The following is a 55,011-nucleotide window of genomic DNA, read 5'->3' as shown; positions in this document are numbered from 1 at the left end:
GGCGGCCGTTGGCCTCGGTGATCAGGCGCTCCAGGAGCGGGCTGAGCTGCTTGCACGGCTGGCACCACTCGGCCCAGAAGTCCAGGACGACCGGGACCTCGGCGGAGAGCTGGAGCACATCGCGTTCAAAGCCGGCCTCGTCGACGTCGATGACGAGCGCGGAGGGCGGCACGGCGCCGGCGGCCGGACCGGCCCCGCCGCCCTGGGCCGCCTGCCGTGCCGCTTCGGCGCGGGCCTGCTCGGCCTTGGCCTTGGCCTCGCCGGCCGCCTTCACCGCGGCGAGGTCGACGACGCCGCTCATGGACATGTTTCTGGGCTGCATGCGTACATCCTCCCCCGTGTGCGCGCGCCGATGAAAAAGATCGCGTGAATTGCCGTGGTCCCGCGGCCGTTCCGCGTTGCGGCGCCGGGTCCCCACCTGGCGCCTGTAGCCCTTCGCGTGGTTGTCGCTCTTACGCTACGAGCCGTAGCGTAACTCCTCGCGGGCCTCCTGCGCCCCGTGATCTGAACCACAGCGGTTCGGGACCCGGCCGGATGGCTACCGACGGGTATGGTCTCGGCCATGCGCAACCCCAGTCCCGGATCCAGCCCCGCCCGCACCGGCCGCCCCCGCAGTGCCGCCGCGGACGCCGCCATCCTCGCTGCTACGCGGGACGCGCTGGTGGAACTGGGCTGGTCGAAGCTGACGATGGGCGACGTGTCGGCCCGGGCGGGCGTGGCCAAAACCACCCTCTACCGCCGGTGGGCGGGCAAGAACGAGCTGGTCGTCGACGCGGTCGCGGAGCTCTTCGACTCTCTCGAACTCCCGGACCGGGGCTCCCTCGAAGCCGACATCGAGTACGTGGTCCTGCAGTTCGCGGCGCTGCTGCGGCGCCCGGAGGCCCGTACGGCCCTGATGGCGGTCGTCGCCGAGTCCACCCGGGACGAGGCCCTGCGCGACCGGATCCGGTCGGCCATCGTGGACCGGCAGAAACGTCTCGTCGTACTGGGCCGCGAGCGGGCGCAGGCCCGCGGGGAACTTCCGTACGAGGATGACGAGTCCCTCGCCGGCCACACGACGGACCTGATCTTCGACGTGATCGCGGGCACGGTGGTGCACCGCGCCCTGGTCAGCTCGGAACCGGTGGACGAGCTGTGGGTCGCCACCTTCACGGCCCTGCTGATGCACGGCCTCCAGGGGCCGGCGACCTCCTGACCGGCCCTGCGGGAACCGGTCCGGGCGCGGGGGCAGCGCCGCCGCAACGGCGCCGCACCCGCCCCTCGACCGGCGGCTAGAAGCCCGGGGGCTCCGTGTAGACGCCCCACTCCTCGCGCAGGACGTTGCAGATCTCGCCCAGCGTGGCCTCGGCCCGCACGGCGTCGAGCATGGCCGGAATCATGTTCGACCCGTCCCGGGCGGCGTCGATCATCGCGGCCAGCGACTCCGACACCTTCGCGTCGTCGCGCAGGCCCTTGCGGTCGGCGAGGACCCGCACCTGCTCGCGCTCCACCTCGTGGCTGACCCGCAGGATCTCCAGGTCCCCGGTGACCGAGCCGTGGTGGACGTTGACGCCGACGACCCGCTTGTCGCCCTTCTCCAGGGCGCGCTGGTACTGGAAGGCCGACTCGGCGATCTCCCCGGTGAACCAGCCGTCCTCGATGCCGCGCAGGATGCCCGAGGTGATCGGCCCGATGGGGTGCTGCCCGTTCGGGTGGGCGCGCAGGCCGCGCTCCTTGATCTGCTCGAAGATCTTCTCGGCGTCCGCCTCGATGCGGTCGGTGAGCTGCTCGACGTACCAGGAACCGCCCAGCGGGTCGGCCACGTTGGCGACGCCGGTCTCCTCCATCAGCACCTGCTGGGTGCGCAGGGCGATCTCGGCCGCCTGCTCGCTCGGCAGCGCGAGGGTCTCGTCGAGGGCGTTGGTGTGCAGGGAGTTCGTGCCGCCGAGGACGGCGGCGAGGGCCTCGACGGCGGTGCGCACGACGTTGTTGTACGGCTGCTGGGCGGTGAGGGAGACCCCGGCGGTCTGCGTGTGGAAGCGCAGCCACATGGACTTCTCGCTCTTCGCCCCGTAGACCTCCTTCATCCAGCGGGCCCAGATGCGGCGGGCGGCGCGGAACTTGGCGATCTCCTCGAAGAAGTCGAGGTGCGCGTCGAAGAAGAAGGAGAGCCCGGGCGCGAAGTGGTCCACGTCCATCCCGCGCGAGAGGCCGAGCTCCACGTAGCCGAATCCGTCGGCGAGGGTGTAGGCGAGCTCCTGCGCGGCCGTGGCCCCCGCCTCGCGGATGTGGTAGCCGGAGACGGAGAGCGGCTTGTAGGCGGGGATGCCCTTGGCGCAGTACTCCATGAGGTCGCCGATGAGGCGCAGGTGCGGCTCGGGCTCGAAGAGCCACTCCTTCTGGGCGATGTACTCCTTGAAGATGTCGGTCTGGAGCGTGCCGTTGAGGACGGCGGGGTCCACGCCCTGCCGCTCGGCGGCGACCAGGTACATGCAGAAGGCGGGCACGGCGGGGCCCGAGATGGTCATCGAGGTGGTCACGTCGCCGAGCGGGATGTCCTTGAACAGGACCTCCATGTCGGCGGCGGAGTCTATGGCGACCCCGCAGTGGCCGACCTCGCCGAGGGAGCGGGGGTCGTCGGAGTCGCGCCCCATGAGGGTCGGCATGTCGAAGGCCACGGAGAGCCCGCCGCCGCCGGCGGCCAGGATCATCTTGTAGCGCTCGTTGGTCTGCTCGGCGTTCCCGAACCCGGCGAACTGCCGGATGGTCCAGGTCCGCCCGCGGTAGCCGGTGGCGTGCAGGCCCCGGGTGTAGGGGTACTCCCCCGGCCACCCGATGCGCTCGAACCCCTCGTACGCGTCGCCGGGCCGGGGCCCGTAGACCGGATCGACGGCATCGCCGGAGAGCGTGGTGAAGTCTGCCTCGCGCTTGCGGGCCTTGTCATAACGGGCCTGCCAGCGGCGGCGGCCCTCCTCGATGGCGTCTGCGTCCATACCCACGAATTTACTAGGACGTCCTAGTAAATGTCGATGGGCAACCCCCGGGGAGATGTCCCCGGGGGAGATTCGCCCTGGTGGCGCAGTGCCGGCGGCTAGGCCTTCGCGGTCGCGAGACCGTCCGCGACCAGCGGTTCGACCTCGGCGCGGACCTTGCGCTCGACGAAGAAGGCGGCCAGCGGAATGGTGCCGCTGATCATGACCCACAGCATCTTGCCGAAGGACCACTTCGCCTTGGAGCTCAGGTCGAAGGCGAAGACCAGGTAGATCATGAAGAGCACACCGTGGGCCTGGGACACCACGAAGGTCAGATCGGCGCCCTTGTCGAAGCCGTACTTGAAGACCATGCAGGTGCAGAGCACCAGCAGCATCACGGCGGTCGCGAAAGCCATCACCCGGTAGCGGGTCAGCACACTGCGTTTCATGGCGTCGAGCCTAACCGTCCGCTTTGCGCGATCTTGACCGGGGCCGGTCCGTAGCGGACACCCCTAGCTCTCCTCGAAGTCGGCGGCGGCGACGCGCAGGGGGCGCAGCAGCGCGAAGATCTCCGCGCACTCCTCGGCGTCGTACGCACTCAGGCCGAAGTCGATCTCCATCAGGTCCCTGGTGGCGGCCTCGACGACCTCGCGCCCCTTGTCCGTGATGGAGGCGAGCGTGCCGCGGCCGTCGTTCGGGTTGGGCCGCTTGTCGACGAGCCCGGACAGCACCAGCCGGTCGACGGTGTTGGTCACCGAGGTCGGGTGGACCATGAGGCGCTCGCCGATCTTCGACATCGGCAGCTCGCCGGCCTTGGAGAAGGTGAGCAGCACCAGCGCCTCGTACCGCGCGAAGGTCAGCCCGTACGGCTTGACCACCGCGTCGACCTCGCCGAGCAGGATCTGGTGCGCCCGCATGATCGAGGTGATGGCGGCCATCGAGGGCACCGGCCCCCACCGCTGCCGCCAGAGCTCGTCGGCGCGGGCGATGGGGTCGAAGGGAAGGCTGAGCGGCTTGGGCACGCCCCAGACCCTACCGGGCGGTCATATGACCGGGAGCCCCGTCTCACTCCTCGGCCCGCCCCGTCTCCGTCCTGCCGCCCGGAGTTCGGCGAGGAGCAGCAGGACGACGTCGGCCGGCGGCCCCGCGATCCGGGAACGCGTTCGGGCGGTGAGTAAGGACCCCGGCGCGTCAGCCCTCGGCCAGGTGCCGTTCCACCGTCTCGACCTTCGAGGTGATCCCGTCGGAGACGCCCGGGCGGATGTCGGCCTTGAGGATGAAGGAGACCCGGGGCGCACGCTCCTCCACCGCGGCCACCGCGCGCCGGACCACGTCCATGACCTGGTCCCACTCGCCCTCGACCGTGGTGAACATCGCATCCGTGCGGTTCGGCAGCCCGGACTCGCGGACCACGCGGACCGCGTCGGCCACGTACTCGCCGACCTCTTCACCGACCCCCAGCGGGGTCACCGAGAACGCGACGATCATGCCTCGGCCGCCTCGCGCGCGCGGGCCGCGATGATGCTGTCGGCCTCGTCCCGCTTGAGCAGCTTGTCGCCGTAGAGGCCGCCGAAGGGCACCAGCGCCAGGACGAAGAACAGGGCGACCTTCTTGGCCGGCCACTTGGCCTTGTTCCAGACGTCCAGCAGGAAGACCAGGTAGATGAGGAACAGGATCCCGTGCAGGAGGCCGAGCGGCATCTTCAGCGCGTCGAAACCCGTCAGCCAGGTCAGCAACGTGCCGAAGATCAGCAGGGCCGGGAACGACAGCGCCTCCGGAACGGAGATGAGGCGCAGCCGGTGCAGGGCGGAGGCGGTCTTGATGTCCACGTCGGAACCTTCGGGGTGGAGGCCAGGGCCTCCCAGTGTCTCAGCCGCTTTGCGGGATCTTGACCCGGGCCCCCGCGCGGTCGCCGCACGCCCGGCTGTGGCGTATATCGGCCACGCGACTCTGTTCGGGTCCGCCCGGTGCCGATAACGTCATCCCGTGGCTCAGTTCCGACTCCAAGGCAGCAAGGTGCTGGCCGTCGACCTGACCGGGGACGCCGTGAAAGCGAAGAACGGCTCCATGGTCGCGTACGACGGTCAGATGGCCTTCAAGAAGATGACAGGCGGCGGCGAAGGCCTCCGCGGCATGGTGACCCGCCGGCTGACCGGCGAGCAGATGACCGTGATGGAAGTGCAGGGACACGGCACCTGCTTCTTCGCCGACCGCGCGAGTGAGATCAATCTGGTCAACCTGCGCGGCGAGAAGCTCTACGTCGAGTCCAGCAACCTGCTGTGCACCGACGCCGGTCTGCGCACCGGCACCACCTTCACCGGCCTGCGCGGCGCGACGACGGGCAACGGCCTGTTCACGACGACCGTCGAGGGCACCGGCCAGGCGGCGATCATGTCCGACGGCCCGGCGGTGGTGCTGCGCGTCAGCGCCCAGTACCCCCTCTCCGTCGACCCGGGCGCGTACATCGCCCACACCGGCAACCTCCAGCAGTCCTTCCAGTCCGGCGTCAACTTCCGCACGCTGATCGGCGAGGGCTCCGGCGAGTCCTTCCAGATCCGCTTCGAGGGCGAGGGCCTGGTGTACGTGCAGCCCAGCGAGCGCAACACCATCGGGGGCGACATCTGATGCCGTTCCGCGAGATCAACTCGAAGATGGTCGAGGCCCAGGTCGTCCCCGGGCAGAAGATGTACAGCCAGCGCGGCGCGATGCTCGCCTACCGCGGCGACGTCTCCTTCACCCCCAGCATCACCGGCGGTCAGGGCGGCGTGATGGGGATGATCGGGCGCCGCGTGGCGAACGAGCAGACCCCGCTGATGTCGGTCGAGGGCAACGGCACCGTGATGTTCGGCCACGGCGGCCACCACATCCAGGTGATCAACCTGACCGGCGAGACCCTCTACGTGGAGGCCGACCGGCTGCTCGCCTTCGACGGCACCCTCCAGCAGGGCACGATGTTCATGGGCTCGCAGGGCGGGGTCATGGGCATGGTCCGCGGCCAGGTGACCGGCCAGGGCCTGTTCACCACCACCCTCAAGGGCCACGGCTCGGTCGCCGTGATGGCCCACGGCGGGGTCATCGAGCTGCCCATCACCCCGCAGCGCCCGGTCCACGTGGACCCGCAGGCGTACGTCGCCCATCACGGGGACGTGCGCAACAAGCTCTCCACCGCGCTGGGCTGGCGCGACATGGTGGGGCGCGGCTCGGGCGAGGCGTTCCAGCTGGAGCTGTCCGGCCAGGGCGCGGTGTACGTACAGGCCTCGGAGGAGAAGCTGTGAACTTTGGTCCCGTGACGGGCGGACCCGGCGGCCCGACCGTCTTCGACCCGTACACCCTGCCCTCCGACGACAACGTGAACGCGTACACCTTCTGCGTGGAGCTCAAGGGGAGCCAGTGGTTCCTGCAGAAGGGCAAGATGATCTCGTACTACGGGCGCATCGAGTTCAACGGCATCGGGAACGGCCGCTTCGACCGGCTGCTGCGCACCAGCTTCCACTCGCCGCTCCACGCGAGCGACTGGGTGGTGGCCGAGGGGCAGGGCAAGATGCTGCTGGCCGACCGGGCCTTCGACGTGAACTCGTACGACCTGGACAACGGGAACCTGACGATCCGCTCGGGCAACCTGCTCGCCTACCAGCCCTCCCTCGCCCTGAAGCAGTCGATCGTGCCGGGTTTCCTGACGCTGATCGGAACCGGGAAGTTCGTCGCGGCGTCCAACGGGCCGGTGGTGTTCATGGAGCCGCCGCTGCGCGTGGACCCGCAGGCGCTGGTGGGCTGGGCGGACTGCCCGTCCCCGTGCCACCACTACGACCACGGCTACATGTCGGGCGTGATCGGCGGGCTGCGCTCGCTGACCGGGCTCGGCGGCACCTCGGGCGAGGAGCACCAGTTCGAGTTCGTCGGAGCCGGTACGGTGCTGCTCCAGTCGTCGGAGATGCTGATGGCGGAGCAGGCGGTCGGCGCGGTCGGCGCCGGTGCGGCCGCGGGGCAGGCGCAGGGCGTCCCGGGGGCGGGCCAGGGTCCGCTCGGGCAGCTGGGCGTACCGCGGATGCCGGGGCAGCTGGGTGACCTCCAGCGCCGCTTCGGACTGTGACCCCGGGGCGGCCCGCAGACTGGCCCCTCGGGCCGCCCCCGGCCACCCATCTTTGTACGTAATTCAACTTCTTAGGTAGAGTTCATTCATGGAGACCATGGAGACCGAGACGGCCACCCGCTGGCTGACCGATTCCGAGCAGTGTGCGTGGCGCACCCACCTGGACGTCAGCAGACTGCTGATGCACCAGCTGGAAAAGGATCTCCAGCCCTTCGGACTCACCAACAACGACTACGAGATCCTCGTGAACCTCTCGGAGTCGGAGGCCCACCGGATGCGGATGAGCGATCTCGCGACCGCCACCCTGCAGTCCAAGAGCCGGCTGTCCCACCAGATCACGCGCATGGAGGCGGCGGGCCTGGTCCGCCGCGTGAACTGCGAGTCCGACCGCCGCGGCCTCTTCGCGGTGCTCACGGACGAGGGCATGGAGACCATGCGCAAGGTCGCCCCGCACCACGTGGCGTCCGTCCGCAGGCACTTCATCGACCTGCTGCCGCCGGAGGCCCTGGCGGCGCTGCGCTCCTCCCTGACCCCGGTGGCGGAGCACCTGCGCGGCACCCGCGGCAAGGTCTGACCAGGGGCGTCGCGCTCCCGGCGGCGGTATGCGGCGACCGGCCGGACAATGGGCGGGAACGCTCGCTGCCGGCCGCCCGCCCCCGGGCAACCGCGGGTACGCGGTCATGGCCGGCCTGAGGAGGTCCAGCCCATGAAGCGCAACGTGTACGTCTCCGCGGCCGCGTCCGTGGTCCTGCTCGTGGGAGGCCCGGCGGCCGCTGCCGCCGCGGCGCCCGCCGACTCGGCACGAACGGCTCCCGCGGCGGCCGCCGCCCGGGCCGACGTCTCGGCAGAGGGGGCCGCCGCCGCGGCCCTGAAGGACTATCCCGGGGTCGTCGAGTCCCTCGACCGGGACGCCAACGTCTGGCACGTGGACGTGATCACCAAGGACGGCAAGGGCCACGCCGAGCTCGAGGTCGACGCCGCGACCGGAAAGGTGACCCGCAAGCACGTCGACACCGACGAGAACGGCGACAAGCACAAGGACCTGCTGGCCGCCAAGGTCACCGCCGAGCAGGCGATCAAGGCCGCGGTCGCCGCCCACCCGGGCACGGCGTGGACCGTCGAGTGGGACTCCGGCGACGAGGGCAAGGCGGCGTACTGGCACGTCGAGGTGCGGGGCTCCGACGGCAAGACGTGGGACGGCTCCGTGGACGCCACCACCGGCAAGGCGACCGCCCAGTACGACTCGGACAACCACTCCGACAACGACGGCGACGACGACAGCGACAACGGCTGACCCCGTACGCACCGGGAGCCGCGCCCCGGGTGGGGCGCGGCTCCCGTCACGTGCGTCAGGCGTTGGGACGCTTGCCGTGGTTCGCCTTCTTCTTCTTGCGTGCTCGCTTCTTGTTGCCGCGCTTGGCCATGAGCCATCACTCCCTGGATCGGGGTATTCCGGGCGTTCGCCAGTCTAGGGTCGCCCGGCCCCGCCCGCATCAGGCTTCGGCCAGGCTGCCCAACAGCGTGTCGGCGGCCGCGTACGGATCCAGCTCCCCGGCCGCGACCCGGGCCGCCAGCGCGTCGAGCCGGGCGTCCCCGTGCAGATCCGCCATTCGGGCCCGCAGGGCCGTCACCGCGATCGTCTCCACCTCGCGCGCCGCCCGCGCCGTGCGCCGCTCGGCCAGCACGCCCCGCTCGTCCATCCACGCCCGGTGCTTCTCCAGCGCCTCGACCAGCTCGTCGATTCCCTGCGCCCGCGCGGCGACCGTCTTGACGATCGGCGGACGCCAGTCCCCCGGGCCCCGGGTCTCCCCCAGGCCCAGCATGTGGTTCAGCTCCCGCGCGGTGGCGTCGGCGCCGTCCCGGTCGGCCTTGTTGACCACGTACACGTCGCCGATCTCCAGGATCCCCGCCTTCGCGGCCTGGATCCCGTCGCCCATCCCGGGGGCCAGCAGCACCACCGAGGTGTCGGCCTGCGCGGCGATCTCCACCTCCGACTGCCCGACCCCGACCGTCTCGACGAGGATCACCTCGCAGCCGGCCGCGTCCAGCACCCGGATCGCCTGCGGGGCGGCCCAGGCCAGGCCGCCCAGGTGCCCGCGGGTGGCCATCGAGCGGATGTAGACCCCGGGGTCGGAGGCGTGGTCCGACATCCGCACCCGGTCGCCGAGCAGCGCCCCGCCGGAGAACGGCGAGGACGGGTCGACGGCGAGCACGCCGACCCGCTTCCCGGCCTTGCGGTACGCGGACACCAGCGCCGAGGTCGAGGTCGACTTGCCGACGCCCGGCGACCCCGTCAGCCCCACCACGTACGCGTTGCCGGTGAGCGGCGCCAGCGCCGCCATCACCTCGCGCAGCTGCGGGGACGCCCCCTCGACCAGCGAGATCAGCCGGGCCACCGCTCTCGGCCGACCCTCGCGTGCCTGGGCCACCAGCTGGGGGACGTCCACCGCCGTCATGTGTGCTGCGCTCCTCGGTTCTCGTACGGGGTACGGGTGCTGCTGCTACGGCCGCGGGTGCGGCCGGGTGCTCACGCCCCGGGGACGCGGACGATCAGGGCGTCGCCCTGGCCGCCGCCACCGCACAGGGCGGCCGCGCCGACCCCGCCGCCGCGGCGCTTGAGCTCCAGCGCCAGGTGCAGCACCACGCGGGCGCCGGACATGCCGATCGGGTGCCCCAGGGCAATGGCGCCACCGTTGACGTTCACCCTTTCCGGGGTCACCCCGAGGTCCTTCATTGACTGCACGGCGACGGCGGCGAAGGCCTCGTTGATCTCGATCAGATCCAGGTCGGAGACCTCCAGGCCCTCCTTCTTCAGGGCGTGCAGGATCGCGTTCGACGGCTGCGACTGGAGGGAGTTGTCCGGGCCGGCCACGTTGCCGTGCGCGCCGATCTCGGCGAGCCACTCCAGGCCCAGCTCCTCGGCCTTGGCCTTGCTCATCACGACCACGGCGGCGGCGCCGTCGCTGATCTGCGAGGAGGTGCCGGCGGTGATGGTGCCGTCCTTGGCGAAGGCGGGGCGGAGCTTGCCGAGCGACTCCGCGGTGGTCTCCGGACGGATGCCTTCGTCCTTGGAGAAGACGACCGGCTCGCCCTTGCGCTGCGGGATCTCGACCGGAGTGATCTCCGCGTCGAAGACGCCGTTCTTCTGCGCGGCGGCGGCCCGCTGGTGCGAGGCGGCGGCGAACTCGTCCTGCGGGGCGCGCTCGATGCCCAGGCGGGTGTTGTGCTTCTCGGTGGACTCGCCCATCGCGATGTTCTCGAAGGCGTCGGTGAGGCCGTCGTAGGCCATCGCGTCGAGCATCTCGATGGCGCCGTACTTGTAGCCCTCGCGCGACTTGGGCAGCAGGTGCGGCGCGTTCGTCATGGACTCCTGGCCGCCCGCGACCACGATGTCGAACTCACCGGCGCGGATCAGCTGGTCGGCGAGGGCGATCGCGTCCAGACCGGACAGACACACCTTGTTGATGGTCAGGGCGGGCACGTTCATCGGAATGCCGGCCTTGACCGCGGCCTGGCGGGCCGGGATCTGGCCCGCGCCGGCCTGGAGCACCTGGCCCATGATCACGTACTGCACCTGGTCGCCGGAGATCCCGGCCCGGTCCAGCGCGGACTTGATGGCGAAACCGCCGAGGTCGGCACCCGAGAAGGACTTGAGCGAACCGAGCAGCCGCCCCATGGGCGTGCGGGCCCCTGCGACGATCACTGAAGTGGTGTTGTTCGTTCCGGACATGAGGCACAGCCCCTTGGATGAGAGGAGTGAACGAGGGTTTACGTCAATGTACTGAGCGGTACGGCAACGGTCACCGGGCTGTCGGTGTGATCGCGCGCACGTTGCGTGACCGGCCTCCAGGGCGGTGCACTGGTCCCATGCTGACAAGAATCGACCACATCGGGATCGCCTGCTTCGACCTGGACAAGACCGTCGAGTTCTACCGTGCCACCTACGGCTTCGAGGTGTTCCACTCCGAGGTCAACGAGGAGCAGGGCGTACGCGAGGCCATGCTCAAGATCAACGGGACGTCGGACGGCGGCGCCTCCTACCTCCAGCTCCTCGAGCCCACCCGCGAGGACTCCGCGGTCGGCAAGTGGCTGGCCAAGAACGGCGAGGGCGTCCACCACATCGCCTTCGGCACCGAGGACGTCCAGGGCGACTCGGAGGCCATCCGCGGCAAGGGCGTCCGCGTCCTCTACGACCAGCCCCGCACGGGCTCCATGGGCTCCTCCATCACCTTCCTCCACCCCAAGGACTGCCACGGAGTCCTCACCGAACTGGTCACCTCCAACCCCGCCCACTGACGGACCACTGATGGCCCGTTTCCCCGGCCGGTAGAGTGGCCATGGCTCGGCCGGGGTTCGGTGCGGAGACGGGGTCGGGGCCTGTGACCCCTGCCCCGGTATCTGACACCATTCCCCGGGGGCGCCGTTCAGCGGGCGGACGGTGCTCATTTGGGAGTGAGCTTGCGACCAGGGGACGGATGGGACCGCGCTGTGCGGGGCTACGAAAGCCAGGAGAGCCATCAGGCCGAGGCCGACCATCTCTCGCGCTTCGAGGCCGAGATGGAGCGGCTGAAGAAGGAGCGCGGGAAGGCCGTCCAGCACGCTGAGGACCTGGGATACCAGGTCGAGGTGCTGCGCGCCAAGCTCCACGAGGTACGGCGCGCTCTGGCGTCCCGCCCCGCCTACGACGGCGCGGACATGGGCTACCAGGCGGAGCAGCTGCTCCGCAACGCCCAGATCCAGGCCGACCAGATGCGCTCCGACGCCGAGCGCGAGCTGCGCGACGCCCGGGCCCAGACCCAGCGCATCCTCCAGGAGCACGCCGAGCACCAGGCGCGCCTCCAGGCCGAGCTCCACACCGAGGCCGTCAACCGGCGCCAGCGCCTGGACCAGGAGCTCAACGAGCGCCGCCAGACCGTCGAGGCCCACGTCAACGAGAACGTGGCCTGGGCCGAGCAGCTGCGCGCCCGTACGGAGTCCCAGGCGCGCCGGCTCATGGAGGAGTCCCGCGCCGAGGCCGAGCAGTCCCTGAACGCGGCCCGCGCCGAGGCCGCCCGGGTCGCCGAGGAGACCCGGCGCCGGATGGCCGCCGACGCGGAGGCCGCCCGTACCGAGGCCGAGGCCACCCTGCTGCGCGCCCGCAAGGAGGCCGAGCGGCTGCTGACCGCCGCGTCCACGCAGGCCCAGGAGGCCAGCGAGCACGCGGAGCGGCTGCGTTCGACCACCTCCGCCGAGGCGGAGCAGACCCGCCAGCAGACCCTCGACCTTGGCCGGGTGGCCGAGTCCCGCGTGCAGGAGGCCGACGCCGCCCTGCGCGAGGCCCGGGCCGCGGCCGAGAAGGTGCTCGCGGAGGCCAAGGAGAGCGCCGCCCGCCAGCTCGCGTCGGCGGAGTCCGTCAACGAGCAGCGCACCCGTACCGCCAAGGAGCAGGTCGCCCGGCTGGTCGGCGAGGCCACCAAGGAGGCCGACGCCCTCAAGGCGGAGGCCGAGCAGGCCGTGGCCGACGCCCGCGCGGAGGCCGAGCGGCTGCGCACCGAGGCCGGCGAGCAGGCCCGTACGGCGGCGGCCGAGGACACCGCGGCGCAGCTGGCGAAGGCCGCCCGCACCGCCGAGGACGTACTGAACAAGGCCTCGGAGGACGCCCGGGCCACCACCCGCGCCGCCTCCGAGGAGGCCGAGCGGATCCGCCGCGAGGCGGAGGCCGAGGCCGACCGGCTGCGCCTGCAGGCGGCGGCCACGGCCGATGAGCTCAAGGGCGCCGCGAAGGACGACACCGAGGAGTACCGGGCCCGTACGGTCGAGCTCCAGGAGGAGGCCCGCAGACTGCGCGGCGAGGCCGAGCAGTTGCGCGCGGAGGCCGTCGCCGAGGGCGAGCGGATCCGCGGCGAGGCCCGCCGCGAGGCGGTCCAGCAGATCGAGGAGGCGGCCAAGACCGCCGAGGAGCTGCTCGGCAAGGCCAAGGCGGACGCGGACGAGCTGCGCGGCGGGGCGACCGCCGAGAGCGAGCGGGTCCGCGCCGAGGCCGTCGAGCGGGCCGGCACGCTGCGCCGGCAGGCCGAGGAGACCCTGGAGCGCACCCGCGCCGAGGCGGAGCGGCTGCGCGCCGAGGCCGAGGAGCAGGCCGAGGCCGTCCGGGCCGAGGCGGACGCGGCGGCCCTCGCCCGGCGCGAGGAGACCGAGCAGGCCCTGGCCGCGAAGCGTGCGGAGGCCGACGAGGAACTCGTACGGCTGCACACGGACGCCGAGAACCGGCTGGGCACGGCCGAGCAGACGCTGCGCGACGCCCGCGCGGCCGCGGAGAACATCCGCAGGGAGACCACCGAGGAGACCGACCGGCTGCGCGCCGAGTCGGCGGAGCGGATCCGCACCCTCCAGACGCAGTCGGAGGCGGAGGCCGACCAGCTGCGCACCGACGCGGCGCAGGACGCCGGCCGGGTCCGCGCGGAGGCCGAGCAGGTAGCCGTACGGCTGCGCGGCGAGGCCGAGGCCGAGGCGGAGCGGGTGCGTTCCGAGGCCCAGGAGACCGCGGACCGGCTGCGCGCCGAGGCGAAGGCGGCGGCCGAGCGGGTCGCCGCGGAGGCCGCGGAGGCCCTGGCCGCCGCGCAGGAGGAGGCCGCCCGGCGGCGCCGGGAGTCCGAGGAGACCCTCGCGTCGGCCCGGACGGACGCGGAGAGCGAGCGCGCCCAGGCCCGCGAGCAGAGCGAGGAACTGCTGGCGCAGGCCCGCAAGCGCTCCGAGGAGGCGCAGGCCGAGGCGATCTGGCTGACGGAGGAGGCCGAGCGCCGCGCGTCGGAGCTGGTGTCGGCGGCGGAGGCCACCGCGCAGCAGGTGCGGGACTCCGTGGCCGGGCTGCACGAGCAGGCCGAGGAGGAGGTCGCCGGACTGCGCAGTGCGGCGGAGCACGCGGCGCAGCGTACGAAGACGGAGGCCGAGGAAGAGGCCGAGCGGGTCCGCGGCGACGCGTACGCGGAGCGGGAGCGGGCCACCGAGGACGCCAACCGGATCCGCAGCGAGGCCCGTACGGAGACGGACGCGGCGAAGGCCCTTGCCGAGCGGACGGTCGGCGACGCGATCGCCGAGGCGGAGCAGCTGCGCAGCGACACGGCGGAGTACGCGCAGCGGGTGCGTACGGAGGCAACGGACGCGCTGGCGGCGGCCGAGCGGGACGCGGCCCGTACCCGGGCGGACGCCCGTGACGACGCGAACCGGATCCGCGGCGAGGCGGCGGAGTCCCTGGAGGCGGCCCGCGCCGAGGGGGCCCGGATCACGGCCGAGGCCACCGCGGAGGCGGAGCGGCACACCGAGGAGACGCGCGCCGCGAACGCGGCCACCGTCGGCGAGGCCACGGCCGAGGCGGAGCGGATCACCGCGGAGGCGGCGCAGGCGGCGGAGGCGACCCGCGCCGAGGCCGCGAGCACCCTGGACGAGGCCCGGGCCGAGGGCAACCGGCTGCGTACCGAGGCCGCGGAACAGGCGGACCGGCTCATCACGGAGGCCACGGCCGAGGCCGAGCGCCTCACCGCGGAGACCGCGGCCGCGAACGCCGCCACCGTCGGCGAGGCCGAGGCAGCCGCGCAGGCGCTGCGCGTGAAGGCGGAGCGGCTCGCCGCCCAGGCGGCCGAGACGCTGGTCGCGGCCGAGCGGGACGCGGCGCGCGTGCTGGTCGACGCCCGCACCGAGGGCGACCGGCTCGTCGACGAGACGCGCGCGGCCAACGAAGCCACGGTCGGCGAGGCCGCGGCGGAGGCCGAGCGGCTGCGCACGGAGGCCGCACGGGTACTGGACGACGCCCGCGCGGAGGGCGGCCGGATCATCGGCGAGGCCACCGCGGAGGCGGAGCGCGTCACGGCCGCGGCGAACGAGACCCTGGCGAGCGCCGAGCAGGAGTCCGCGCGGACGCTCGACGAGGCCCGCGAGGAGGCCAACAAGCGCCGCAGCGAGGCCGCGGAGCAGGTCGACCGGCTCATCACCGAGGCCGCGGCGGAGGCGGACAAGCTCACCGCCGAGACCCTCAAGGCCAACGAGCGGACGGTCGGCGAGGCCGCGAACGAGGCGGAGCGGCTGCGCGCGGAGGCGTCGGAGGCGCTGTCCTCGGCGCAGGAGCACGCGACCCGTACCCGGTCGGAGGCCGAGCGGGTCAAGGCGGAGGCGGCGATCGACGCGGAGCGGCTGCGCGCGGAGGCGCGCGCGGAGTCCGAGCGGCTGCTGGACGAGGCCCGCGAGGAGGCCAACAAGCGCCGCAGCGAGGCGGCGGAGCAGGTCGACCGGCTCATCACCGAGTCGGCGGCGGAGGCGGACAAGCTCACCGCCGACGCGCAGAAGCAGGCCCTGGCCGCCACCACGGCGGCCGAGGAGCAGGCCGACGCGATGGTGGACGCGGCGCGCAAGGAGGCCGCGCGGATCACCTCGGAGGCGACCGTCGAGGGCAACTCCATGGTGGAGAAGGCCCGTACGGACGCGGACGAGCTGCTGGTCGGCGCGCGGACGGACGCCGCCGCCATAAGGGAGCGGGCGGAGGAGCTGCGCGGCCGCGTCGAGACGGAGGTCGAGGAGCTGCACGAGCGGGCCCGCCGGGAGTCGGCCGAGCAGATGAAGTCGGCCGGTGAGCGCGTGGACAAGCTGGTGCGGGCGGCGACCGAGCAGAGCGTGGAGGCCGAGGCGAAGGCCAAGGCACTGGTGTCGGACGCGAGCAGCGAGGCGAGCAAGGTCCGCATCGCGGCGGTGCGCAAGGCGGAGGCGCTGCTCAAGGAGGCCGAGCAGAAGAAGGCCGAACTGGCCCGGGAGGCCGAGAACGCCCTCGCGCAGGCCAAGGCGGAGGCCGAACGGCTCGTCGAGGAGGGCCGTCGCGAGCTGGAGGTGCTGGTGCGCAGGCGCGAGGACATTCAGGCGGAGATCTCCCGTGTCCAGGACGTTCTTGAGGCGTTGGAATCATTCGAGGCGCCTTCGGGTGGCGGAAAGCCCACGGTCGGCGGCCAGGGCGCGGGGGGCGTGAAGGCCGGCGCGGCAGCGGGATCCACTCGTTCGGGTGGCAAGACGTCAGAGGGCTAGTGGTTCACAGGGATGTGTGCCTCTGATGGAGGTTCAGGCGAACGAGTGACAAGCATTCTGTCGCCTTGCCACTCAAAAGGGGTGTCATTGTCCAGATCAAACGCGGATTGACTCGATGACACGCCGGTTCGGCGCCTAGGATTCCCCTTAACACCTCACGTAGCACCTCATCGGTCTCATTCGACAGGAACCCCATGAGCGACACTTCCTCCCCCTTCGGCTTCGAGCTCGTGCGGCGTGGTTACGACCGCGGTCAGGTGGACGACCGCATTACCAAGCTGGTCTCCGACCGCGACAGCGCCCTTGGACGTATCAACTCTCTGGAAAAGCGGATCGAGGAGCTGCACCTCGAGACGCAGAACGCCCAGGCCCAGGTGAACGACGCCGAGCCGTCGTACGCCGGTCTCGGCGCCCGGGTCGAGAAGATCCTGCGGCTGGCCGAGGAGGAGGCGAAGGACCTGCGCGAGGAGGCCCGTCGCGCGGCCGAGCAGCACCGTGAGCTCGCCGAGTCGGCTGCCCAGCAGGTGCGCAACGACGCCGAGTCGTTCGCCGCCGACCGGAAGTCGAAGGCGGAGGACGAGGGCGTCCGCATCGTCGAGAAGGCCAAGGGTGACGCGGCGACGCTGCGCGCCGAGGCGCAGAAGGACGCGGCCTCCAAGCGCGAGGAGGCCGACGCCCTGTTCGAGGAGACCCGCGCCAAGGCCGCCCAGGCCGCCGCGGACTTCGAGACCAACCTGGCCAAGCGCCGTGAGCAGTCCGAGCGCGACCTGGCCTCGCGTCAGGCCAAGGCGGAGAAGCGCCTCGCGGAGATCGAGCACCGCGCGGAGCAGCTGCGCCTGGAGGCCGAGAAGCTGCGTACGGACGCCGAGCGCCGCGCCCGTCAGACCGTGGAGACCGCGCAGCGCCAGGCCGAGGACATCGTGGCCGACGCCAACGCCAAGGCGGACCGTATCCGCAGCGAGTCCGAGCGCGAGCTGGCGGCGCTCACCAACCGCCGCGACTCCATCAACGCGCAGCTGACCAACGTCCGCGAGATGCTGGCGACGCTGACCGGTGCGGCCGTCGCGGCGGCCGGCTCCCCGATCGACGACGAGCCGGTGACGCGCGGAGTCCCGGCGCAGCAGAGCCGCTGACCCGCGGATCGCGGTTACCGGTCGGTCCGGTTCGCCCGCTTCACGACCAAAGCAGGGCCGTACGCCACCTTTCGGAGGTGGCGTACGGCCCTGCGTCGTTCTAGCGTGGCCACATGATCGAGCTTGAGGGCCTTACGAAACGATTCGGCGCCAAGACCGCCGTGGACAACCTCAGCTTCCAGGTCAGACCGGGGGTGGTGACGGGCTTCCTCGGACCCAACGGGGCGGGCAAGTCCACGACCATGCGCATGATGCTCGACCTCGACAACCCGACCAGCGGGACGGTCCGGATCGACGGGAAGCACTACCGGGACCTGCCGGAGCCGCTGAAGTACATCGGGGCGCTGCTGGACGCGAAGGCCATGCACGGTGGCCGAAGTGCATACAACAACCTTCTCTGCCTGGCCCAGTCGAACCGGATCCCCGAGAGCCGGGTCACCGAGGTGTTGGACCTGGTGGGGCTGACGCCCGTCGCCAAGAAGAAGTCCAAAGGATTTTCGCTGGGCATGGGGCAGCGGCTGGGAATCGCCTCCGCGCTGCTCGGCGATCCGGAAATCCTGATGTTCGACGAACCCGTCAATGGTCTGGACCCGGAGGGAATTCTCTGGATCCGCAATTTGATGAAGGGGCTGGCCGCGGAGGGAAGAACGATCTTCGTTTCCTCCCACCTGATGAGCGAAATGGCCCTGACCGCAGACCATTTGATCGTCATCGGACAGGGAAGGCTGCTGGCCGACCTGTCGATGGCCGATTTCATCCAGCAGAACTCGCGCAGCTACGTCCGGCTGCGCTCTCCGCAGCAGGAACGCCTCAAGGACGTCCTGCACGCGGAGGGGATCGACGCCATCGGCGTTCCGGCCACCGGCGTGCTGGAGATCGACGGCGTGGGCCCGGAGCGGCTCGGCGAGCTGGCCGCCCGGCACCAGATCGTGCTGCACGAACTCAGCCCGCAACGGGCGTCACTGGAGGAAGCGTTCATGCGCATGACGGCGGACTCCGTCGAGTACCACGCCCACGCCCCGGGCGCGCCCGTGCCCGCGGGCATGGCCGCCGACAACCCCGCCCGGCCGGCCGACGTGCCCGCGTGGGGCGCCGGGTTCGAGGCACAGCGCAAGGGCGGGAAGTGACCATGTCCTCCTTCCCCGCGGTCCTCCGCTCCGAGTGGACCAAGATCCGCACGGTCGCCTCCACCAGCTGGACCCTCGCGCTCGTCTTCCTCGTCACCGTGGGGTTCGCCGCGCTGTTCAGCGCCACGTACGACACGAGCGGCATGGACGCGGCCGCCCGGGCCACCTTCGACCCCACCGCGATGAGCTTCAATTCACTGCTGTTCGGACAGCTCGCGATGATCGTCTTCGGTGTGCTGGTCGTGAGCACCGAATACAGCACGGGCATGATCAAGACCTCGCTTGCCGCCGTACCGAACCGCACGGGCTTCCTGCTCGGCAAGATGGCCGTGGCGGGGGCGCTGGCCCTGGCCGTCGGGCTGGCGACCAGCTTCGTGTCGTTCTTCCTCACGCAGGCGATCCTGGGTGACTTCGGCATCGGGCTCGGAGCGGACAACGTCCTGCGTTCCGTGATCGGCGCCGGCGTGTACATGGCGCTCCTCGCCCTGTTCTGCATGGGCGTGGCGGCGATGCTGCGCAGCTCGGTGGCGGCCATCAGCATCCTGATCCCGTTCTTCCTGATCGTCTCGACCGTCCTCATGGGTTTCGAGGCGACCCGTACGGTCGGCCAGTACCTGCCCAGTAATGCCGGGTCGCGGATCATGCAGGTCGTACCCGACGCCTTCGGGAGCCCCGAGGCCCCGTACGGCCCGTGGGCCGGACTCGGGATCATGGTGCTGTGGGTGCTCGCCTCGGTGATCGGAGGCCTGCTGGTCCTGAGGAAGCGGGACGCCTGAGCCGGCGACTCCGGGGGATCCCCGGGTCGGTCTCAGGGGTACCTCAGGGATCCGGCCCGCGACGGAACCGTAGGAACCTCGTTATCCTCTTAACCCTTACGCGGGCGAAAGTCGTCCCGGCCTGGTAAGGGGCAGCAAAGATGATCGAGGCAGTCGGCCTGACCAAGCGCTTCGGCGCCAAGACCGCCGTCGACCAGCTGTCCTTCCAGGTCAGGCCGGGTCACGTGACCGGATTCCTGGGGCCCAACGGCTCCGGGAAGTCCACCACCATGCGCATGATCGTCGGCCTCGACCGGCCCACGTCGGGCAGCGTCACGATCAACGGCCTCCCCTTCCGGGAGCTGCCGAACGCCCAGCGGCTCGTCGGCGCCCTGCTCGACGCCAAGGCCGTGCACGGCGGCCGCCGGGCCCGCACCCACCTGCTCTCCGTCGCCCAGCTCTCCGGCATCCCCGAGAAGCGGGTGGACGAGGTGCTGGCCGTCGTCGGGCTCCAGGACGTCGCCCGGCAGCGCACGAAGGGCTTCTCGCTCGGCATGGGCCAGCGGCTCGGCATCGCCACCGCCCTGCTCGGCGACCCGCAGGTGCTGCTGTTCGACGAGCCGGTCAACGGGCTCGACCCCGAGGGCATCCTCTGGGTCCGCAACCTCATGCGCCGGCTGGCCGCCGAGGGCCGCACCGTGCTGGTCTCCTCGCACCTGATGAGCGAGATGGCGCTGACCGCCGACCACCTGATCGTGATCGGCCGGGGCCGGCTCCTGGCCGACATGGGCACCCAGGAGTTCATCACGCACAACTCGGCCGGATTCGCTCGGGTGCGCGCGGCCGACACCGACCCCGATGGCCGGGACGCGCTGGGTGCCGCACTCGCCAGGGCGGGCGGCCGGGTCCTCCAGGAGCCCGACGGAGCACTGCGCGTGACCGGGCTGGACCTGCCGCGCATCTCCGACCTGGCGCACGGGGCCGGCGTACGGCTGTGGGAGCTGTCACCGCACCGGGCCTCGCTGGAGGAGGCGTACATGCGGATGACCCAGTCCTCCGTCGAGTACGCCTCCACCGACGATCCGCGGGCCGAGCTGTGGGAGCCCGAACCGCACACCGTCCCGGCCTGGGAGGACGGGCCCGAGGCCCCCGAGGTCCCGCAGTCGGGCTTCTTCGCGCCCCCGCCGCCCGGCGCGGGCGGCCGGCCCTTCCTGATGCCCAGCGACCCCGGCGCGCTCGCGAGCGCCGCCAAGAACACCCCCGAGGAATCCCGATGACCCCGACGAGCACGACGACGCCGGCGGCCTCGGAGCAGCCGAAGGGCTACACCTCTCCCCTGCCGGCGCCGCGGCCGCACCTGGGGCACGCCCTGGCCTCGGAGTGGACCAAGATGGTCTCCGTCCGCTCCACCCTCTTCACGCTCGGCTCGCTCATGGTGACCGTCGTGGGGTTCGGGCTGCTCTTCGTCTCGCAGAGCACGGACCGGGAGTTCGTCGACATCCACTTCACCACGCCCGCCCTCTTCGGCCTGCTCGTCGGGCAGGTCGCGGTGATGGTCCTCGGCGTCCTGACCATCACCTCGGAGCACGCCACCGGGCTGGTGCGGACCACCTTCACCGCCGCCCCCGACCGGTACCGGGTGCTCACCGCCAAATACCTCGTCTTCAGCACCACGGCCTTCGTCACCACCGCGCTCGCGGTCTTCCTCGTCGGGATCGCCGCGGCGATCGTCCACGACGGCGCCGGCGCCGGGCCGCACGCGGCGGACGAGTGGCTGGGCGCGCTGGTCGGCTGCCTCTACGTCACCCTGCTCGGCGTGCTCGCGCTCGCGGTCGGGGCGCTGCTGCGGCATTCGGCCGGGGCGATCGCCGCGATGCTGGGCCTCGTCACGCTGCCGCCGGTGGTGGGCGCGATGCTCAGCGTCTGGGAGGCCGCCGCGCCCGTCGGGCGGGCGGTCCTCGAACACAACGCGCCGGTCGCGCTGATGCAGCTGTTCGGGGTGCCGAACGGCGCCGACGCGTCCACCGTGCCCGGCAACGTGTCCCACATGGTGCTGATCCTGCTGGTCACGGGCACCGCGGTGGCCGCGTCGTACGTGACGGTCGGCCGCCGGGACGTCTAGCGACGGCCAGGTACGGCTAGTACTTGGGGGCGTTACGGGACCGCTGCACCCGCGAGGTGCGGCGGTCCTTCGCGTTCCAGCACGCCTTGTGCCAGTGGCGCCGGTCGTCCACGCCGCCGTACTCCGGCCAGGCCACCAGGTGGGGGGTGCCGGAGGGGATCTCCTGGTCGCAGCCGGGGCAGCGGTAGCGCTTGCCCGCCGCGCTCGCGCCCGCGACGTGCCGGACCTTCCAGTCCTCGCCCTGGTACTCCTCCGTGCGCTCCAGCCCGTAGCGGTCGAGGCCCGTGCTCGGACGTTCTTCCGGAGTCTCGCCGCCCCTGGGGCGGTTGTGGCGCGGTGACACGTATACCTCACGGATGGGCGGACGGCAGTGACTTTCTCCCAGACTACGCGCAGCGAGGCGGGGTACCCGCAGGGTGGTGGGCGAAGGACGGCCCCGCGACGGGCGATGGCCCGACAATCCCAATAACTTTCCTGTCAGCCCGTGCCTTTGGCACGTGTCAGACGTTGTTGCCATAGGAAGAACCGGTCCACCTGGGGGAGGCCGCGTCAGCCGCGAGGAGGGTGAAGGCGATGCGCGTAGGAGCGTTTGTACTGGCGGCCCAGTTCCCGGGTCAGGGACAGGGAGAGGCACTGCACCGGGCGGTGCGGACCGCCGAGGTGGCCGAGGAGGCCGGGCTGGATTCGGTCTGGCTCGCCGAGCACCACTTCGTCCCGTACGGGGTCTGCCCCTCGGCGGTGACCCTGGCGGCCCTGCTGCTGGGCCGGACCCGGCGGCTGCGGGTGGGCACCGCGGTCAGCGTGCTGCCGAGCGCGCACCCGGTGGCCCTCGGCGAACAGGCGGCGCTGCTGCACCTGACCTCCGGCGGCCGGTTCACCCTCGGGGTGGGGCGCGGCGGACCGTGGGTGGACCTGGAGGTCTTCGGGGGCGGCCTGGACTCGTACGAGAACGGCTTCCCGGAGGCCCTGGACCTGCTGCGCCGCTGGCTGACGGAGGCGCGGGTGGGAGCCGCCGGCGAGCGGTACGGCTTCCGCGAGGTGGCCGTCGTACCGCGCCCGTCGGAGGCCCTGGACGGTGACGGGACGGGCCCGGAGGTCATCGTGGCGTGCACCTCCCCGGGGTCGGTACGGATGGCCGCGCGGCGGGGCCTGCCGATGCTGCTCGGCATGCACTGCGGGGACGAGGACAAGGCCGCGATGGTCGCCCTGTGGCGCTCCACGGCGCTGGCCGCGGGCCACTCCCCGGAGTACGTCGCCGGCGCCGGCCACGTCTCTGCCGGGGTGTGCCAGCTGGCGGACCGCACGGCGGACGCCCGCGAGACGCTGCTGAAGGCGATGCCGGGCTGGCTCAAGCAGGGCCTGGACGCCCACGTGACCGTGGACGGCCGGGTACGCGCGATGCGCGACCCCGTCGCCTACACGGAACTCCTCTGCGACCTGCACCCGGTGGGCACCCCGCGGCTGGCGGCGGACCGACTGGCGGCCACCGCCGAACGCACGGGGATCACGCGCTTCGCCCTCCTGACGGAGGGCTCCGGCGATCTCGCCGCGACGGAGGAGAACGTACGACGCCTCGGCACCGATGTCCTGCCCCGCCTCGGCTGAGACCGACCGGGCGTAGCGGCCGTACCGGCCGTGTTAACAGTCCCGCAGTTCCGGCGACTGGTTGAGCAGCTGGCCGCGGATCGAAGTGAACTTGGCGAGCCGGTCGTCGACCGAGGGATCCAGCGGGAACACCGCCACCCGGTGACAGTTCTGGAAGGCCAGGCGCACTTCGAAGTGCCGCTGCAGCGCACCGCGTATCGCGTCACTCGCGAGCGCGCGCAGCAGCTGCCCGCGCGCCTGCTCGTCCGGCGGCGGCGTCTGGTTGTCGGCGAACTGTCCGCCGTCCACCTTCAACTGGGCCACCAGCGAGCTGATCATCTCCCATGCGTAGGGCAGGGAGGTCCGGACGCAGTCGACGAAAGCGGCTTCGTCGACCTCGCCTCGCTCGGCCTGTTCGAGTAGGGCCGGTGAGACGTCGAGCGACATGGGTTCTCCTCTCGCGACCCCGGCGGTTTGGTTGCCGGGGCCTTACGGGCAGGGAAGGAGACCGCGACGCAGCGTGCACGCTCCGCAACCTCCCGCTCACCACGGTAGGCGTCCCATGGGGTGCGCACCAGGAGAATGCGCATACAACGCGCCATCCGCGAACGGGGCTTTCAGGGGCGAATCGCGTGGAGGCCCGTCGGTCGAGTAGCGTTGCCGACCATGCGTCTCGTCATTGCCCGCTGCTCCGTCGACTACGCGGGCCGGCTCACCGCCCATCTGCCCTCGGCACCCCGTCTGATCCTCGTGAAGGCCGACGGCAGTGTCTCGATCCACGCGGACGACCGGGCGTACAAACCGCTCAACTGGATGTCGCCCCCGTGCACCCTCAAGGAGGGGAGCGGGGATGAGACCGGTGTGTGGACGGTCGTCAACAAGGCGGGCGAGAAGCTCATCATCACGATGGAAGAAGTCCTGCACGACTCCTCCCACGAGCTGGGCGTCGACCCCGGTCTGATCAAGGACGGCGTGGAGGCGCACCTCCAGGAGCTGCTGGCCGACCGCATCGACACGCTGGGCGAGGGCTACACGCTGATCCGGCGCGAGTACATGACGGCGATCGGCCCGGTGGACATCCTGTGCCGGGACGCCTCCGGCGGGACGGTGGCCGTGGAGATCAAGCGGCGCGGCGAGATCGACGGCGTCGAGCAGCTGACCCGCTACCTGGAGCTGCTGAACCGGGATCCGCACCTGGCGCCGGTGCGGGGCGTTTTCGCGGCGCAGGAGATCAAGCCGCAGGCGAGGGTCCTCGCGACGGACCGGGGCATGGACTGCGTGGTCCTGGACTACGACGCGATGCGCGGCATCGAGGACGACAAGCTCCGCCTGTTCTGACGCCTTTTCGACGCGCCGCTCGCACGTCTCGGCCCTGGCGGGCCTCATCGGCTTCGCGCCGCTGCGCCGGACTCCGTCCGTCGGCCCCTGCCCGCCGCGGGGGGGCGCTGCGCGGAGCCGGTCCTCAAACGCCGGGCGGGCTGATTTCAGCCCGCCCGGCGTTTGAGGGCACGGGCGCGCAGCGCACGTACGGGGTCCGGGGCGGAGCCCCGGTTTCGGGAAGGGGCGGGGTGGGGGAAAGCCCCGCAGGGCCGGGCACCCCGGGGCCCTAGCCGGTCGCCGTCGGGGACTGGGGCTGGGTCGGCGGGGTCGCCGTCGGGGCGGGGGTCTCCGAGGCGCTCGGGCTCGGGGTGGGCGTCGGCGTGCCCGGATCCGGCGGCGTGGACGACGGGGTGGCCGACGACGGCCGGGTCGACGGCGGCGTGGGCGTCGGCTTGCGCGAGGGAGTCGGACGCGTCGGCCCCGCCGTGCTCGGGCTGCCGGCGGCACCCGGCTCCGCGGGAGCGGAGTCCGACGGCGCGGCCGGATCCGACGGCGCCGGCGCAGGATCGTTCCCGCTCGTCCCCGGCGCCACCGACGGCGCCACCCGCGTCGGGGTCGACGACACGGCCGGCCCCTGCGCCGGCTCCGGGGAGTCCGAGGAGCCCATGGCCAGGCTCACCACCGTGCCCAGGGCCACCACCGTCAGCGCACCGGCCCCGGCCAGCAGGATCCGGCGCCGCCGGCGCGCGTCCGCGGCCGGCCCGGCGTACGGCGGCCTCACGCCACCGGCCGGGGTCGGGGCCGGGTCCGCGGCCGGCTTCGGAGACGTCGGGAAGGCGTCCTCGAACACCTCCGACAGCGTCGAGGGGACCTGCGGGCGCCCGATCACCGGCACGATCGGGGTCATCGGACCCACCGGCGTCACCCGCGTCACCGCTTCCGAGGCCTCGGGGGGAACCCCGCCCGGCGCGGCCGGGAGCGCCGCCGTCACCGCCTCCGAAGCCGCCGGCAAGGCGGGCGGCAGGGCCGGCGCGGCCGACGGGGCCTCCAGCCGCAGCGGCGGCGACGCCGCCACCACCGCCGCCTCCCGGTCCACGACCAGCGCCAGCGCCCGCCGGCCCGCAACGGTGCCCCGCTTGTCCGCGAGCGCGCCCCTCAGCCCGATGGAGGTCTCCAGCTCGGCCCGCGCCCGGTCCAGCCGCCCCTCGCACAGGGAGAGCACCCCGAGTTCGTGGTGGAAGTAGGCCTGCTCGGCGACCTCCCCCGCCTTGCGCGCGGCCTCGGCGCCCGAGCGCAGCACCCGCTCCCACGCCTCCCAGTGCAGCGAGGCCGCGAACGCCGGAGCCGCCGTCCGCGCCAGCAGCACCGCCGCCACCACGTCCGCACCGGCCAGCGCGGCCAGTACCGCGTCCGCCTCGGCCGCGACCCGCTCCGGGGTCACCGAGGTGTGCCCGGTCCACCAGGCGTAGTGGCGGGCGGCCGTGCGGGCCCCTTCCGCCGCGGTGTCCCCGTACCCGGCCTCCTCCAGCTGCCGGGCGACCCCGGCGGCGAGCCGGAAGCGGGTGCCGACCGGGGTCAGCAGCCCGCAGGCGAGCAGTTCGGCCACGGCCGAGTCGGCGTGGGTGTCCCCCACCAGTGCCGGCAGGTGCGCGTGGTGCGGCATCTCGCCGCCCAGCGCGCACGCGATCCGCAGGGCGGCGCGCGCCGACTCGCTGACCCGCGAGGCCAGCAGCTCGGCCGGGGCCGCGCCTTCGGCGAGCGTCGGCAGCGGCACCTGCGCGGTGTCGCGCGGGCGTTCCTCGAAGACGCCGGGCTCCTCCTCGTCGTCGTCCTCGTCGGTGTGGTTGAGCTCGTCGCGCTGCCGCAGCAGCGCGGTGGCCTGGACGAAGCGCAGCGGCAGCCCCTCGGAGGCGAACCGCAGATCGTCCGCCCAGGCGGCCTCCAGGTCCGTGAGGGGGCGGCCGATGCCCGCTTCGAGGAGTGCGAGGCAGTCGGCCTTGGCGAGCCCGCCGAGGGAGACCTCCTCCAGGTGCGGGTCGTCGGAGGGGCTGCGGGTGTCGGGGGTCGTGGCGAGCAGGTAGGCGCATTCGGGGGTGGCGCGCAGGAGTTCGTCGAGGGCGGGGCCGCCCATCTCCAGGTCGTCGAGGAGGACGACGGCGCCGATGTCCCGTACGCGGGAGAGGAGTTCGATGCGGTCGGGCCGCTGGTCCGAGGCCTCGTACACGGTGGCGTACAGGGTGTGCAGCAGCTCGCCGGGCTGCTGGTGGCCGTGTCCGGAGAGGCGTACGACGCCGTCGGGGGCGAGGCCGGCGCACCGGTCGGCGACGGCGTCGAGCAGTGCGGTACGGCCCGATCCGGCGGGCCCGGTCAGCCGTACGGACCGCCCGCGGGCCAGCAGTCGTACGAGCCGCTCCCGCTCCTCCTCGCGCCCGTACAGCGGCGTGGTGACGGGGGCTCCGGGCAGGACGGGCGGGCGGGCGGCGGCGTCGCGGTCGCCCCGGGCGGCCGCGTCGCGCTTGGCGGGGCGGCCGGGGGCGGTGCCGGGGCGGACGGGCTCTATCTCGCTGCCGTCGACCGGGTTGACGGTGAGCGTGAAGTCGCCGGCGGTGAGGCTCACGATCCGGGCGGGTGCCGCGGCCGGGTTCCCGGCGGGCCCGGGCAGCTCCTCCGGGTGGGTCTGCCCCTGTGTTCGGTCCATGACCAAGTCCCCCGATCGCGGGCCGTGCGCCTCGCCGTCGTACCTCCCGGCCTTCGCACGCCGCTCTCGCTACTGGTCCGGTTTTCCGCCCGAACCCTAGACCGTGGCCGGACGCGCCGGAACCGCAGGGGGGCCATCACCACCGGACCGTTACGTTTCCGCAGGAATCCGGAACACGCCGTTCACACTCGCGGGAGGGACTCCGCCTCCAGGCCGCCCTCGATCGCGAGGATCCGGTGCAGCCGGGTGGCGACGAGCAGCCGCTGCATCTGCGGGGGCACCCCGCGCAGCACGAGCCGCCGCCCGGTCCGGCCGGCCCTCCGGTGTGCGCCCATGATCACGCCGAGGCCGGTCGCGTCCCAGGAGTCGAGCCCGGTGAGGTCGAGCACGAGGTCGCCGTGGCCGTCGTCGAGGGCGGTGTGGAGGGCCGTACGGGCGTCCGCCGCGCTGCGCACGTCGAGGCGGCCCCCGACAGCGAGTTCGACGTGGTCGCCCCTGATGTGCATGTGTACTCCCGGCAGTACTGCGTACGTATGGTCCGACTGGTCCGTGGTCGGCAACTCTCACTGCAACTGACTGCCGCACGGGCAGGGAAGTTGCCGACCGTGAGCGAACCGATACCTAATTCACCCCGAGGGGTGATGGCATTCGAACGATGGTGCTCAGTGGTCCGGCCCGGTTCGGCCTCAGTGCTTGTAGAAGCCCTGCCCGCTCTTGCGGCCGATGTCACCGGCGTCGACCATGCGGCGCATGAGCTCCGGCGGCGCGAACTTCTCGTCCTGGGATTCGGTGTAGATGTTGCTGGTGGCGTGCAGCAGGATGTCGACGCCCGTGAGGTCCGCCGTGGCCAGCGGGCCCATCGCGTGCCCGAAGCCCAGCTTGCACGCGATGTCGATGTCCTCGGCGGACGCCACGCCCGATTCGTACAGTTTCGCGGCCTCGACGACGAGGGCGGAGATCAGACGGGTCGTCACGAAGCCGGCGACGTCGCGGTTGACGACGATGCAGGTCTTGCCGACGGACTCGGCGAACGCGCGGGTGGCGGCGAGGGTCTCGTCGCTCGTCTTGTAGCCGCGTACGAGCTCGCAGAGCTGCATCATCGGGACGGGCGAGAAGAAGTGCGCGCCGACGACCCGCTCCGGGCGCTCCGTCGCGGCCGCGATCTTGGTGATCGGGATGGCGGAGGTGTTGGAGGCGAGGATGGTGTCCTCGCGGACGAGCTTGTCGAGGGTGCGGAAGATCTCGTGCTTGATCTCGATCTTCTCGAAGACGGCCTCGACGACGATGTCCACGTCGGCGGCGGCGTCGAGGTCGGTGGTCGTCGTGATGCGGGCGAGCGCGGCCTCGGCGTCCTCGGCCGTCATCTTCCCCTTGGAGACGAACTTGTCGTACGAGGCCTTGATCCCGTCCGTGCCACGGGTCAGCGCGGCATCGGTGACGTCCCTCAGTACGACGTCCCAGCCCGCCTGAGCGGAGACCTGAGCGATTCCGGACCCCATCAGTCCGGCACCGATGACGGCGAGCTTCCCAGCCACTTCACACCCCACGTTCTTCACACTTCAAACGACCCGGTCTCGAATCGGCCCGGTCATGCGGCCTCTCCGGCGGAGACTAGCGCCCGGGCGGTGCGGTGTGACCGCGAAGTAACACGCGTCACGTCTCAGATGACGGACATCACACCGGCCCGGCCCACCGGTCCCCGGGGGCCGTGCAGTTGGGCGCGGACTACCCTGGCGGCATGGTGAACCTCACGCGCATCTACACCCGCACCGGCGACAAGGGCACGACCGCCCTGGGCGACATGAGCCGCACGGCCAAGACCGACGTGCGGATCTCCGCCTACGCGGACACCAACGAGGCCAACGCCGCCATCGGGACCGCGATCGCCCTCGGCCAGCTCCCGCCGGAGGTCGTGAAGGTCCTGGTCCGCGTGCAGAACGACCTCTTCGACGTGGGGGCGGACCTGTGCACCCCGGTGGTCGAGAACCCCCAGTACCCGCCGCTGCGCGTCGAGCAGTTCTACGTGGACAAACTGGAGGCGGACTGCGACGTCTTCAACGAGCGGCTGGAGAAGCTGCGCAGCTTCATCCTCCCGGGCGGCACCCCGGGAGCGGCCCTGCTCCACCAGGCCTGCACGGTGGTCCGGCGCGCCGAGCGCTCCACGTGGGCGGCGCTGGAGGTGCACGGTGAGGTGATGAACCCGCTGACGGCGACCTACCTGAACCGCCTCTCCGACCTCCTGTTCATCCTGGCCCGTACGGCCAACAAGGAGGTCGGGGACGTCCTGTGGGTGCCGGGCGGCGAGCGCTAGCCGACCCGCTGCGCGTCCTTCGGCCCGTCGCCGGCACCGGCCGGGGCCTTCTTGGGCCACAGCGTGTAGGTGGCGGCGATCAGGGCGTGGATGCCGACCGCCCGCAGGGCGCCGAACTGCCACGCCCTGAGCGAGCTGACGTCACCCGCGTCACCGACGTACCAGATCGCCCCCTGGAGCAGGCCGAGGGCGACGGCCGCGGCGACGACCGTACGGATCCACAGCTTCCACTCGTGGACCGCCCGTGCCTTCCCGTACCCGGCACCGGCCGGCTTGGGCCCTCCGGCCAGCCGGTACGCGGCGTGGCCGTCGAGCCAGGTGACCGTGTAGTGGCCGTAGGCGACGGTGTAGCCGATGTACAGGGCGGCCAGGCCGTGCTTCCAGTCCGGCTCGGCGCCGTTCTTGAGGTCCAGCGTGGTGACCACGAGCAGGACCAGCTCCAGCACCGGCTCGCACAACAGGAGGGCGGCGCCGGTCCGGGGCATCCTCGCGAGGTAGCGCAGGGCCAGACCGCCCGCCAGCAGCAGCCAGAATCCGACCTCACAGGCCACGATCAGCGTGACGATCACTGGGGTCTCCTTTCGGTCCCCTCCAGCCTGCGGGCGGCCGTGCCGCGATACGTCGTCTGCGCAGAGGAGCCGTGACTGCATCCTTCGATGTACCGGCGGGCCGCGAACTCGGCCTTCCCCGGCGAGGCCGCAGAGCCCCCGCACCGTGTTGGATGGTCCCGTGACGATTCCCCGCCCCCACCGGCACGATGTGCTCCTCGCCGTGGTCAGCGTGTGCGCCGGGCTCGTGCTGTGGGGCCTCGGGGTGTACTCCAACGCGGGCCAGCGCCTGTTGCCCGCCTGGGCGGCCCTGGTTCCGCTGCTGATCCTGGGCACCCTGGAGCTGGTACGCCGCTCACACCCGCGCACCGCGCTGACCATCGGGACGATCGCGATCGTCGCCGACCAGTTCACGGTCGGCAGTCTGGCCTCCGTCCTGATCTTCACCGACCTGATGTACGCGGCCGTGGTCTACGGCAGCCCGGCGCTGGCCCGGCGGCTGCCGGTGACCACCGGCCTGCTCACGGTGGCCGTCACCATCGGGGCCGTGGCCTGGCTGCGCACCCCGCAGGCCCTGCTCATCGGCGTGCTCACCGGCATCGTCTGCTTCGGCCCGGCCCTGACCGGCGCCACCCTGCGCGACCACCGCGAGGCCGCCGTGGCCGCCCGGCTGCGCGCCGAGCAGACCGCGCTGCTGGCCGAGATGGACCGCAGCCAGGCCGTCATGGCCGAGCGCGCCCGGATGGCCCGGGAGCTGCACGACATGGTGGCCAACCACCTCTCCGCCATCGCCATCCACTCCACCGCCGCGCTCTCCATCGACCGGGCCGACACAAGCCGCGAGGCGCTCGGGGTGATCCGCGAGAACAGCGTCCAGGGGCTGGCCGAGATGCGCCGGCTGATCGGGCTGCTGCGGGACGCGGGGGCGGAGCAGGAGGCCGCGGCCGTGCCCTCGCTGGACGGGCTGGAGGCCCTGCTCGGCCAGGCCCGTACCAACGGCTCGGCGAGCGGGCTGGAGTTCGTACTGCACGACGAGCGGCCGCCCGGGGAGCCGACGGCGGCCCCGGTGGAGCTGGCGGCGTACCGGATCGTCCAGGAGTCGCTCACCAATGCCCTCAAGCACGCGGTGCCGGGCACGGTCACGGTCCGCGTGGCGCGTGCGGACGGGCGGCTGTCCGTGGCCGTGGACTCCCCCTACGGGGACCGGCCCGGCCCCCGCGCCCCCGGCTCGGGGGCCGGGCTGACCGGCATGCGGGAACGGGCGGAGCTGCTCGGCGGGGAGTTCACGGCGGGCCGGGCCGGCCGGGTGTGGCAGGTGCGGGCGATGCTGCCCGCGGAGGAGAAGGCGGTGGAGGCGTGACCATCAGGGTCGTGGTGGCGGAGGACCAGAGCGCGGTACGGGCCGGGCTGGTGCTCATCCTGCGCAGCGCGGGCGACATCGAGGTGGCGGGCGAGGCGGCCGACGGGGAGGAGGCGGTGCGGCTGGCCCGTGAACTGCGGCCCGACCTGGTCCTCATGGACGTACAGATGCCGAGGCTCGACGGGGTGTCGGCGACCCGCCAGGTGGTGGCCGAAGGGCTGGCCGACGTCCTGGTGCTGACCACCTTCGACCTCGACGAGTACGTCTTCGGGGCGCTGCGGGCGGGGGCGGCGGGGTTCCTCCTGAAGAACGCGGAGGCGGCGGAGCTGATCGAGGCGGTACGGACGGTCGCGCGCGGCGAGGGCCTGATCGCCCCGGCGGTGACCCGCCGGCTGATCGCCGAGTTCGCGACTCCGGCCCGGCCGGCCAGACCGGCCGCCCCACCGGCCCTGGAGACGCTGACCCGGCGCGAACGCGAGGTCCTGTCCTGCCTGGGCGAGGGCCTGTCGAACGCGGAGATCGCGGTACGCCTGCACATGGCGGAGGCCACGGTCAAAACCCACGTGAGCCGCCTCCTGGCCAAACTGAACCTACGCAGCCGCGTCCAAGCCGCCGTATTGGCGCAGGAGTTGGGTTTGTAGCCGCTCCGGGCCAACGGATGGGCCGGGCCCCTGTCGACCCCGCCCGGGCGGTTCCGGTGGGGCCGGGTGTGTGCCGGGGCGCCCCCGCAGGGCGCCGAACGCCGTCCCGCAGAACTGTCCGTCCCCGGTGCCACGTTCGGCGCCCGAGGAGGTGCCCCGGCGCGCGCCCGGCCCCACCGGAACCGCCCCGCCCGGCGGTGGCCATGGCGGCTTCGCCGCGCCTCAGAACGTGAGGATCAGGCGGCCCCGTACGCCGCCGCGTTCCAGCTGCTCGTGCGCGCGGGCGGCCAAGGAGGCGGGGAGGACGGCGGCCGTGCGCAGGGTCACGGCCCCCTCGGCGGCCAGGGCCGCGAGTTCCGTGAGGGCGCCCTTCTTGTCGGGGTGGGCCATGACGAAGGCCTGGTGCACGGCGATCCCCCGCGTGGCGGGCAGCTCGTACGGGCGGCACGTGACGAGCGTGCCGCCGTCCCGCACCGCCCCCAGCGCCGCCTCGCCGAGGACGGCCGCGTCGATGAGCGCGTCCACCCCGCCCGGCGCCGCGGCCCGGTACGCCGCCACGGTCTCCTCCGCGGTGCTCCCGCGCGGGACGACGACGTCCGCCCCGAGCCGGGTGAGCAGCTCGCGGTCGGCCTCGTGGGCGTCCGCGAGCACCCGCAGCCCCCGGTGCCGGGCCAGCTCGACGACGTAGCCGCCCAGCGCTCCGGCGCCGCCGGTGACCGCGATCGTGGCACCGGGCGCCGGCGCCGCCAGGCCCAGGGCCTGGTGGGCGGTGAGGCCGTTCATGGGCAGGCCCGCCGACTCCGCGGACGGCAGCCCGTCGGGGATGCGCACCGCCTGGTCGGCGGGGACGCAGACGTACTCGGCCTGGGCCCCGCCGAGCGCGGTGAACGGGTTGACGAAGGCCATCACCCGGTCGCCCGGCGCGAGGTCCGTGACGCCCGCACCGGCCTCGACCACCTCGCCGGAGGCGTCCATGCCCGGGGTGTACGGGCGTGCGAAACCGGTCATGTAGGCGTCGAGTTCACCGGCGCGCAGCATGAGGTCCGTCGGGTTGACGGCGGCCGCGGCGACGCGGATCAGGACGTGGCCCGGCTCGGTGGAGGGCCGGGGACGCTCCACGAGGGCGAGGACCTCGGGGGCGCCGTAGACGGGGATGCCGATGGCTTGCATGGTGGTGGTCTTCCGGTGTGTCGGGGTCGGCAGGTCAGGCCGTGGTCAGGGCGGTGAGAGCGGCGAGCCGTTCCTCCGGGGAGCCGCCGATCGTGTGGACGGTGACTCCGGCCTGCGCCAGGGTGTCCAGCAGCAGCCGGTCGGACAGGGCCCGGAAGTGCTCGCTGATCGGCGGCACCGGGTCGCCCAGCGGGAACTCGACGGGCAGGTGCACGAAGGTGTCGTAGCCCGCCAGCGCGCGGTGCACGATCTCCCGGCCCAGGTGGTCGAGTACCTCGTGGTACGGGCCTTCGGCCGCCCGCACCGCCTCGTACGGGACGTCCTCGCCCGGGTGGAGGCCGACCGCGAGCCGGACGGTGGCGTAGACCCACTCGTGCAGCAGGGAGCCGTCGGAGAGGAACGCGCCGGGCAGGGCGGCCTCGGCCAGCACCCGCTCGGTGAGGCGGCGGACGACCAGCTGGACGAGCTCGGGGGCGCTGGCCTCTTCGAGGGGCTTGGGCACGCTGCCCACCGGGTCCCGCATGGGCCTGCCGTGGGCGGACGGGATCCCGGTGGCGGCGCCGGCCGCGCGGATCAGGGTGGTCTTGCCCGCACCGTAGGCACCGACGACGGCGGTCCTCTGCGCGGCCGGAGTGGCGGGCGGGGTCACGGGGCTGGTCACGGAAGGAGCCTTTCGGGGATGCGGGCGGCGGCCGGGTCGGGCAGCGGGAGCGGGTGCGGGTCGGGGGCGCCGGGCAGGTATCCCCAACCGGCACGGGCGCCGAGCTGACGCAGGGTCGGGTCGCAGCCGACGCGCACCGCCCGGCCGGCGGCCTCCATCATCGGGACGTCCGAGACGTGGTCGCCGTAGGCGGTGGACGCCGCCAGGTCGATGCGGTGGGCGGCGGCGAAGAGGCGTACCGCGTCGGCCTTGGCCTGGCCGATCATCGGCTGGTGGGGGCGGCGGACCAGGCGCCCGGTGTAGGTGTCGGTGACCGGGTGGACCTCCGGCTCGGAACACAGGATGTGGTGGGCGCCGACCTGCTCGGCCAGCGGCTCCAGCAGGGCCGGGAACGAGCCGGAGACCAGGACGACCAGGTCGCCCGCCTCGCGGTGGTCGTGCAGGGCGGTCAGGACCGGCTCGTTGAAGTGGCCGCCGGCCGCCAGTTCGGCGGTGAACCAGTCCCGCGCGAGCCCCTCGATCAGGGCCCGGTCGACTCCGGCGTACAGGCCGAAGTAGGCCCGGTTGGTGTCCTCCCTGCGGATGCCGGCGGCCGTCATGGCCTTGAACCGCTGCCGTTCCCGCACGTAGTGGTGGGGCGGGCGGCCGGTGGCGGCGTACCAGTACGAGAGGAACCGGAACAGCCCCACCGAGGTGGTGAGGGTGTGGTCGACGTCGAAGAACGCGGCGCGGGTCATGTCGGGCCTTCCAGGGCGGGTGGTGCGGACGGGGAAGGCCCGCGGGGTGTTGGTGCGGCTGCGGGACCACGACGGGGGAGGGTCCGTCCCGCAGCCGCACCGGTCGGTGGGCCTGCTCGGCGGTGGCGGCGGGCGGTCAGACGCGGACGCCTCGGGCGGCGAGCATCTGGGCCGCCTTCCCGGCGGTCCCGGCCTGGTGCAGCTCGTCGTCGGTGATCTCGGTGCCGAAGCGGCGGCTGAGGTCCACGGCCACCTCGACCAGGACGAGGGAGTCGTAGCCGAGCATCTCGAAGTTGGTCTCGGGGGTGGTGTGGGCCGGCGCCTCGTACTTCGCGATGAGCACGTCGAGGATGACCTCGGTGAGCGCGGTGACGGGGGTGGCGGCGGCGAGCGTGGTGATGGTCATGGGGGTCTCCTTCGGGGAACGGACGTCGGTGGGAGGGGTCCTGCGGTGTCAGCAGGCGGTGATGTCGGGCCAGGTCAGGGCTGCCGAGCCCCAGGTGAGGCCGCCGCCGAAGGCGGTGAGCAGCACCCGGTCGCCGGGGGCGATGGTGCCGGCGGACGAGGCCTCGGCGAGGGCCAGCGGGATGGAGGCGGCGGAGGTGTTCCCGACGCGGTCGATGTTGATCACCGCACGGTCGGCCTCGATGCCGATCTGCTCGGCGACCGCCCGCAGGATGCGGATGTTCGCCTGGTGGCCGACCAGGTGGTCGACGCTGTCGACGGGCCAGTCGACGCGGTCCAGGAGGGCGGCGGAGGACTCGCTCATCCGGCGGACGGCGCTGGCGAAGACCTTCTTGCCCTGCATGGTGAAGTAGCGGCCGTCGTCGCCGGGTTCCTGGTGCGTGGCCCGCTGGCGGGAGCCGCCGTCGGGGATGCAGATCAGGTCCTTGTCGGTGCCGTCGGAGCCGAGGTCGAATCCGGCGAAGGCGCCCGGCTGGCCCTCTTCGCCGCGCCGCAGTACGGCGGCGCCGGCGCCGTCACCGAAGATGACGGAGGTGGTGCGGTCCTGCGGGTTCAGGATGGTGGAGTAGGTCTCGGCGCCGATGACCAGGGCGGTCTCGACCCGGCCTGCCAGTACGGCGTTCGCGGCCACTTCGAGGGCGTACACGAAGCCGGAGCACACGGCCGAGATGTCGTAGGCGGCGGCCCGGGAGAGGCCGAGGCGGGCGGCGACGTCGGGGGCGGTGGCGGGGCACGGGTGGTCGGGGGTGGTGGTGGCCAGGACGACCAGGTCGACATCGGCTCCGATGTCCAGGCCGGCCGACTTCAGAGCGCGGTGCCCCGCCTCGGTGGCGAGGTCTCCGGTGGACTGACCGGTGTCGGCCCACCGACGCTGGCGGATCCCGGTCCGGGTGCGGATCCATTCGTCGGAGGTGTCGAATCGGTCGGCGAGCTCTTCGTTGGACACGCGCCGAGGGGGAAGGTAGGTGCCAAGTCCTCCAAGAACGGCCGCAGGCATGGGGATCCTCCAGTAGGTGTGGGTGGGAGCGGACGGGGGCCGGGTGGCCCGGCGGTGGGCATCCGGCCCCGTCCGCCGCTCGGTTGGTCCGCGGGACCTCAGGCCGCGATGCGGTCCAGTTCGTTGGTGGTGTCGAGCTGGGCGTACTCCTCCTGGGCCCTCTCGATGGCCTCGTCGATGCTCAGGACCGGGCGGATGCCGTAGATGTCGATGATCTTCTGGAGGCGCTCCGGGATGGTGCCGCCGACGCTGTGGTACGGGATGTGCAGCTCGTCGAGGGTCTTGAGCATCAGCTCGTCGGCGAGCGAGCGGAAGCGCTCGTTCACGGGCCGGTGGCCGTCCGCCACCAGCGGGAACTCGATGGGCAGGTGGACGAAGGAGTCGTAGGCCGCCTTGGCGTGCTGCTTGGCCGGGACGGCCATCTGCTCCAGCACCTTGCCGTAGAAGCGGACCTCTTCGCTGACCTCGACGGTGTCCAGGTTCACGGACTCGTTCGGGTTGATGCCGACCAGGACGCGGACGGTGCCGTACGCCCACTCGTGCAGGGAGGAGCCGTCCGAGACGAAACCGTGCGGCAGGTGCGACTCGTTGACCGCGCGCTCCTGGTTGCGGCGCATGATCAGCATGATCAGCTCGGCCGGGGTGCACTCCTCCAGCGTCTTGCCGGGGATGGAGATGGGCAGCAGCTCCCGCATGGTCTTCGCGGAGGAGCGCGGCAGGCCGGTGAGGTGCGCGACGGCCATGGTGGTGAGGGTCTTGCCGACGGAGTAGGTACCGGCGATGGCGAGCTTCATGATCGTTCCTCGAATGTGTTCGAAACGGGTGGTTGGTTGAGCAAGAACAGGGGGTGCCGGAGGGCGGGTCAGGCGGGAAGGCGGTGCGCCACCGAGCAGACGACGCTCACGCCGGCGAGTTCCGCGGCGATGTCGGCCCGCCGCCAGGTGTCGCCGTGGCGGGTCGTGAGCAGGGTGGCGTCGCGCAGTTCGGCCGTGACCGGATGGGGTCCGCCGTCCGGCGTGGTCAGCGGGCGGTGCGGGGAGGACGCCTCCAGCAGGGTGGAGCGCATCCAGAGGGTGTCGGAGTCGGCCCGGCTGACGCCGTCGAGCTCGTAGAGCATGACCTGGCCGAGCTGGAGGGCGACGACGAAGGCGTCGACCAGTCCGGCGGACGGCTGGTGGCCTCCCTCGGTGCCGGAGCCGGGCGCGGCGGCCAGGTCCCATGCGGTCAGCCGGGCCACGGCGGTGGCGCTGTCCCGGCCGGGGGCGACGCGCACGTCCTCGACGCTCTGGCGGCGCTGGCGGTAGGCATCGCCGAAGGGGCGGTCGGCCAGGCCGGTGAGCGGCGGCTCGGCGGGGGCGCGGAGCACGTCCGGGTGGTCGAGCTCGACGCGGATCGTCAGGGCGCCGACGGTGGCGTCCACGACGGACACCGTCCGTTCGGGGTCGGGTGAGGGCTGCTCGGCGGCGAGGCGGGCGGCGACGGGGATGGCGGCCAGGTCGTCCTCGACCGGGACGGCGCCGGCCTTGATCCGGGCCCGGCGCAGCCAGGAGCCGCGGAAGTCCTCGTCGTCGAGGCCCCGGTGCCGGGCGAGCAGGGCTTCGGTGAGCTGTACGCCCAGGAGCAGGACGTCGATGGTGGAGAGGTGGGGCTTCTGGTCGACCTCGCCCTTGCGGGACCAGTCGGCGGGGTAGGTGACGGCTGCGGTGCCGGTCAGGGTGGGGGTGGTGGTGGACCCGGTGGTGGCGTCCTGGCCGAAGGCGATGCCGGCCAGCCGGTGCTGGGCGCGCTTGTAGCCTTCGCCGAAGAAGCGTCGCTCGGGAGCGCCGAGGTAGTCCGAGACGTTGTCGAGGTCCAGGGGGGTACGGGTCGCGCGGCTCTCGGCTGCGGCCAGGATCGCCATCGGGGGTCCTTCCTTCCTTCGTTGTGCCGTATGGGGCGGGGGTTGGGGCGGGCGGGGTGTGTGGTGGGTGTGGCGGGGGCTACTTGGCGCCGACGAGGGTGCGCTCCTCGGCCACCTCGAGGGCCGTCTCGGAGGTCGTCTCGGCGATAGGGGCCTGCGCGGGCTTGTCGGTCCGCAGGAAGAGGGCGACCAGCAGGGCTCCGCCGAGGACGATCAGGCCGTCGACGAACATTCCGAAGGTGGTGCCGGTCAGGACGCCGGCCACCGAGGCGACTCCGTCGGTGAGGTCCCCGTACTGGGAGGCGGCGATGGCGGACATGATCGGGATGCCGAGCGTGAAGCCGATCTGCTGGGTCATGGTGGCCAGACCGGTGGCCAGGCCCTGCTCGCTGTCGTCGATGCCGGAGGTGGCGGTGACGGAGTAGGCGACGATGGCGAGGACGTGGCCGAAGCCGCCGACGAAGGTGGTGATCAGGATGGCGACGATGCCGGCGGTCTTGTTCTCACCGAGCCAGAAGAGGGCACCGGTCATGACCGCCTGGATGACCAGGCCGAGGACGAGGCCGCCCTTGGCACCGGTACGGGCGAGGATCTTCGAGGCGAAGGTGCCGCCGAGGAAGGCGCCGAGGCCGAGGAAGCCGAACATCAAACCGGTCTGGAAGGCCGTGAGTTCGAGCACCTGCTGCATGTAGAGGGTCAGCAGGAAGGAGAGGGCGGACTCCATCGAGAAGGTGACCAGGCCGCCCAGGTTGCCCCACTTGACGGAGTTGGACTTCAGGATGGCCACCGGGGCCAGCGGCGCGGCGGACTTCAGCTCGATCAGGTAGAAGGCGACCAGCAAGGCCGCGGCGAGCAGCAGGGTGCCCCAGGTCTGCGGCGCGGCCCAGCCGTTGCGCTCGATGCCGGTGATGCCGAAGACGAAGGCGAGCAGGCCGCCGGTCACCGTGATGGCACCGGGAATGTCCAGCTTGGGGCGGGAGTCGGAGACCGACTCGGAGATCACGGCGATACCGGCGGCGAACAGCACCACGCCGACGGGGACGTTGATGAAGAAGTCCCAGCGCCAGGACAGCAGATCGGTGAGGACACCGCCGAGAATCGCGCCGGAGGCGAATCCGAGGGAAAGCAGCGCCCCGTTGAGACCGAGTGCCTTGGTCCGCAGCGGACCCTCTTCGAAACTCGTGGTGATCAATGCCATTCCGGACGGAGTGACGATGGCGGTGGCCAGGCCCTGGGCTATTCGCGCGGCGAGCATTACCTCAGGGCTGGTGGCCAGTCCACCGATCAGGGACGAGATCGTCAGAAGCGCCATTCCGGCGAGGAAGAGCTTCTTCCGGCCGATGATGTCGCCGATGCGGCCGAAGAGGAGCATGAAGCCGGCGGCGGTGAGTGCGAATGCGGAGACGACCCACTGGAGGCTGTCGATTCCGAATCCGAGATCGTCGCCGATCTTCGGAAGGGCGACGGTCAGGATCGAGAAGTCGACCGCGAACATGAACTGGGCGCCGAGCAGGACGAGGAGGATCGTCTTCTGCTTGCCCGTCATACGGAGTGATTCGGGGGAGGAAGTCTTGGACATGTGAAGAGCTTCGTGCTTCACAAGAAGATCAACCAGTGCGCGGGCAACATAGTGCCGCCACCAACAGGATGGCCGGGCGGCCGGTCCTGTGACATCAGGTCAGCGGGTCCCAGACGTGCCCGCCGCCGTCCAGGTCCGCCCGTACCCGGCCGAAGACGACGTCGGCGAAGTGGCCGGCGTAGACGACGGTGCCGGGGGTGGCGGCGTCCCGGAGGAAGGCGGTGCGGGTCCGTACAGCCGTGGCCCTGTCGGCGTCGAAGAACACCGGCCAGTGCGGGTGGGCGACCTGGAGCGGCGAGTGCAGGACGTCGCCCGTGATGATCAGCCGGTCCCCGTCCTCGCCGCCGTCGCCCGTGAGGACGTAGCTGGCGTGTCCGCCCGTGTGGCCGGGGCTCTCCCGCAGGGTGACCCCGGGGAAGACCTCCTCCCCGTCCACGGCAGGCCGGACCCGCTCGTGCAGCACCGCGGGGATCTGCGCGGCCCCGCCGCCCCGCCATTCGGCCGCGGAGAGCACGAAGGAGGCCGAGGAGAACAGCGGGCCGCGGCCGGTGCCGAGGAAGGCCCAGCCGACGTGGTCGTCGTGGAGGTGGGTGAAGGCGATGGTGTCGATCCCGGCGGGCGTGCGGCCCGCCTCGGTGAGGGATCCGAGCAGGCCACCGCCGACCAGCTCGCCCATCGAGGGATGCGTCTGGGCGGCCGCGAGCCGGCGCGGCCCGTAGCCGGTGTCGATGAGCAGGGCCCGGTCCCCGTACTCGACGAGCAGCCCGCCGATGGCGGCGACCAGGCAGCCGTCGGCGTCGAGATGGTCCGCGAAGCCGTCGGTGTCCGCCGCCGTCAGGCCGGGGAACCAGCCGGTCGGGCGGAGCTGGACGAGGCCGTCGGGGAGGTGGGTGAGGCGGTACTCGCCGAAGGTGCGGGTGCGCAGGGGCGAGGGCCGGGTGAGCCGCTGCGCCGCCGGGGCCGGGTGCATGGGATGCGCTCTCTTCGCTGGATCGTCGAAACCCGGCGATCACAGGGCGATCACCGGGTCGTGGGAGGGGGCGGGGGAAGGGGAAGGAACGGGCGGGGGTCAGGCGGCCGACCGGTGCTCCGTCTCGGGTTCTGCCGCGAGCTGTTCGATCAGCTGCCGGCCGCTCGTACCGGGGACCGGGAAGAAGACGGTCAGCCGCAGGCCCAGGCGCGCGGTGAAGTCCAGGGTGGTGCGCTTGAGGGAGATCGGCCCGGTGAGCGGGTGCTGGAGGATGTCGACCCCGCAGGCGTCCTCCCGGACGTCCAGGGCGAACCAGTGGTCCGCGAATTCCGGGCTCTCGGCGCACAGCCGCTCGATTCCGGCGGCGAGCAGCGGGTCTCCGGGGTATTGGGCCGCGTGGGAGCGGAATCGGGCGACCAGAGTGGGCGCCTCCTGTTCCCAGGAGGGGTATGCGTCACGCGTTTTCGGGTGGAGGAAGAAGTCCCGCAGGATGTTTCCGGTGCCGCCGTCCATCGCGAGGAGTTCACGGGCCGACCGGTTGGCGACCGTGATGTCCCAGACCCGGTCCGTGATGTAGGCGGGGCTGGGCGACCAGTTGTCGACATAGGGCTGCAGGACCGCCGCGTCGGGCTTGGCCGGGGCCGCGTTCTGGTCGGGCCGCAGATCCGCCAGCCGCCAGACGTACTGGCGCTGCGTGTAATCCAGGTTGAGGACGCGGGAAATCGATCCCAGCACCTCCGCGGAGACGTTTTCCGCCCGGCCCTGTTCGATCCACGTGTACCAGGAAACGCCCACCCCGGCGAGGAGGGCGACTTCTTCGCGGCGCAGTCCCGGCGTCCGCCGGACTCCGGCCACGGGGAGGCCCACTTCGGCCGGTGTGATCTCGGCGCGGCGGGCGATGAGGAACTTGCCCAGTTCTTTCAATTGCTGTGATTGGGACATGGCGAATGAATCCCCCGAGTGTGCGATTGGTCAGACGACGGTATCGACACCCGTGATCCAGACCACCCACCGAACGGACCACTCTGTCAGGTCTGGACCTCTTGACGGTTGGTCCAGACCTTTCTAATCTCACCGCAACACTGTGGTGAGCGTGCCATGACAAGCGTGCTCACGGGCGGCGCAGGTCCCACCCCCATGTGGCAGTCGGCCCCACGACTGCCGCGGACCTACGGAGGAGCACCCTTGAGCACAGCATCCCCACCCCGTACCGGGCGCACCCGGTTCTTCACCCGGGTCGCGGCGATCGTGGCCGCCCTGGCCGTGCCCGTCACCGGGCTCGTCGCACTGGCCGGCCCCGCGCAGGCCGCGACCTCCGCGACCGCGACGTACACCAAGGTCTCCGACTGGGGCACCGGCTTCGAGGGCAAGTGGACGGTGAAGAACACCGGCACCACCACCCTGACCAGCTGGACCGTGGAGTGGGACTACCCGGCGGGCACCACCGTCACCTCCGCCTGGGACGCCACCGTCACCAGCTCGGGCACCCACTGGACCGGCAAGAACGTCGGCTGGAACGGCACCCTCTCCCCCGGCGCCACCATCAGCTTCGGCTTCAACGGCGCCGGGCCCGGCGCCCCCAGCGGCTGCAAGGTCAACGGCGGCCCCTGCGACGGCACCACCCAGCCCGGTGACAACCCGCCCTCCGCCCCCGGCACCCCCACGGCCGGCGGCGTCACGGACACGGCCGTGACCCTGAGCTGGTCGGCCGCCACCGACGACAAGGGCGTCAAGAACTACGACGTCTACCGGGGCGGCGCCAAGATCGCGACGGTCACCGGCACCACCTACACCGACTCCGGCCTGACCAAGGGCACGACGTACGGCTACACGATCACCGCCCGCGACACCATCGACCAGACCGGCCCCTCCTCAGGCAGCCTGTCGGTGACCACCACGGGCGGCACCACCCAGCCCCCGGACCCGGGCGGCAAGGTCAAGCTCGGCTACTTCACCGAGTGGGGCGTCTACGGCCGCAACTACCACGTGAAGAACCTGGTCACCTCCGGCTCCGCCGCGAAGATCACCCACATCAACTACGCCTTCGGCAACGTCCAGAACGGCCAGTGCACCATCGGTGACGCCTACGCCGACTACGACAAGGCCTACACCGCCGACCAGAGCGTCGACGGCGTCGCCGACACCTGGGACCAGCCGCTGCGCGGCAACTTCAACCAGCTGCGCAAGCTCAAGGCCAAGTACCCGAACATCAAGGTCCTCTGGTCCTTCGGCGGATGGACCTGGTCGGGCGGCTTCGGCCAGGCCGCCGCGAACCCGGCCGCCTTCGCCCAGTCCTGCTACAACCTCGTCGAGGACCCGCGCTGGGCCGACGTCTTCGACGGCATCGACATCGACTGGGAGTACCCGAACGCCTGCGGCCTGTCCTGCGACACCAGCGGCGCCGCCGCGTTCAAGAACCTGATGTCGGCGCTGCGCACCAAGTTCGGCGGCTCCAACCTGGTCACCGCCGCGATCTCCGCCGACGGCTCCAACGGCGGCAAGCTCGACCTCGCCGACTACGCGGGCGCCGCCCAGTACGCCGACTTCTACAACGTCATGACCTACGACTTCTTCGGCGCCTGGGACGCCAAGGGCCCGACGGCCCCGCACTCCCCGCTCACCTCGTACGCGGGCATCCCGATCGCCGGCTTCAACTCCGAGGCCGCCATCACCAAGCTCAAGGGCAAGGGCATCCCCGGCTCCAAGCTCAACCTCGGCATCGGCTTCTACGGCCGCGGCTGGACCGGAGTCACCCAGGACGCCCCCGGCGGCACCGCCACCGGACCGGCGCAGGGCACCTACGAGCAGGGCATCGAGGACTACAAGGTCCTCAAGAGCAGCTGCCCGGCCACCGGCACCGTCGCCGGCACCGCCTACGCCAAGTGCGGCGCCAACTGGTGGAGCTACGACACCCCCGCCACCATCGCCGGGAAGATGACCTGGGCCAAGAACCAGGGCCTCAGGGGAGCCTTCTTCTGGGAGTTCAGCGGCGACACCGCCAACGGTGAACTCGCGAACGCGATCCACACCGCGCTCCGGTAACCCCACGTACGGAAGCCGGGGAGACGGGTCCGCCCCCGTCTCCCCGGCTTCCTCACGTCATCGCGCGACTACGCCACGTTGACCCTCTGCCCGGGGGGCGCCGCCTCCAGCCAGGCCAGGAAACCGGTCAGCGCGTCCTCGCTCATCGCCAGCTCCAGGCGCGTCCCCCGGTGGAGACAGCCGAGCACGACGGCGTCGGAGAGCAGGGCCAGCTCCTCCTCGCCCTCGGGGGCGCGGCGGGCGACGACCTCGATGGAGGCACGCTCCAGCAGCCGGCGCGGGCGGGGCGAGTAGCTGAAGACGCGGAACCAGTCGATGCGGTCACCGCTGTAGCGCGCGACCCCGTACACCCAGCCCTTGCCGGAGACGTCGGGCTCCTCGGCCACACCCCAGCGCATGCTGCAGTCGAAGGTGCCGCCGGAACGCTGGATCAGTCTGCGGCGCAGGCCGAAGACAAACAGCCCGATCACCACCAGGGCTACGACCAGGCCGCTCACAAGCAGAGCGAGGAGCATCTTCACCGACCTCCTCGCTCATCGAATACAGACGAAAAACAGACCTGCATCGCCTCAGCCGCGACCCGCTCCGAAAAATTCCGGACCGGACCGCGGCTGAGGTTTCACACTTTTGGTACGGCGCTCAGTGCCCCGCGACCGCGCGCAGACGCACTTCGGCGCGGCGCTCGGAGGCCGCATCGGCGTCCGACTTCGCGCGCTCCAGTGCCCGCTCCGCGCGCTGGACGTCAATCTCGTCCGCGAGCTCGGCGATCTCGGCCAGCAGGGACAGCTTGTTGTCCGCGAACGAGATGAAACCGCCGTGCACCGCGGCGACGACAGTGTTGCCCTCGCTGGTACGGATGGTCACAGGGCCCGATTCCAGCACACCGAGAAGCGGCTGGTGACCGGGCATGACGCCGATGTCGCCGGACGTGGTGCGGGCGACAACAAGGGTGGCCTCGCCGGACCAGACATTGCGGTCCGCCGCGACCAGCTCGACGTGCAGCTCAGCAGCCAAGGTGGCTCCTCGGGTCACCACCCGGCGGATCAGCCGGGTGTTGGGTCAAATTCTAATGGGCGTGGGGAGAGGGACGGGACACACCCGCCCCTCTCCGTCGAAACCTGCGAACCGGATGCGCTCCTCGCGGAGCGCGCCGGATCAGGAGACGCCCAGCTCCTTGGCGTTGGCCTTCAGGTCCTCGATGCCACCGCACATGAAGAACGCCTGCTCGGGGAAGTGGTCGTAGTCACCGTCGCAGATCGCGTTGAACGCGGTGATCGACTCGTCGAGCGGAACGTCCGAACCGTCCACACCGGTGAACTGCTTCGCCACGTGGGTGTTCTGCGACAGGAAGCGCTCGACACGACGGGCACGGTGGACAACGAGCTTGTCCTCCTCGCCCAGCTCGTCGATACCGAGGATCGCGATGATGTCCTGGAGGTCCTTGTACTTCTGCAGGATCCCCTTGACACGCATGGCGGCCGCGTAGTGGTCCGCCGCGATGTACCGCGGGTCGAGGATGCGGGACGTCGAGTCCAGCGGGTCCACGGCCGGGTAGATGCCCTTCTCGGAGATCGGACGGGAGAGAACCGTCGTCGCGTCGAGGTGGGCGAAGGTGGTCGCCGGCGCCGGGTCGGTCAGGTCGTCCGCGGGGACGTAGATCGCCTGCATCGAGGTGATCGAGTGACCACGGGTCGAGGTGATGCGCTCCTGGAGGAGACCCATCTCGTCGGCCAGGTTCGGCTGGTAACCCACCGCGGAGGGCATGCGGCCGAGCAGGGTCGACACCTCGGAACCCGCCTGGGTGTACCGGAAGATGTTGTCGATGAAGAAGAGCACGTCCTGCTTCTGAACATCGCGGAAGTACTCCGCCATGGTCAGACCGGCGAGCGCGACGCGAAGACGCGTGCCCGGCGGCTCGTCCATCTGGCCGAAGACAAGGGCGGTCTTGTCGATGACGCCCGAGTCACCCATCTCCTCGATGAGGTCGTTGCCCTCACGGGTACGCTCACCGACGCCCGCGAACACCGACACACCGTCGTGGTTGTTGGCGACGCGGTAGATCATTTCCTGGATCAGAACGGTCTTGCCGACACCGGCACCACCGAACAGACCGATCTTTCCACCCTTGACGTACGGGGTGAGAAGGTCGATGACCTTGACGCCGGTCTCGAACATCTCCGTCTTGGACTCGAGCTCGTCGAAGCTCGGGGCCTTGCGGTGGATGGGCCAGCGCTCGGTGACCTCGGCGTTCGCCTCGGGGTAGTTGAGCACCTCACCCAGGGTGTTGAACACCTTGCCCTTGGTGAAGTCGCCGACGGGGACGGTGATGCCCTCGCCCGTGTCGGTCACCGGGGCCTGGCGGACCAGACCGTCGGTGGGCTGCATCGAGATGGTGCGGACCAGGCCGTCACCCAGGTGCTGGGCGACCTCAAGGGTCAGCGTCTTGAGCGCGCCGTCCTCGGCCGGGTCGGCGACCTGGACCTTCAGCGCGTTGTAGATGTCGGGCATCGCGTCGACGGGGAACTCCACGTCGACGACCGGGCCGATGACCCGGGCGACGCGGCCCGTGGCGGCGGCCGTCTCAACAGAGGTCGTCATTACTTGTCACTCCCCGCGGTCGCGTCGGCCATGGCGCTGGCGCCACCGACGATCTCGCTGATTTCCTGGGTGATTTCGGCCTGGCGGGCCGCGTTGGCAAGCCGGGAGAGGCTCTTGATGAGATCCCCGGCGTTGTCGGTGGCCGACTTCATCGCGCGGCGGCGGGCGGCGTGCTCGGAAGCGGCCGACTGCAGCAGTGCGTTGTAGATCCGGCTCTCGACGTAGCGCGGCAGAAGGGCGTCGAGGACGTCCTCCGCCGACGGCTCGAACTCGAACAGCGGAAGGATCTCGCCCTTCGCACCGTCCTCCTCCGCAGCCTTCTCAAGGCTGAGCGGCAGCATCCGGCCGTCCACCGCGTTCTGCGTCATCATCGACACGAATTCCGTGAAGACGATGTGCAGCTCGTCGACGCCACCCTCGGCCGTGTCCAGCTGGATGGCCTCGATCAGCGGCGCCGCGACGCGCTTGGCGTCGGCGTAGGTCGGGCTGTCGGTGAAGCCGGTCCACGAGTCCGTGACCTTGCGCTCACGGAAGCCGTAGTAGGCGACACCCTTGCGGCCGACGATGTAGCTGTCGACCTCCTTGCCCTCAGCCCGCAGCCGCTCGGTGAGCCGGTCCGCCTGCTTGATGGCGTTCGAGGAGTAGCCGCCGGCCAGACCGCGGTCGCTCGTGATGAGCACGATCGCGGCGCGGGTCGGCGCCTCGACCTCGGTGGTCAGGGCGTGCTTGGTGTTCGAACCGGTCGCCACCGCGGTCACCGCACGGGTGAGCTCGGTCGCGTACGGCATCGACGCCGCCACCTTGCGCTGCGCCTTGACGATGCGCGAGGCGGCGATCATCTCCATCGCCTTGGTGATCTTCTTGGTCGCCGTGATGGCACGGATGCGACGCTTGTAGACCCGGAGCTGCGCTCCCATGAGTCAGGTCCCTTCCGTCGTCACTTGGAGACGTTGACGGCCGGAACGTCCTCGCCCAGGAGCTTTCCGTCCGAGGTCTCGAACTGCCGCTTGAAGGCGGCGATGGCGTCCGCGATCGAACCCAGGGTGTCGTCCGACATCTTGCCGCCGTCGGCGATGGAGGTCAGGAGGTCCTTGCGCTCGCGGCGCAGGTGCTCCAGCAGCTCCGACTCGAAGCGACGGATGTCGGCGACCGGGACGTCGTCCATCTTGCCGGTGGTGCCGGCCCAGACGGAGACGACCTGCTCCTCGACGGGCATCGGCTGGTACTGGCCCTGCTTCAGCAGCTCGACCATGCGCTTGCCGCGCTCCAGCGAGGCCTTCGACGCGGCGTCCAGGTCGGAACCGAAGGCGGCGAACGCCTCCAGCTCGCGGTACTGGGCCAGGTCGACGCGGAGACGACCCGAAACCTGCTTCATGGCCTTGTGCTGGGCGGAGCCACCGACGCGGGAGACCGAGATACCGACGTTCAGCGCCGGGCGCTGGCCCGCGTTGAACAGGTCGGACTCCAGGAAGCACTGGCCGTCGGTGATGGAGATGACGTTGGTCGGGATGAACGCCGACACGTCGTTCGCCTTGGTCTCGACGATCGGCAGACCGGTCATCGAACCGGCACCCATCTCGTCGGAGAGCTTCGCGCAGCGCTCCAGCAGGCGGGAGTGCAGGTAGAAGACGTCACCCGGGTAGGCCTCACGGCCCGGCGGGCGGCGCAGCAGCAGCGACACGGCGCGGTAGGCGTCGGCCTGCTTCGACAGGTCGTCGAAGATGATCAGGACGTGCTTGCCGGCGTACATCCAGTGCTGGCCGATGGCGGAACCGGTGTACGGCGCCAGGTACTTGAAGCCGGCCGGGTCGGACGCCGGGGCGGCGACGATCGTCGTGTACTCGAGCGCGCCGGCCTCTTCCAGGGCGCCGCGAACGGACGCGATGGTCGAGCCCTTCTGGCCGATGGCGACGTAGATGCAGCGGACCTGCTTGTTCACGTCGCCGGAGCGCCAGTTGTCACGCTGGTTGATGATCGTGTCGACGGCCAGAGCGGTCTTACCCGTCTGACGGTCGCCGATGATCAGCTGACGCTGGCCGCGGCCGATCGGCACCATCGCGTCGACGGCCTTGTAGCCGGTCTGCATGGGCTCGTGCACCGACTTGCGGACCATGACGCCCGGGGCCTGCAGCTCGAGGGCGCGGCGGCCCTCGGTCGCGATCTCGCCGAGGCCGTCGATCGGGTTGCCGAGCGGGTCGACAACGCGGCCGAGGTAGCCCTCGCCGACACCTACGGAGAGAACCTCACCGGTGCGCTGCACCGGCTGGCCCTCCTCGATACCGCTGAACTCGCCGAGGACGATCGCACCGATCTCGCGCTCCTCGAGGTTGAGGGCGAGACCGAGGGTGCCGTCCTCGAACTTCAGCAGCTCGTTCGCCATGGCGGAGGGCAGGCCCTCCACCTTCGCGATGCCGTCGCCGGCAACGCTGACCGTTCCGACCTCCTCGCGCGAGGCCGCGTCCGGCTGGTACGACTGGACAAAGTTCTCCAGTGCGTCCCGGATCTCCTCCGGCCGGATCGTGAGCTCCGCCATCTGGGTTCCCTGCTCTCCTTGTTGGGCCTGAAGCTTCTTAGGGGTCTGGGGGCGACCCCCAGGAATCTTCTGCAAGTTCTGCACGGCCCAACCGGGCCGCTAGGAATGCTTTGTTCTTTTGGTGGCTGGTCAGCCGGCCATGCGACGGGACGCCTCGGTGAGGCGCTCCGCGATGGTGCCGTCGATGACCTCGTCACCGACACGGACCACGATCCCGCCGAGGACCGTCGGGTCCACGTCGAGGTTCAGGTGCATGTGGCGGCCGTACAGCTTGGCCAGCACCGCACCGAGGCGCGCCTTCTGCACGTCGCTGAGCGGAACCGCGGTGGTCACGGTGGCGACCATGCGGTCACGGCGCTCGGCGGCGAGCTTGGAGAGGGACTCGAGTCCCGCTTCCAGGCTACGTCCACGCGGGTGCGAGACAAGCCGCGTCACCAGGCGCTCGGTGACGGCGTTCACCTTGCCGCCGAGCAGGCTGCGGAGCAGCTCGCTCTTGGCGGAGGCGGTGGCCGCCCGGTCGGTCAGCGCGGCACGCAGCTCGGTGTTCGAGGAGACGATCCGGCCGAAGCGGAAGATCTCGTCCTCGACGTCGTCGAGCGCGTCGGCGTGCTGGGCCGCCGTGAGGTCGGCGGTGGCCGCCAGCTCCTCCAGCGAGTCCACCAGGTCACGGGACTGCGACCAGCGGGACCGGGCCATGCCGGACACCAGGTCGAGGGTCTCCCCGCCCACCTGGCCGGACAGCAGTCGGCCCACCAGCTCGGCCTTGGCCTCACCGGACTGCGCCGGGTCCGTGATGACCCGACGCAGCGAGACCTCACGGTCGAGCAGCGCGGTGACGGCTGCCAGCTCACCGGCGAGCTTCGCCGCGTCGACGGACGTGTTGTCCGTCAGCGCGTCGAGACGCTCGCGCGCGGAGGCCAGCGCCTCGCGGCTCGCTCCGTTCATCGGGCCGCCTCGGCCTTCTCCTCAAGCTCGCTGAGGAAGCGGTCGATCGTGCGGCTCTGCCGGGCGTGGTCCTCAAGGGACTCGCCGACGAGCTTTCCGGCCAGGTCGGTGGCGAGCTTGCCCACGTCCTGACGCAGCGCCTGAGAGGCGGCCTTGCGGTCCGCCGCGATCTGGGCGTGGCCGGCAGCGATGATCTCCTCACGCTGCCGCTGGCCCTCTGCGCGCAGTTCTTCCTTGAGCGCAGTGCCCTGCTCCAGCGCTTCCTGGCGCAGGCGCGCGGCCTCGTGCCGGGCTTCGGCGAGCTGGGCCTTGTACTGCTCCAGGACGCTCTGGGCCTCGGTCTGAGCGGCTTCTGCCTTTTCGATACCGCCCTCGATCGCCGCGTGGCGCTCGTCCAGAACCTTGTTGATGTTCGGGAGGAGCTTCTTCGCGAGGAAACCGAAGACGATGACGAAGGCGATCAGACCGATGACGAGCTCGGGGATCGGCGGGACGAGGGGGTTACCCGGCTCCTCGGCCGCGAGAACCAGGAGGTTCACATCAGTGCCTTTCGTCGATTCGGACTAGTCGTGGAGTTCGTCTTAGTAGACGAACGGCATGACCAGACCGATGAGGGCGAGCGCCTCACAGAAGGCGAAGCCGAGGATCTGGTTGGCGCGGATCAGACCGGCAGCCTCGGGCTGACGGGCGAGAGCCTGCGTGCCGTTACCGAAGATGATGCCGACGCCGACACCCGGGCCGATGGCCGCGAGACCGTAACCAACGGAGCTGAGGGAACCGGTGACGCCTTCGGCGGCAGCGAGGATCTGGGACATGCCAGTTCTTCCTTCTCTTTCATGGACCGGTGGGGGTTGGCCACCGGACGATTCGGGGGTTTACGGAGCGAACTCGCTCAGTGGTGCTCGGCGAGCGCGCCCTGCAGGAAGCTGCAGGCCAGGAGCACGAAGACGTACGCCTGAACAGCCTGGATGAAGAGCTCGAACGCGGTCATCACGACGACCATGACGAACGAGACACCGGCGTAGGCGATGCCGATCCCGTTCAGCAGGTACCAGCTGGCGATGGTGAACAGCAGCAGCAGGGTGTGACCGGCGAACATGTTCGCGAACAGTCGGACCGCGTGGGTGAACGGGCGGACGATGACGTTCGAGAAGAACTCGATCACCATGACCATCGGCAGGATCGGGCCGAGGGACTTGTCGTAGCCCGTGAGGTTCTTGAAGCCGCCGACGAAGCCGTGACGCTTGAAGGTCACCGACATCCACATGACGTAGATGATCGCGGCGAGACCGGCCGGGTACGCGATGACCGCGGTCACCGGGAACTGGGCGAGCGGCACGATCGACCACAGGTTCATGATCCAGACGAAGAAGAACGTCGCGACCATGAAGGGGACGTACTTCTCGCCTTCCTTCTTGCCGAGCGTCTCGTAGACGATGCCGCGGCGTACGAAGTCGTAGCCGGCCTCGGCGACCATCTGAAGCTTGCCCGGGACGACCTTCGGCTTCCGGAACGCTGCCCAGAAGAAGCCGACGATGATGATCGAGCCCAGCAAGGCCAGCAGCATCGTCTTGTTGAAGTACAGGTTGCTGTCCGCGTCACCGAAGATCGGCTTGAACAGGAACGAGTACAGGGTCGGGCCCGGGAAGCCGCAGCCAGTGCCGTCTTCGAAGTGACAGTTCAATTCGAAGGCGAGCGTCATGTCAGCAGCACTCACCGCAGGGCTCCTTCAGCGTGGCGCATAGGTACGGCAACCTCGTTGTGTCGGCGCGGGCGAAGCCGCGGTTCGGCACTGGACTGGTGTTACGGATGGTGGGGCGGCAGTCAGGCATCGAGCCTCGCGATGGAACAGGCGTCAGCTCAGGTGCCCGCGCCCGCAGTGCCGCATATGGCACCGGACGATAGCAGGATCTCGAACGCCCACTTATCCCGGCCCTACCCTTCACGTCTTCGGCCCCGAATTTTCGGGCTTGTCGCCCTTCATCGAGTCCGGTTCCACGTAAAGGATCTTGGCCTTCATGTGAGCACGGGTCTGCGCGCCGATCCACACGAGGGTGGTGGCCACGAGCGTGATCGCGAACGCCTTGGGGTGGAACAGGGTGGTGTTCTTGAACGCGGCGAGAAAGACGAAGAGCAGCAGAATCTGGGCCGCGTAGAGCATGAGCCCCATGGCCTGGAAGAGATGCGGCAGTGATTTCGCCGTGCGCTGCAGAACGATGAATCCGGCGCCCATGAACAGGATCACCAGCAGCGTCGCAATGACAGCGCCGAGCGCCCCCTTGCCGCCGACCACGCCGGCACTGATCGCGGCGGCAACAGCGCCGGCGACCGCCGTGGGCACAGCAGCTTGCAGGAGGGATCGGACGTCGTTTGACCGCATGGCGGTTTGCTCCGCTTGTGGTGGTGGGGGCACGGGACTCGTACGGGACGAGCGTAAGCCCGGTCCGAGAGGGAACCTCGGGCCAATGGACCGTCGCACTACGGTCCTTCGGCTCTGTCGCCGGGTTTAGTGAACGGTATCACAAACTATTTGATGAGAGCTTTACCTGCTGGGTGTGCCGACTGTCACACATGAGAGTTAACCCGCGCGTGTGTGCACGACAGGGCGGCAGGTTGTCTGCTAAAGGGGCGTCATGTCGGACATGTGCGCCGGGCGTCAGCGTGCCGATCCGGCCTTACGCCGGTCGGGGAAGCGCGAACGGGGGCCTACCGCTGTCGCCCCGTTGACGCCGGAGACCCCCGCGGCGATCCGCCTGACGGGCTCCGGCTCGGTGCCCGACGCGTCCCGCGCGGCCGCCTCGGCCGCCGCCTCCGCGGCCCGTACGGCGTGCCGGTAGCGCGGCGGCACCAGCCCGTACGCCCAGCGCGGTGCGCGCGGGGTGAAGCGCGGCAGGAGCAGCAGGGTCAGGCCCACGGCACTCAGCGCGGCGATCGCCAGCACGATCCACATCGAGGCGGAATGCACCGAATAGGCCACCGTGCCGAAGGCGATGAGTCCTGACCAGAAGTACATGATGAGGACGGCACGGCTGTGCGAATGCCCGAGTTCCAGCAGCCGGTGGTGCAGGTGTCCGCGGTCCGCGGCGAAGGGCGACTGGCCCTTCCAGGTACGCCGGACGATGGCCAGGACCAGGTCCGCCATCGGGATCGCGATGACGGTCAGCGGCAGGATCAGCGGGATGTAGGCGGGGAGCATCGCGTGGGTCGCGTTGCGCTCACCGCCGGCGAAGAGGGCCAGGGCGTCCGGGTCCACCTGACCGGTGAGGGAGATCGCGGACGCGGCCAGCACCAGGCCGATGAGCATCGAGCCGGAGTCGCCCATGAAGATCCGGGCGGGGTGCATGTTGTGCGGCAGGAAGCCCAGGCACATGCCCATCAGGATCGCGGCGAAGAGGGTGGCGGGCGCGGCCGACTCGATGCCGTAGCCGAACCAGATCCGGTAGGCGTAGAGGAAGAGCGCGGTGGCAGCGATGCAGACCATGCCGGCGGCCAGGCCGTCCAGTCCGTCGACGAAGTTCACGGCGTTGATGGTGATCACGACGAGGGCGACGGTGAGGAGGTTGCCCTGCCACTGGGTGAGCGGGACCGTGCCGATGCCCGGGACGGGGATCCACAGGATGGTCAGACCCTGCATGACCATCACACCGGCGGAGATCATCTGCGCGCCGAGCTTGATCAGGGCGTCGAGCTCGAACTTGTCGTCGAGTACGCCCACCAGCCAGATCAGGGCGGCGCCGGAGAGCAATGCGCGCGGTTCGTTCGACAGCTCGAAGACGCCGTTGAGGTTCCGCAGGTGGTCGGCGACCAGCAGGCCGGCGCACAGTCCGCCGAACATCGCGATGCCGCCGAGCCGCGGCGTGGGCTCGCGGTGCACGTCGCGGGCGCGGATCTCCGGCATGGCCCCGGCCGCGATCGCGAACTTCCGCACGGGCCCGGTCAGCAGGTAGGTCACCGCGACCGTGACGCAAAGCGTCAGCAGATATTCACGCACGGGCTGCCCCAGATGTATCGCCGGCCATCTCAGCCCCACACATTAGCTGCGATGTCCCCTCCCCCGAGGACGCGAGGGTGCCGCATCCCGGTTCCAGTACGCCCTTCTTATCCCGTTTAGGCCCCGTAAGGGGGAAATCCCTGCGTCAGCTCGTTGACCTCCGTACGTGTCTTCGCGGCGTCCCCGTGTAGTGCGGCGGCGAACAGCCCGGCGATCCGGAGCATCTCCGGCTCCCCCATCCCCTGGGTGGTCACGGCCGCGGTGCCGAGACGGATGCCGCGCTGGTCCCCGTACGGGAGGGCGCAGGTGTCGAGCACGATGCCGGCGGCGGCGAGCCGGCCGCGGGCGGTCGGGCCGTCGACGCCGAGCGGTGCCGGGTCGGCGGTGATCAGGTGCGTGTCCGTCCCGCCGGTGGTGATGGTGAAGCCGTACCCCTCCAGTGCCTCGGCGAGCACCCGGGCGTGCGCGACGACCCGGTGGGCGTACGTGGTGAAGGCGGGCCCGGCAGCCTCGCCGAACGCCACGGCCTTGGCGGCGATGGTGTGCATCTGGGCGCCGCCCTGGGTGAAGGGGAACACCGCCCGGTCGATGCGCTCGGCGAACTCGGCGCCGCACAGGACCATCCCGCCGCGCGGGCCGCGCAGCACCTTGTGGGTGGTCGCGCAGACGACGTCGGCGTACGGGACGGGGCTGGGGGCCGCTCCGCCCGCGACCAGTCCGATCGGGTGCGCGGCGTCGGCGATGAGGTAGGCGCCCACCTCGTCGGCGATCTCCCGGAAGGCCGAGTACTCGGGGTGCCGGGGGTAGGAGATGGATCCGCAGACGATCGCCTTGGGGCGGTGCGTTCGCGCCAGCTCCTGCACCTGGTGGTAGTCGATGAGCCCCGTCTCGGCGTCGACCCCGTAGCCCACGAAGTCGAACCAGCGGCCGGAGAAGTTCGCGGGCGAACCGTGCGTGAGGTGGCCGCCGTACGGGAGGCCCATCGCCAGCACGGTGTCCCCGGGGCGCAGCAGCGCCGCGTAGGCGGCGAGCACGGCGGAGGAACCGGAATGCGGCTGCACGTTGGCGTGCTCGGCCCCGAACAGTGCCTTGGCCCGCTCGACGGCGAGCCGCTCGGCCGTGTCCACGTACTCACAGCCGCCGTGGTAGCGGGCGCCGGGGTACCCCTCGGCGTACTTGTTGGAGAGCGGCGAGCCGAGTGCCGCGAGCACGGCGGGCGAGATGAAGTTCTCGGCGGCGATCAGCTGCAGCGTGGTCGCCTGCCGCGTCGCCTCACCGGCGAGTACGTCGGCCATCTGCGGATCCTGCGCGCGCAGGAGGTCCGTCGGCTCGGTGATGACGCTCATGGCATGCTCCCGCGCAGTGGGGTACCGGTACCAGCCACTGTAGGCCGGGGCCAGGCCCCGCGCCCCGCGGCGCCGCACCTGGGGGACGGCGGGGGCACATCCGGCCTCGCCGGCGTTTGAGGCGCGGGTCCGGGGCAGCGCCCCGGCCTCGGCCCCAGGGGGCCCTCCCGGGCGTCGGCCTCCGGCCGCCAGGTCAGCGGCGGGCCGTGACACCCGTCAGGGCCGTGACCACCGGGCCCAGCGCCTGATTGAGCACCTTCTCAACGCGCTCCTCGCACCGCTCGGCCCCAGGGGGGCCTCCCGGGCGTCGGCCTCCGGCCGCCAGGTCAGCGGCGGGCCGTGACACCCGTCAGGGCCGTGACCACCGGGCCCAGCGCCTGATTGAGCACCTT

56 protein-coding genes (1 of these 56 only partly in view) are annotated in these 55,011 nt (G+C 71.2%); 19 read left to right on the top strand and 37 right to left on the bottom strand.

Annotation, left to right across the window (positions count from 1 at the left end; translation table 11 throughout):
• A protein-coding gene (locus tag ACFTXQ_RS13945; protein WP_382639947.1) for a tetratricopeptide repeat protein crosses the window boundary here: on the bottom strand, positions 1-322 show its 5' end (the start). It extends 677 nt beyond the left edge of the window; only the first 322 of its 999 coding nucleotides appear in the window; its start codon is at positions 320-322; its stop codon lies beyond the left edge, outside the window.
• A 240-nt stretch (positions 323-562) separates the two neighbouring features.
• Here ACFTXQ_RS13945 and ACFTXQ_RS13940 point away from each other — a divergent pair, with 240 nt between their 5' ends.
• The gene (locus ACFTXQ_RS13940; RefSeq protein WP_382639944.1) at positions 563-1,195 is read left to right on the top strand and encodes a TetR/AcrR family transcriptional regulator; all 633 of its coding nucleotides are present in this window, start codon (positions 563-565) and stop codon (positions 1,193-1,195) included.
• Between the two features lie 76 nt (positions 1,196-1,271).
• Here ACFTXQ_RS13940 and ACFTXQ_RS13935 read toward each other — a convergent pair whose 3' ends face one another.
• The 5 genes from ACFTXQ_RS13935 to ACFTXQ_RS13915 all read right to left on the bottom strand — a co-directional run bounded on the left by ACFTXQ_RS13935 (position 1,272) and on the right by ACFTXQ_RS13915 (position 4,780).
• The gene (locus tag ACFTXQ_RS13935) at positions 1,272-2,972 is read right to left on the bottom strand and encodes a methylmalonyl-CoA mutase (RefSeq protein ID WP_382639941.1); all 1,701 of its coding nucleotides are present in this window, start codon (positions 2,970-2,972) and stop codon (positions 1,272-1,274) included.
• Between the two features lie 98 nt (positions 2,973-3,070).
• A complete protein-coding gene (locus ACFTXQ_RS13930; RefSeq protein ID WP_382639939.1) occupies positions 3,071-3,400 on the bottom strand; it encodes a DUF3817 domain-containing protein in 330 nt (109 codons plus the stop codon).
• 63 nt (positions 3,401-3,463) lie between these two features.
• The gene (locus tag ACFTXQ_RS13925) at positions 3,464-3,973 is read right to left on the bottom strand and encodes a MarR family winged helix-turn-helix transcriptional regulator (RefSeq protein ID WP_382639936.1); all 510 of its coding nucleotides are present in this window, start codon (positions 3,971-3,973) and stop codon (positions 3,464-3,466) included.
• A 169-nt stretch (positions 3,974-4,142) separates the two neighbouring features.
• A complete protein-coding gene (locus tag ACFTXQ_RS13920; protein WP_382639934.1) occupies positions 4,143-4,439 on the bottom strand; it encodes an MTH1187 family thiamine-binding protein in 297 nt (98 codons plus the stop codon).
• On the bottom strand, positions 4,436-4,780 hold the full coding sequence (locus ACFTXQ_RS13915; RefSeq protein WP_382639931.1) for a DUF3817 domain-containing protein: 345 nt from the start codon (positions 4,778-4,780) through the stop codon (positions 4,436-4,438). Before ACFTXQ_RS13915 ends, ACFTXQ_RS13920 begins: the two co-directional genes overlap by 4 nt.
• 157 nt (positions 4,781-4,937) lie before the next feature.
• Between ACFTXQ_RS13915 and ACFTXQ_RS13910 the strand changes: the two genes are divergently transcribed.
• The 5 genes from ACFTXQ_RS13910 to ACFTXQ_RS13890 all read left to right on the top strand — a co-directional run bounded on the left by ACFTXQ_RS13910 (position 4,938) and on the right by ACFTXQ_RS13890 (position 8,335).
• Positions 4,938-5,576, top strand: coding sequence for an AIM24 family protein (locus ACFTXQ_RS13910; protein WP_382639928.1), 639 nt, complete (start codon positions 4,938-4,940; stop codon positions 5,574-5,576).
• The gene (locus ACFTXQ_RS13905; RefSeq protein WP_382639925.1) at positions 5,576-6,226 is read left to right on the top strand and encodes an AIM24 family protein; all 651 of its coding nucleotides are present in this window, start codon (positions 5,576-5,578) and stop codon (positions 6,224-6,226) included. Before ACFTXQ_RS13910 ends, ACFTXQ_RS13905 begins: the two co-directional genes overlap by 1 nt.
• 11 nt (positions 6,227-6,237) lie before the next feature.
• A complete protein-coding gene (locus tag ACFTXQ_RS13900) occupies positions 6,238-7,041 on the top strand; it encodes an AIM24 family protein (RefSeq protein WP_382640123.1) in 804 nt (267 codons plus the stop codon).
• Positions 7,042-7,138: 97 nt separating this feature from the next.
• Positions 7,139-7,615, top strand: a complete 477-nt coding sequence (locus tag ACFTXQ_RS13895; RefSeq protein ID WP_382640121.1) for a MarR family winged helix-turn-helix transcriptional regulator — start codon at positions 7,139-7,141, stop codon at positions 7,613-7,615.
• 132 nt (positions 7,616-7,747) lie between these two features.
• Positions 7,748-8,335: a PepSY domain-containing protein gene (locus ACFTXQ_RS13890; protein WP_382639922.1), complete on the top strand. Its 588-nt coding sequence runs from the start codon at positions 7,748-7,750 to the stop codon at positions 8,333-8,335.
• A gap of 55 nt (positions 8,336-8,390) precedes the next feature.
• On the opposite strand, the gene ACFTXQ_RS13885 is transcribed toward ACFTXQ_RS13890, so the two are convergent.
• From ACFTXQ_RS13885 to ACFTXQ_RS13875, 3 genes are all read right to left on the bottom strand, one after another.
• Positions 8,391-8,465 (bottom strand): 50S ribosomal protein bL37, encoded by a 75-nt coding sequence (locus ACFTXQ_RS13885; RefSeq protein WP_099895366.1) that lies wholly within the window; start codon positions 8,463-8,465, stop codon positions 8,391-8,393.
• 69 nt (positions 8,466-8,534) lie between these two features.
• Positions 8,535-9,497 (bottom strand): methylmalonyl Co-A mutase-associated GTPase MeaB, encoded by a 963-nt coding sequence (gene meaB / locus ACFTXQ_RS13880; protein ID WP_382639919.1) that lies wholly within the window; start codon positions 9,495-9,497, stop codon positions 8,535-8,537.
• A 71-nt stretch (positions 9,498-9,568) separates the two neighbouring features.
• Positions 9,569-10,771 carry an acetyl-CoA C-acetyltransferase gene (locus ACFTXQ_RS13875; RefSeq protein ID WP_382639916.1) on the bottom strand — a complete coding sequence of 401 codons (1,203 nt, stop codon included), beginning with the start codon at positions 10,769-10,771 and terminating at the stop codon, positions 9,569-9,571.
• Positions 10,772-10,908: 137 nt separating this feature from the next.
• On the opposite strand from ACFTXQ_RS13875, the gene mce reads away from it, so the two are divergent.
• From mce to ACFTXQ_RS13840, 7 genes are all read left to right on the top strand, one after another.
• Complete coding sequence (gene mce, locus ACFTXQ_RS13870) at positions 10,909-11,337, top strand: methylmalonyl-CoA epimerase (protein ID WP_382639913.1); 429 nt, start codon at positions 10,909-10,911, stop codon at positions 11,335-11,337.
• A gap of 192 nt (positions 11,338-11,529) precedes the next feature.
• A complete protein-coding gene (gene scy / locus ACFTXQ_RS13865) occupies positions 11,530-16,086 on the top strand; it encodes a polarized growth protein Scy (RefSeq protein ID WP_382639910.1) in 4,557 nt (1,518 codons plus the stop codon).
• Between the two features lie 194 nt (positions 16,087-16,280).
• Entirely contained in the window at positions 16,281-17,219 is a 939-nt protein-coding gene (locus ACFTXQ_RS13860) for a cellulose-binding protein (protein ID WP_382639907.1), read from the top strand.
• Positions 17,220-17,332: 113 nt separating this feature from the next.
• On the top strand, positions 17,333-18,346 hold the full coding sequence (locus tag ACFTXQ_RS13855) for an ABC transporter ATP-binding protein (protein WP_382639904.1): 1,014 nt from the start codon (positions 17,333-17,335) through the stop codon (positions 18,344-18,346).
• 2 nt (positions 18,347-18,348) lie between these two features.
• On the top strand, positions 18,349-19,122 hold the full coding sequence (locus tag ACFTXQ_RS13850; protein WP_382639901.1) for an ABC transporter permease: 774 nt from the start codon (positions 18,349-18,351) through the stop codon (positions 19,120-19,122).
• Positions 19,123-19,262: 140 nt separating this feature from the next.
• A complete protein-coding gene (locus ACFTXQ_RS13845) occupies positions 19,263-20,378 on the top strand; it encodes an ABC transporter ATP-binding protein (RefSeq protein ID WP_382639898.1) in 1,116 nt (371 codons plus the stop codon).
• Positions 20,375-21,223 carry an ABC transporter permease gene (locus ACFTXQ_RS13840; RefSeq protein WP_382639895.1) on the top strand — a complete coding sequence of 283 codons (849 nt, stop codon included), beginning with the start codon at positions 20,375-20,377 and terminating at the stop codon, positions 21,221-21,223. The genes ACFTXQ_RS13845 and ACFTXQ_RS13840 overlap by 4 nt, the downstream gene beginning before the upstream one ends.
• Positions 21,224-21,239: 16 nt before the next feature.
• Here the strand turns inward: ACFTXQ_RS13840 and ACFTXQ_RS13835 are convergent, their stop codons facing one another.
• A complete protein-coding gene (locus ACFTXQ_RS13835) occupies positions 21,240-21,566 on the bottom strand; it encodes an ATP/GTP-binding protein (RefSeq protein WP_382639893.1) in 327 nt (108 codons plus the stop codon).
• A gap of 230 nt (positions 21,567-21,796) precedes the next feature.
• On the opposite strand from ACFTXQ_RS13835, the gene ACFTXQ_RS13830 reads away from it, so the two are divergent.
• Positions 21,797-22,828 carry an LLM class flavin-dependent oxidoreductase gene (locus ACFTXQ_RS13830; RefSeq protein ID WP_382639890.1) on the top strand — a complete coding sequence of 344 codons (1,032 nt, stop codon included), beginning with the start codon at positions 21,797-21,799 and terminating at the stop codon, positions 22,826-22,828.
• A gap of 33 nt (positions 22,829-22,861) precedes the next feature.
• Here ACFTXQ_RS13830 and ACFTXQ_RS13825 read toward each other — a convergent pair whose 3' ends face one another.
• Positions 22,862-23,254 carry an SCO5389 family protein gene (locus ACFTXQ_RS13825; protein WP_382639888.1) on the bottom strand — a complete coding sequence of 131 codons (393 nt, stop codon included), beginning with the start codon at positions 23,252-23,254 and terminating at the stop codon, positions 22,862-22,864.
• A 219-nt stretch (positions 23,255-23,473) separates the two neighbouring features.
• Between ACFTXQ_RS13825 and nucS the strand changes: the two genes are divergently transcribed.
• Complete coding sequence (gene nucS / locus ACFTXQ_RS13820; RefSeq protein ID WP_382639885.1) at positions 23,474-24,145, top strand: endonuclease NucS; 672 nt, start codon at positions 23,474-23,476, stop codon at positions 24,143-24,145.
• 268 nt (positions 24,146-24,413) lie between these two features.
• Here nucS and ACFTXQ_RS13815 read toward each other — a convergent pair whose 3' ends face one another.
• From ACFTXQ_RS13815 to ACFTXQ_RS13805, 3 genes are all read right to left on the bottom strand, one after another.
• Positions 24,414-26,825 carry an ATP-binding protein gene (locus ACFTXQ_RS13815; RefSeq protein WP_382639883.1) on the bottom strand — a complete coding sequence of 804 codons (2,412 nt, stop codon included), beginning with the start codon at positions 26,823-26,825 and terminating at the stop codon, positions 24,414-24,416.
• Positions 26,826-27,007: 182 nt separating this feature from the next.
• Positions 27,008-27,331 carry an STAS domain-containing protein gene (locus tag ACFTXQ_RS13810; RefSeq protein ID WP_382639881.1) on the bottom strand — a complete coding sequence of 108 codons (324 nt, stop codon included), beginning with the start codon at positions 27,329-27,331 and terminating at the stop codon, positions 27,008-27,010.
• A 180-nt stretch (positions 27,332-27,511) separates the two neighbouring features.
• A complete protein-coding gene (locus tag ACFTXQ_RS13805) occupies positions 27,512-28,360 on the bottom strand; it encodes a 3-hydroxyacyl-CoA dehydrogenase family protein (protein WP_382639880.1) in 849 nt (282 codons plus the stop codon).
• Between the two features lie 203 nt (positions 28,361-28,563).
• On the opposite strand from ACFTXQ_RS13805, the gene ACFTXQ_RS13800 reads away from it, so the two are divergent.
• Positions 28,564-29,136, top strand: a complete 573-nt coding sequence (locus ACFTXQ_RS13800) for a cob(I)yrinic acid a,c-diamide adenosyltransferase (RefSeq protein WP_382639879.1) — start codon at positions 28,564-28,566, stop codon at positions 29,134-29,136.
• Here the strand turns inward: ACFTXQ_RS13800 and ACFTXQ_RS13795 are convergent.
• On the bottom strand, positions 29,133-29,705 hold the full coding sequence (locus ACFTXQ_RS13795) for a hypothetical protein (protein WP_382639877.1): 573 nt from the start codon (positions 29,703-29,705) through the stop codon (positions 29,133-29,135). The two genes, ACFTXQ_RS13800 and ACFTXQ_RS13795, sit on opposite strands and share 4 nt — an antisense overlap.
• Positions 29,706-29,865: 160 nt before the next feature.
• Here ACFTXQ_RS13795 and ACFTXQ_RS13790 point away from each other — a divergent pair, with 160 nt between their 5' ends.
• Positions 29,866-31,044 carry a sensor histidine kinase gene (locus tag ACFTXQ_RS13790; protein ID WP_382639874.1) on the top strand — a complete coding sequence of 393 codons (1,179 nt, stop codon included), beginning with the start codon at positions 29,866-29,868 and terminating at the stop codon, positions 31,042-31,044.
• Complete coding sequence (locus tag ACFTXQ_RS13785) at positions 31,041-31,685, top strand: response regulator (protein WP_382639871.1); 645 nt, start codon at positions 31,041-31,043, stop codon at positions 31,683-31,685. Before ACFTXQ_RS13790 ends, ACFTXQ_RS13785 begins: the two co-directional genes overlap by 4 nt.
• 222 nt (positions 31,686-31,907) lie before the next feature.
• Here ACFTXQ_RS13785 and ACFTXQ_RS13780 read toward each other — a convergent pair whose 3' ends face one another.
• The 10 genes from ACFTXQ_RS13780 to ACFTXQ_RS13735 form a co-directional block, all read right to left on the bottom strand.
• Positions 31,908-32,855 (bottom strand): NADP-dependent oxidoreductase, encoded by a 948-nt coding sequence (locus ACFTXQ_RS13780; protein WP_382639869.1) that lies wholly within the window; start codon positions 32,853-32,855, stop codon positions 31,908-31,910.
• A gap of 34 nt (positions 32,856-32,889) precedes the next feature.
• Positions 32,890-33,516, bottom strand: a complete 627-nt coding sequence (locus tag ACFTXQ_RS13775; RefSeq protein ID WP_382639866.1) for an AAA family ATPase — start codon at positions 33,514-33,516, stop codon at positions 32,890-32,892.
• On the bottom strand, positions 33,513-34,253 hold the full coding sequence (locus ACFTXQ_RS13770) for an HAD family hydrolase (RefSeq protein WP_382639864.1): 741 nt from the start codon (positions 34,251-34,253) through the stop codon (positions 33,513-33,515). The genes ACFTXQ_RS13775 and ACFTXQ_RS13770 overlap by 4 nt, the downstream gene beginning before the upstream one ends.
• 136 nt (positions 34,254-34,389) lie before the next feature.
• On the bottom strand, positions 34,390-34,659 hold the full coding sequence (locus ACFTXQ_RS13765; RefSeq protein WP_382639861.1) for an acyl carrier protein: 270 nt from the start codon (positions 34,657-34,659) through the stop codon (positions 34,390-34,392).
• 48 nt (positions 34,660-34,707) lie between these two features.
• Entirely contained in the window at positions 34,708-35,715 is a 1,008-nt protein-coding gene (locus ACFTXQ_RS13760) for a beta-ketoacyl-ACP synthase III (protein ID WP_382639858.1), read from the bottom strand.
• A gap of 98 nt (positions 35,716-35,813) precedes the next feature.
• The gene (locus ACFTXQ_RS13755; protein WP_382639855.1) at positions 35,814-36,509 is read right to left on the bottom strand and encodes an AAA family ATPase; all 696 of its coding nucleotides are present in this window, start codon (positions 36,507-36,509) and stop codon (positions 35,814-35,816) included.
• A 68-nt stretch (positions 36,510-36,577) separates the two neighbouring features.
• Entirely contained in the window at positions 36,578-37,615 is a 1,038-nt protein-coding gene (locus ACFTXQ_RS13750; protein ID WP_382639852.1) for an AvrD family protein, read from the bottom strand.
• A gap of 79 nt (positions 37,616-37,694) precedes the next feature.
• On the bottom strand, positions 37,695-39,194 hold the full coding sequence (locus tag ACFTXQ_RS13745) for an MFS transporter (protein WP_382639849.1): 1,500 nt from the start codon (positions 39,192-39,194) through the stop codon (positions 37,695-37,697).
• Positions 39,195-39,288: 94 nt separating this feature from the next.
• Complete coding sequence (locus ACFTXQ_RS13740) at positions 39,289-40,164, bottom strand: MBL fold metallo-hydrolase (RefSeq protein WP_382639846.1); 876 nt, start codon at positions 40,162-40,164, stop codon at positions 39,289-39,291.
• 99 nt (positions 40,165-40,263) lie between these two features.
• On the bottom strand, positions 40,264-41,106 hold the full coding sequence (locus ACFTXQ_RS13735) for a helix-turn-helix domain-containing protein (RefSeq protein ID WP_382639843.1): 843 nt from the start codon (positions 41,104-41,106) through the stop codon (positions 40,264-40,266).
• Positions 41,107-41,301: 195 nt separating this feature from the next.
• On the opposite strand from ACFTXQ_RS13735, the gene ACFTXQ_RS13730 reads away from it, so the two are divergent.
• Positions 41,302-43,206: a glycosyl hydrolase family 18 protein gene (locus tag ACFTXQ_RS13730; RefSeq protein WP_382640118.1), complete on the top strand. Its 1,905-nt coding sequence runs from the start codon at positions 41,302-41,304 to the stop codon at positions 43,204-43,206.
• A 68-nt stretch (positions 43,207-43,274) separates the two neighbouring features.
• Here ACFTXQ_RS13730 and ACFTXQ_RS13725 read toward each other — a convergent pair whose 3' ends face one another.
• The 12 genes from ACFTXQ_RS13725 to glyA all read right to left on the bottom strand — a co-directional run bounded on the left by ACFTXQ_RS13725 (position 43,275) and on the right by glyA (position 54,619).
• A complete protein-coding gene (locus tag ACFTXQ_RS13725) occupies positions 43,275-43,721 on the bottom strand; it encodes a DUF2550 domain-containing protein (protein WP_382639840.1) in 447 nt (148 codons plus the stop codon).
• A 124-nt stretch (positions 43,722-43,845) separates the two neighbouring features.
• Positions 43,846-44,220 carry a F0F1 ATP synthase subunit epsilon gene (locus ACFTXQ_RS13720; RefSeq protein ID WP_243631449.1) on the bottom strand — a complete coding sequence of 125 codons (375 nt, stop codon included), beginning with the start codon at positions 44,218-44,220 and terminating at the stop codon, positions 43,846-43,848.
• A gap of 141 nt (positions 44,221-44,361) precedes the next feature.
• Positions 44,362-45,804 (bottom strand): F0F1 ATP synthase subunit beta, encoded by a 1,443-nt coding sequence (gene atpD / locus ACFTXQ_RS13715; RefSeq protein WP_054224704.1) that lies wholly within the window; start codon positions 45,802-45,804, stop codon positions 44,362-44,364.
• Entirely contained in the window at positions 45,804-46,721 is a 918-nt protein-coding gene (locus tag ACFTXQ_RS13710; protein WP_382639836.1) for a F0F1 ATP synthase subunit gamma, read from the bottom strand. Before ACFTXQ_RS13710 ends, atpD begins: the two co-directional genes overlap by 1 nt.
• Before the next feature lie 20 nt (positions 46,722-46,741).
• A complete protein-coding gene (gene atpA / locus ACFTXQ_RS13705; protein WP_030660299.1) occupies positions 46,742-48,337 on the bottom strand; it encodes a F0F1 ATP synthase subunit alpha in 1,596 nt (531 codons plus the stop codon).
• A gap of 129 nt (positions 48,338-48,466) precedes the next feature.
• Entirely contained in the window at positions 48,467-49,282 is an 816-nt protein-coding gene (locus ACFTXQ_RS13700; protein WP_382639833.1) for a F0F1 ATP synthase subunit delta, read from the bottom strand.
• Positions 49,279-49,821 (bottom strand): F0F1 ATP synthase subunit B, encoded by a 543-nt coding sequence (locus tag ACFTXQ_RS13695; RefSeq protein ID WP_362392985.1) that lies wholly within the window; start codon positions 49,819-49,821, stop codon positions 49,279-49,281. The genes ACFTXQ_RS13700 and ACFTXQ_RS13695 overlap by 4 nt, the downstream gene beginning before the upstream one ends.
• A gap of 42 nt (positions 49,822-49,863) precedes the next feature.
• A complete protein-coding gene (atpE, locus tag ACFTXQ_RS13690) occupies positions 49,864-50,097 on the bottom strand; it encodes an ATP synthase F0 subunit C (protein WP_030857147.1) in 234 nt (77 codons plus the stop codon).
• 77 nt (positions 50,098-50,174) lie between these two features.
• Entirely contained in the window at positions 50,175-50,984 is an 810-nt protein-coding gene (gene atpB / locus ACFTXQ_RS13685; RefSeq protein ID WP_382640116.1) for a F0F1 ATP synthase subunit A, read from the bottom strand.
• A gap of 240 nt (positions 50,985-51,224) precedes the next feature.
• Complete coding sequence (locus ACFTXQ_RS13680) at positions 51,225-51,662, bottom strand: hypothetical protein (RefSeq protein ID WP_382639828.1); 438 nt, start codon at positions 51,660-51,662, stop codon at positions 51,225-51,227.
• 276 nt (positions 51,663-51,938) lie between these two features.
• Entirely contained in the window at positions 51,939-53,285 is a 1,347-nt protein-coding gene (locus ACFTXQ_RS13675; RefSeq protein WP_382640113.1) for an MraY family glycosyltransferase, read from the bottom strand.
• 104 nt (positions 53,286-53,389) lie between these two features.
• Positions 53,390-54,619, bottom strand: a complete 1,230-nt coding sequence (gene glyA / locus ACFTXQ_RS13670) for a serine hydroxymethyltransferase (RefSeq protein ID WP_382639825.1) — start codon at positions 54,617-54,619, stop codon at positions 53,390-53,392.
• Positions 54,620-55,011: the final 392 nt, after the last annotated feature.

This window comes from Streptomyces sp. NPDC057010 (assembly GCF_042673805.1).
Classification (GTDB): Bacteria; Actinomycetota; Actinomycetes; order Streptomycetales; family Streptomycetaceae; genus Streptomyces.
This window is presented reverse-complemented; position numbering and strand designations above follow the sequence as displayed.

What these genes read in the sequence shown, in the direction of transcription:
- nucS (WP_382639885.1), top strand. Translation starts at nt 23,474, where the DNA reads ATGCGTCTCGTCATTGCCCGCTGCTCCGTCGACTACGCGGGCCGGCTC.
- ACFTXQ_RS13855 (WP_382639904.1), top strand. Translation starts at nt 17,333, where the DNA reads ATGATCGAGCTTGAGGGCCTTACGAAACGATTCGGCGCCAAGACCGCC.
- ACFTXQ_RS13825 (WP_382639888.1), bottom strand. Translation starts at nt 23,254, where the DNA reads ATGTCGCTCGACGTCTCACCGGCCCTACTCGAACAGGCCGAGCGAGGC.
- atpB (WP_382640116.1), bottom strand. Translation starts at nt 50,984, where the DNA reads ATGACGCTCGCCTTCGAATTGAACTGTCACTTCGAAGACGGCACTGGC.
- ACFTXQ_RS13920 (WP_382639934.1), bottom strand. Translation starts at nt 4,439, where the DNA reads ATGATCGTCGCGTTCTCGGTGACCCCGCTGGGGGTCGGTGAAGAGGTC.
- ACFTXQ_RS13815 (WP_382639883.1), bottom strand. Translation starts at nt 26,825, where the DNA reads ATGGACCGAACACAGGGGCAGACCCACCCGGAGGAGCTGCCCGGGCCC.
- ACFTXQ_RS13740 (WP_382639846.1), bottom strand. Translation starts at nt 40,164, where the DNA reads ATGCACCCGGCCCCGGCGGCGCAGCGGCTCACCCGGCCCTCGCCCCTG.
- ACFTXQ_RS13905 (WP_382639925.1), top strand. Translation starts at nt 5,576, where the DNA reads ATGCCGTTCCGCGAGATCAACTCGAAGATGGTCGAGGCCCAGGTCGTC.
- mce (WP_382639913.1), top strand. Translation starts at nt 10,909, where the DNA reads ATGCTGACAAGAATCGACCACATCGGGATCGCCTGCTTCGACCTGGAC.
- ACFTXQ_RS13940 (WP_382639944.1), top strand. Translation starts at nt 563, where the DNA reads ATGCGCAACCCCAGTCCCGGATCCAGCCCCGCCCGCACCGGCCGCCCC.
- ACFTXQ_RS13780 (WP_382639869.1), bottom strand. Translation starts at nt 32,855, where the DNA reads ATGCAAGCCATCGGCATCCCCGTCTACGGCGCCCCCGAGGTCCTCGCC.
- meaB (WP_382639919.1), bottom strand. Translation starts at nt 9,497, where the DNA reads ATGACGGCGGTGGACGTCCCCCAGCTGGTGGCCCAGGCACGCGAGGGT.
- atpA (WP_030660299.1), bottom strand. Translation starts at nt 48,337, where the DNA reads ATGGCGGAGCTCACGATCCGGCCGGAGGAGATCCGGGACGCACTGGAG.
- ACFTXQ_RS13875 (WP_382639916.1), bottom strand. Translation starts at nt 10,771, where the DNA reads ATGTCCGGAACGAACAACACCACTTCAGTGATCGTCGCAGGGGCCCGC.
- ACFTXQ_RS13760 (WP_382639858.1), bottom strand. Translation starts at nt 35,715, where the DNA reads ATGCCTGCGGCCGTTCTTGGAGGACTTGGCACCTACCTTCCCCCTCGG.
- ACFTXQ_RS13755 (WP_382639855.1), bottom strand. Translation starts at nt 36,509, where the DNA reads ATGAAGCTCGCCATCGCCGGTACCTACTCCGTCGGCAAGACCCTCACC.
- ACFTXQ_RS13700 (WP_382639833.1), bottom strand. Translation starts at nt 49,282, where the DNA reads ATGAACGGAGCGAGCCGCGAGGCGCTGGCCTCCGCGCGCGAGCGTCTC.
- ACFTXQ_RS13765 (WP_382639861.1), bottom strand. Translation starts at nt 34,659, where the DNA reads ATGACCATCACCACGCTCGCCGCCGCCACCCCCGTCACCGCGCTCACC.
- atpD (WP_054224704.1), bottom strand. Translation starts at nt 45,804, where the DNA reads ATGACGACCTCTGTTGAGACGGCCGCCGCCACGGGCCGCGTCGCCCGG.
- ACFTXQ_RS13845 (WP_382639898.1), top strand. Translation starts at nt 19,263, where the DNA reads ATGATCGAGGCAGTCGGCCTGACCAAGCGCTTCGGCGCCAAGACCGCC.
- ACFTXQ_RS13800 (WP_382639879.1), top strand. Translation starts at nt 28,564, where the DNA reads ATGGTGAACCTCACGCGCATCTACACCCGCACCGGCGACAAGGGCACG.
- ACFTXQ_RS13730 (WP_382640118.1), top strand. Translation starts at nt 41,302, where the DNA reads ATGTGGCAGTCGGCCCCACGACTGCCGCGGACCTACGGAGGAGCACCC.
- atpE (WP_030857147.1), bottom strand. Translation starts at nt 50,097, where the DNA reads ATGTCCCAGATCCTCGCTGCCGCCGAAGGCGTCACCGGTTCCCTCAGC.
- ACFTXQ_RS13895 (WP_382640121.1), top strand. Translation starts at nt 7,139, where the DNA reads ATGGAGACCGAGACGGCCACCCGCTGGCTGACCGATTCCGAGCAGTGT.
- ACFTXQ_RS13810 (WP_382639881.1), bottom strand. Translation starts at nt 27,331, where the DNA reads ATGCACATCAGGGGCGACCACGTCGAACTCGCTGTCGGGGGCCGCCTC.
- ACFTXQ_RS13840 (WP_382639895.1), top strand. Translation starts at nt 20,375, where the DNA reads ATGACCCCGACGAGCACGACGACGCCGGCGGCCTCGGAGCAGCCGAAG.
- ACFTXQ_RS13830 (WP_382639890.1), top strand. Translation starts at nt 21,797, where the DNA reads ATGCGCGTAGGAGCGTTTGTACTGGCGGCCCAGTTCCCGGGTCAGGGA.
- glyA (WP_382639825.1), bottom strand. Translation starts at nt 54,619, where the DNA reads ATGAGCGTCATCACCGAGCCGACGGACCTCCTGCGCGCGCAGGATCCG.
- ACFTXQ_RS13890 (WP_382639922.1), top strand. Translation starts at nt 7,748, where the DNA reads ATGAAGCGCAACGTGTACGTCTCCGCGGCCGCGTCCGTGGTCCTGCTC.
- ACFTXQ_RS13725 (WP_382639840.1), bottom strand. Translation starts at nt 43,721, where the DNA reads ATGCTCCTCGCTCTGCTTGTGAGCGGCCTGGTCGTAGCCCTGGTGGTG.
- ACFTXQ_RS13860 (WP_382639907.1), top strand. Translation starts at nt 16,281, where the DNA reads ATGAGCGACACTTCCTCCCCCTTCGGCTTCGAGCTCGTGCGGCGTGGT.
- ACFTXQ_RS13710 (WP_382639836.1), bottom strand. Translation starts at nt 46,721, where the DNA reads ATGGGAGCGCAGCTCCGGGTCTACAAGCGTCGCATCCGTGCCATCACG.
- ACFTXQ_RS13735 (WP_382639843.1), bottom strand. Translation starts at nt 41,106, where the DNA reads ATGTCCCAATCACAGCAATTGAAAGAACTGGGCAAGTTCCTCATCGCC.
- ACFTXQ_RS13745 (WP_382639849.1), bottom strand. Translation starts at nt 39,194, where the DNA reads ATGTCCAAGACTTCCTCCCCCGAATCACTCCGTATGACGGGCAAGCAG.
- ACFTXQ_RS13850 (WP_382639901.1), top strand. Translation starts at nt 18,349, where the DNA reads ATGTCCTCCTTCCCCGCGGTCCTCCGCTCCGAGTGGACCAAGATCCGC.
- ACFTXQ_RS13930 (WP_382639939.1), bottom strand. Translation starts at nt 3,400, where the DNA reads ATGAAACGCAGTGTGCTGACCCGCTACCGGGTGATGGCTTTCGCGACC.
- ACFTXQ_RS13750 (WP_382639852.1), bottom strand. Translation starts at nt 37,615, where the DNA reads ATGGCGATCCTGGCCGCAGCCGAGAGCCGCGCGACCCGTACCCCCCTG.
- ACFTXQ_RS13770 (WP_382639864.1), bottom strand. Translation starts at nt 34,253, where the DNA reads ATGACCCGCGCCGCGTTCTTCGACGTCGACCACACCCTCACCACCTCG.
- ACFTXQ_RS13680 (WP_382639828.1), bottom strand. Translation starts at nt 51,662, where the DNA reads ATGCGGTCAAACGACGTCCGATCCCTCCTGCAAGCTGCTGTGCCCACG.
- ACFTXQ_RS13935 (WP_382639941.1), bottom strand. Translation starts at nt 2,972, where the DNA reads ATGGACGCAGACGCCATCGAGGAGGGCCGCCGCCGCTGGCAGGCCCGT.